Annotated in this window: 45 protein-coding genes, 1 tRNA gene and 3 pseudogenes (1 of these 49 running past the window's edge); 24 read left to right on the forward strand and 25 right to left on the reverse strand. The window is 64.3% G+C overall.

Annotation, left to right across the window (positions count from 1 at the left end; all coding sequences use genetic code 11):
* Positions 1–93 (forward strand): IS3 family transposase (locus ASF04_RS26605; RefSeq protein ID WP_156368535.1); only part of this gene is annotated, 93 nt, incomplete at its 5' end.
* Positions 94–149: 56 nt separating this feature from the next.
* On the opposite strand, the pseudogene ASF04_RS07525 reads toward ASF04_RS26605, so the two are convergent.
* Together ASF04_RS07525 and ASF04_RS07530 are read right to left on the reverse strand one after the other, a co-directional pair.
* Positions 150–736: pseudogene (locus ASF04_RS07525) on the reverse strand (transposase); the annotation flags it as partial.
* Between the two features lie 84 nt (positions 737–820).
* Positions 821–1,723: an AraC family transcriptional regulator gene (locus ASF04_RS07530; RefSeq protein ID WP_056139718.1), complete on the reverse strand. Its 903-nt coding sequence runs from the start codon at positions 1,721–1,723 to the stop codon at positions 821–823.
* Between the two features lie 191 nt (positions 1,724–1,914).
* On the opposite strand from ASF04_RS07530, the gene ASF04_RS07535 reads away from it, so the two are divergent.
* The 4 genes and pseudogenes from ASF04_RS07535 to ASF04_RS07550 all read left to right on the forward strand — a co-directional run.
* The gene (locus ASF04_RS07535) at positions 1,915–3,039 is read left to right on the forward strand and encodes a zinc-binding alcohol dehydrogenase family protein (RefSeq protein WP_056139585.1); all 1,125 of its coding nucleotides are present in this window, start codon (positions 1,915–1,917) and stop codon (positions 3,037–3,039) included.
* A 4-nt stretch (positions 3,040–3,043) separates the two neighbouring features.
* Positions 3,044–4,129: an MBL fold metallo-hydrolase gene (locus ASF04_RS07540; protein ID WP_082488615.1), complete on the forward strand. Its 1,086-nt coding sequence runs from the start codon at positions 3,044–3,046 to the stop codon at positions 4,127–4,129.
* A 32-nt stretch (positions 4,130–4,161) separates the two neighbouring features.
* Positions 4,162–4,803, forward strand: coding sequence for a DUF2306 domain-containing protein (locus ASF04_RS07545; protein WP_056139588.1), 642 nt, complete (start codon positions 4,162–4,164; stop codon positions 4,801–4,803).
* Between the two features lie 435 nt (positions 4,804–5,238).
* Positions 5,239–5,761: pseudogene (locus ASF04_RS07550) on the forward strand (IS3 family transposase); the annotation flags it as partial.
* A 100-nt stretch (positions 5,762–5,861) separates the two neighbouring features.
* Here the strand turns inward: ASF04_RS07550 and ASF04_RS07555 are convergent.
* A complete protein-coding gene (locus ASF04_RS07555; RefSeq protein WP_056139590.1) occupies positions 5,862–12,440 on the reverse strand; it encodes a hypothetical protein in 6,579 nt (2,192 codons plus the stop codon).
* 265 nt (positions 12,441–12,705) lie between these two features.
* On the opposite strand from ASF04_RS07555, the pseudogene ASF04_RS28095 reads away from it, so the two are divergent.
* Positions 12,706–12,789, forward strand: a pseudogene (locus tag ASF04_RS28095) (helix-turn-helix domain-containing protein); the annotation flags it as partial.
* Positions 12,790–12,870: 81 nt separating this feature from the next.
* Here ASF04_RS28095 and ASF04_RS27390 read toward each other — a convergent pair.
* From ASF04_RS27390 to ASF04_RS07570, 3 genes are all read right to left on the reverse strand, one after another.
* Positions 12,871–13,563, reverse strand: a complete 693-nt coding sequence (locus tag ASF04_RS27390; protein ID WP_156368568.1) for a hypothetical protein — start codon at positions 13,561–13,563, stop codon at positions 12,871–12,873.
* A 164-nt stretch (positions 13,564–13,727) separates the two neighbouring features.
* Positions 13,728–13,812, reverse strand: a tRNA-Leu gene (locus tag ASF04_RS07565).
* 67 nt (positions 13,813–13,879) lie between these two features.
* A complete protein-coding gene (locus ASF04_RS07570; protein WP_056139594.1) occupies positions 13,880–14,311 on the reverse strand; it encodes a hypothetical protein in 432 nt (143 codons plus the stop codon).
* A gap of 121 nt (positions 14,312–14,432) precedes the next feature.
* Between ASF04_RS07570 and ASF04_RS07575 the strand changes: the two genes are divergently transcribed.
* Together ASF04_RS07575 and ASF04_RS07580 are read left to right on the forward strand one after the other, a co-directional pair.
* Positions 14,433–15,185 (forward strand): LexA family transcriptional regulator, encoded by a 753-nt coding sequence (locus tag ASF04_RS07575; protein ID WP_056139596.1) that lies wholly within the window; start codon positions 14,433–14,435, stop codon positions 15,183–15,185.
* A 3-nt stretch (positions 15,186–15,188) separates the two neighbouring features.
* The gene (locus ASF04_RS07580; RefSeq protein ID WP_056139597.1) at positions 15,189–15,470 is read left to right on the forward strand and encodes a hypothetical protein; all 282 of its coding nucleotides are present in this window, start codon (positions 15,189–15,191) and stop codon (positions 15,468–15,470) included.
* Positions 15,471–15,492: 22 nt separating this feature from the next.
* On the opposite strand, the gene ASF04_RS07585 is transcribed toward ASF04_RS07580, so the two are convergent.
* The 4 genes from ASF04_RS07585 to ASF04_RS07600 all read right to left on the reverse strand — a co-directional run bounded on the left by ASF04_RS07585 (position 15,493) and on the right by ASF04_RS07600 (position 19,101).
* Entirely contained in the window at positions 15,493–16,878 is a 1,386-nt protein-coding gene (locus ASF04_RS07585; protein WP_056139600.1) for a multicopper oxidase family protein, read from the reverse strand.
* Positions 16,875–18,281, reverse strand: a complete 1,407-nt coding sequence (locus ASF04_RS07590; protein WP_056139602.1) for a TolC family protein — start codon at positions 18,279–18,281, stop codon at positions 16,875–16,877. Before ASF04_RS07590 ends, ASF04_RS07585 begins: the two co-directional genes overlap by 4 nt.
* A gap of 122 nt (positions 18,282–18,403) precedes the next feature.
* Positions 18,404–18,811: a hypothetical protein gene (locus ASF04_RS07595; RefSeq protein ID WP_056139604.1), complete on the reverse strand. Its 408-nt coding sequence runs from the start codon at positions 18,809–18,811 to the stop codon at positions 18,404–18,406.
* A gap of 50 nt (positions 18,812–18,861) precedes the next feature.
* On the reverse strand, positions 18,862–19,101 hold the full coding sequence (locus tag ASF04_RS07600; protein WP_040377908.1) for a hypothetical protein: 240 nt from the start codon (positions 19,099–19,101) through the stop codon (positions 18,862–18,864).
* 129 nt (positions 19,102–19,230) lie between these two features.
* Between ASF04_RS07600 and ASF04_RS07605 the strand changes: the two genes are divergently transcribed.
* Positions 19,231–20,082, forward strand: a complete 852-nt coding sequence (locus tag ASF04_RS07605) for an MBL fold metallo-hydrolase (protein WP_056139606.1) — start codon at positions 19,231–19,233, stop codon at positions 20,080–20,082.
* Here ASF04_RS07605 and ASF04_RS07610 read toward each other — a convergent pair whose 3' ends face one another.
* Positions 20,083–21,525 carry a M20/M25/M40 family metallo-hydrolase gene (locus ASF04_RS07610; RefSeq protein ID WP_056139608.1) on the reverse strand — a complete coding sequence of 481 codons (1,443 nt, stop codon included), beginning with the start codon at positions 21,523–21,525 and terminating at the stop codon, positions 20,083–20,085. It lies immediately after the preceding gene.
* Positions 21,526–21,659: 134 nt separating this feature from the next.
* Between ASF04_RS07610 and ASF04_RS07615 the strand changes: the two genes are divergently transcribed.
* From ASF04_RS07615 to ASF04_RS07650, 8 genes are all read left to right on the forward strand, one after another.
* On the forward strand, positions 21,660–22,190 hold the full coding sequence (locus ASF04_RS07615; RefSeq protein ID WP_056139610.1) for a GNAT family N-acetyltransferase: 531 nt from the start codon (positions 21,660–21,662) through the stop codon (positions 22,188–22,190).
* Between the two features lie 151 nt (positions 22,191–22,341).
* The gene (locus ASF04_RS07620) at positions 22,342–22,800 is read left to right on the forward strand and encodes a glycine zipper domain-containing protein (RefSeq protein ID WP_019922533.1); all 459 of its coding nucleotides are present in this window, start codon (positions 22,342–22,344) and stop codon (positions 22,798–22,800) included.
* Positions 22,801–22,888: 88 nt separating this feature from the next.
* Positions 22,889–23,854: a serine/threonine-protein kinase gene (locus tag ASF04_RS07625; RefSeq protein ID WP_056139612.1), complete on the forward strand. Its 966-nt coding sequence runs from the start codon at positions 22,889–22,891 to the stop codon at positions 23,852–23,854.
* A gap of 74 nt (positions 23,855–23,928) precedes the next feature.
* Positions 23,929–26,334 carry an FtsW/RodA/SpoVE family cell cycle protein gene (locus ASF04_RS07630; protein WP_229204961.1) on the forward strand — a complete coding sequence of 802 codons (2,406 nt, stop codon included), beginning with the start codon at positions 23,929–23,931 and terminating at the stop codon, positions 26,332–26,334.
* Between the two features lie 2 nt (positions 26,335–26,336).
* On the forward strand, positions 26,337–28,055 hold the full coding sequence (locus tag ASF04_RS07635; protein ID WP_056139614.1) for a hypothetical protein: 1,719 nt from the start codon (positions 26,337–26,339) through the stop codon (positions 28,053–28,055).
* A gap of 11 nt (positions 28,056–28,066) precedes the next feature.
* Positions 28,067–28,684, forward strand: coding sequence for an SH3 domain-containing protein (locus tag ASF04_RS07640; RefSeq protein WP_056139615.1), 618 nt, complete (start codon positions 28,067–28,069; stop codon positions 28,682–28,684).
* 265 nt (positions 28,685–28,949) lie between these two features.
* Positions 28,950–29,951 (forward strand): protein phosphatase, encoded by a 1,002-nt coding sequence (locus ASF04_RS07645; protein ID WP_056139617.1) that lies wholly within the window; start codon positions 28,950–28,952, stop codon positions 29,949–29,951.
* A 196-nt stretch (positions 29,952–30,147) separates the two neighbouring features.
* Entirely contained in the window at positions 30,148–31,659 is a 1,512-nt protein-coding gene (locus ASF04_RS07650) for an FHA domain-containing protein (protein WP_056139618.1), read from the forward strand.
* A gap of 100 nt (positions 31,660–31,759) precedes the next feature.
* Here the strand turns inward: ASF04_RS07650 and ASF04_RS07655 are convergent, their stop codons facing one another.
* The 9 genes from ASF04_RS07655 to ASF04_RS07695 form a co-directional block, all read right to left on the reverse strand.
* Entirely contained in the window at positions 31,760–32,656 is an 897-nt protein-coding gene (locus ASF04_RS07655; protein ID WP_056139620.1) for a pirin family protein, read from the reverse strand.
* A 103-nt stretch (positions 32,657–32,759) separates the two neighbouring features.
* Complete coding sequence (locus ASF04_RS07660; protein WP_056139622.1) at positions 32,760–33,107, reverse strand: zinc ribbon domain-containing protein YjdM; 348 nt, start codon at positions 33,105–33,107, stop codon at positions 32,760–32,762.
* 64 nt (positions 33,108–33,171) lie between these two features.
* The gene (locus tag ASF04_RS07665; protein ID WP_056139623.1) at positions 33,172–35,556 is read right to left on the reverse strand and encodes an SUMF1/EgtB/PvdO family nonheme iron enzyme; all 2,385 of its coding nucleotides are present in this window, start codon (positions 35,554–35,556) and stop codon (positions 33,172–33,174) included.
* Between the two features lie 16 nt (positions 35,557–35,572).
* A complete protein-coding gene (locus tag ASF04_RS07670; RefSeq protein WP_056139625.1) occupies positions 35,573–37,861 on the reverse strand; it encodes an SPFH domain-containing protein in 2,289 nt (762 codons plus the stop codon).
* 95 nt (positions 37,862–37,956) lie between these two features.
* Positions 37,957–38,961: a hypothetical protein gene (locus tag ASF04_RS07675; protein ID WP_082488618.1), complete on the reverse strand. Its 1,005-nt coding sequence runs from the start codon at positions 38,959–38,961 to the stop codon at positions 37,957–37,959.
* Positions 38,958–40,223, reverse strand: coding sequence for a hypothetical protein (locus ASF04_RS07680; RefSeq protein ID WP_056139627.1), 1,266 nt, complete (start codon positions 40,221–40,223; stop codon positions 38,958–38,960). Before ASF04_RS07680 ends, ASF04_RS07675 begins: the two co-directional genes overlap by 4 nt.
* 3 nt (positions 40,224–40,226) lie before the next feature.
* Positions 40,227–40,943, reverse strand: coding sequence for a hypothetical protein (locus ASF04_RS07685; RefSeq protein WP_373922127.1), 717 nt, complete (start codon positions 40,941–40,943; stop codon positions 40,227–40,229).
* 11 nt (positions 40,944–40,954) lie between these two features.
* On the reverse strand, positions 40,955–42,295 hold the full coding sequence (locus tag ASF04_RS07690; protein ID WP_056139631.1) for a hypothetical protein: 1,341 nt from the start codon (positions 42,293–42,295) through the stop codon (positions 40,955–40,957).
* A gap of 103 nt (positions 42,296–42,398) precedes the next feature.
* Positions 42,399–45,773 carry a penicillin-binding transpeptidase domain-containing protein gene (locus ASF04_RS07695; RefSeq protein WP_056139633.1) on the reverse strand — a complete coding sequence of 1,125 codons (3,375 nt, stop codon included), beginning with the start codon at positions 45,771–45,773 and terminating at the stop codon, positions 42,399–42,401.
* Positions 45,774–45,946: 173 nt separating this feature from the next.
* Here ASF04_RS07695 and ASF04_RS07700 point away from each other — a divergent pair, with 173 nt between their 5' ends.
* Together ASF04_RS07700 and ASF04_RS07705 are read left to right on the forward strand one after the other, a co-directional pair.
* The gene (locus ASF04_RS07700; RefSeq protein WP_056139635.1) at positions 45,947–46,498 is read left to right on the forward strand and encodes a YXWGXW repeat-containing protein; all 552 of its coding nucleotides are present in this window, start codon (positions 45,947–45,949) and stop codon (positions 46,496–46,498) included.
* Positions 46,499–46,506: 8 nt separating this feature from the next.
* Entirely contained in the window at positions 46,507–47,202 is a 696-nt protein-coding gene (locus tag ASF04_RS07705; RefSeq protein WP_307139882.1) for a ribonuclease HI family protein, read from the forward strand.
* A gap of 155 nt (positions 47,203–47,357) precedes the next feature.
* On the opposite strand, the gene ASF04_RS07710 is transcribed toward ASF04_RS07705, so the two are convergent.
* Together ASF04_RS07710 and ASF04_RS07715 are read right to left on the reverse strand one after the other, a co-directional pair.
* Positions 47,358–48,965: a methyl-accepting chemotaxis protein gene (locus ASF04_RS07710; protein WP_056139639.1), complete on the reverse strand. Its 1,608-nt coding sequence runs from the start codon at positions 48,963–48,965 to the stop codon at positions 47,358–47,360.
* A 57-nt stretch (positions 48,966–49,022) separates the two neighbouring features.
* On the reverse strand, positions 49,023–49,517 hold the full coding sequence (locus ASF04_RS07715) for a chemotaxis protein CheW (RefSeq protein ID WP_019922516.1): 495 nt from the start codon (positions 49,515–49,517) through the stop codon (positions 49,023–49,025).
* Between the two features lie 141 nt (positions 49,518–49,658).
* On the opposite strand from ASF04_RS07715, the gene ASF04_RS07720 reads away from it, so the two are divergent.
* From ASF04_RS07720 to ASF04_RS07740, 5 genes are all read left to right on the forward strand, one after another.
* On the forward strand, positions 49,659–50,300 hold the full coding sequence (locus tag ASF04_RS07720; protein ID WP_056139640.1) for an HD domain-containing protein: 642 nt from the start codon (positions 49,659–49,661) through the stop codon (positions 50,298–50,300).
* Positions 50,291–51,538, forward strand: coding sequence for a TCR/Tet family MFS transporter (locus ASF04_RS07725; protein ID WP_056139642.1), 1,248 nt, complete (start codon positions 50,291–50,293; stop codon positions 51,536–51,538). The genes ASF04_RS07720 and ASF04_RS07725 overlap by 10 nt, the downstream gene beginning before the upstream one ends.
* 198 nt (positions 51,539–51,736) lie before the next feature.
* Positions 51,737–52,795: a tryptophan--tRNA ligase gene (gene trpS / locus ASF04_RS07730; RefSeq protein ID WP_056139644.1), complete on the forward strand. Its 1,059-nt coding sequence runs from the start codon at positions 51,737–51,739 to the stop codon at positions 52,793–52,795.
* A gap of 26 nt (positions 52,796–52,821) precedes the next feature.
* On the forward strand, positions 52,822–53,103 hold the full coding sequence (locus ASF04_RS07735) for a DUF1294 domain-containing protein (RefSeq protein WP_056139724.1): 282 nt from the start codon (positions 52,822–52,824) through the stop codon (positions 53,101–53,103).
* A 1-nt stretch (position 53,104) separates the two neighbouring features.
* Positions 53,105–54,079 (forward strand): DMT family transporter, encoded by a 975-nt coding sequence (locus ASF04_RS07740; RefSeq protein ID WP_056139646.1) that lies wholly within the window; start codon positions 53,105–53,107, stop codon positions 54,077–54,079.
* A gap of 11 nt (positions 54,080–54,090) precedes the next feature.
* Here the strand turns inward: ASF04_RS07740 and ASF04_RS07745 are convergent, their stop codons facing one another.
* The 3 genes from ASF04_RS07745 to ASF04_RS07755 all read right to left on the reverse strand — a co-directional run.
* A complete protein-coding gene (locus tag ASF04_RS07745; protein ID WP_056139648.1) occupies positions 54,091–54,708 on the reverse strand; it encodes an LON peptidase substrate-binding domain-containing protein in 618 nt (205 codons plus the stop codon).
* Between the two features lie 308 nt (positions 54,709–55,016).
* Entirely contained in the window at positions 55,017–55,307 is a 291-nt protein-coding gene (locus ASF04_RS07750) for an H-NS family nucleoid-associated regulatory protein (RefSeq protein WP_019922509.1), read from the reverse strand.
* Positions 55,308–55,615: 308 nt separating this feature from the next.
* A protein-coding gene (locus tag ASF04_RS07755; RefSeq protein WP_056139650.1) for a TonB-dependent siderophore receptor crosses the window boundary here: on the reverse strand, positions 55,616–57,671 show its 3' portion. It continues 194 nt past the right edge of the window; 2,056 of the gene's 2,250 nt are visible here — the last part of the coding sequence; its start codon lies beyond the right edge, outside the window; its stop codon occupies positions 55,616–55,618.

The following is a 57,671-nucleotide window of genomic DNA, read 5'->3' on the forward strand; positions in this document are numbered from 1 at the left end:
TACATTCGCTGGTACAACGAAAAGCGCATCAAGAGCTCTCTTGGCTATCTGAGTCCGATCGAGTATCGTGAAAGCTTGGGTTTAACGATGTAAACCAGTCCAAGAAAAGGTCCGCATCCCCCCTGTATCAGTTTACAACCGCTGCTGACACGGTTGACCAGAGCGCCTGCACGACGATAGCCATACGTCGGCAATGCGGTGATCTCGGCGCGCACTGCGTCAACCAGGATCGCGTCAGCAGGTTGGTGAAACGTCTGTATGGTGCGGCCATCGACCCAGTCGGCGGGCCGAACAATTAATTGCGAAACGTGTGAGCGCGCTACGCCAAGGGCAGAACAAACCGGCTTCACTGGTCGTCCTTGCCTGACAAGGGCGAGCGCGCAATCCACTTTTTTTCGCGAGCGAACTCGACGGCCTCCTTGAGAATTTCCGCCTCCATCGTCTTCTTGCCGAGCATGCGCTGCAGTTGAGCGATCTGGGCGCGTGCTGCTGCCAGTTCGCTCGCCGGCACAACCGACTCGCCGGCCGTGACCGCAGTCAGGGCACCTTCGCGCTCAAGTTTGCGCCAGTTGAACAACTGACTTGCCCCCACGCCGTGCTTGCGCGCTACCAGCGACACGTTCATGCCTGGCTCGTACGTCTCGCGCACCAGTGCCGCCTTTTCCTCGGCTGACCAGCGCCTGCGACGCTCCTCGCTCACTGTCACCACTTCGATTGTTTGCTTGTTCCTAGTCATATGCACAGTCCTATTCCTATCCGTAAGAATAACGCATAGGCTGTGTCCGGGGAATCAGGGGGCTATCTCACAGTACAAATAACGTCATGCCGCCTGGGTCACTCTCCTGGGTGACAAACCCACTGTGCGCTTGAACGCCGCACCGAAAGCACTGTCGGATTCATATCCAAGCGATTTTGCGACACCGCTGATGGTGGCGCCTTTGACCGCCAGCCGCTCGCAGGCAAGCAGCATCCGCCATCTTGTGACGTACGCCATTGGCGACTCCCCTACCGTCTGGGCAAACCGCGCAGCAAATGCGGAGCGCGACATGCACGCAGCGTCTGCAAGCCGAGCAACTGTCCAGAGGCGTCCAGGATCGGCGTGAATGGCGCTGAGCGCGGCACTGAGCTTGCTGTCCTGCAGTGCGTACAACCAGGTGGGTTGGCCCGGCTCTGCAGCCTTGAGGTGATGCCGCAATGCCTCGATCAGCAGGGCCTGGGCAAAATGGCTGGCCATCAGTTGCCCACCCGGCTGCGGATACCGCAGCTCTTCCATCAAGCGGGCAATCGACTGCCGAAGTGACGCCCCCGCGCTGGAAGTAACGTGCAAAACCCGTGGCAGCATGGCCAGCAGCGCACCAGCATGTGTATTTCCAAAACCAAAGTAACCACCAAGTCCGGCACAATCGATGTCAGTTCCGATGCGCGCCACGTTGCCCGGACCGACCACGGTCAAGGCCTCGCCAACATCGACCGCCGGCACTGCCGGATCGCTGCAGAGCGAAAAAGCCGTTCCGCCTGACACCATTACAACATCGCCCTGCTGCAACTGGCGCTGGCCAATTGGCGCCGCGCCATACAGCCAGCAACGGCCGAGAGTGATGGCGAAGCACTTGAGCGAGCCGTCCGCCGGATAGTGCAGCGACCAGTCGCCTCCTGCCTCCAACCCGCGAAAAGCGTAATCGGATGGCCTTAGCAGTGACAATACATCGGACAAGGGATCCATGAGGCAGGCGCAGACGGTTAAACGACACATGATACCCGTTCGAGTTGGCGGCCGGCACCATCTGAAACGCACCAGGCAAATCTGTCGCGATCCTTCCATGCTGGACGAATGCGATGAATTATGCGACTTTGCAGCATTGTTCATCTGCTGTTGCCTGCCTAGAATCGGTGCTCGTCCATCCGGAGATCACTATGCAAGACAACATCAACAGCGCCCTGTGGCTGCCTGCCAAGGGGGCAGCGTTCATAGCAGGGCCTGCGCCTTACACCGCGCCGCAACGCCAGGAAGTCGTGGTCCGCACGCGCGCCGTCGCACTCAACCCCTTTGATCGCCACGTCCAAACCATCGGCGCCCTCGCCTGTCCGTGGCTGACGTATCCGATGGTGGTCGGCCACGATGTCGCTGGCGACGTGGTCGAGGTCGGTGAAGCGGTGACCCGCTTCAAGCCCGGCGACCGCGTGCTGGGCCTGGCTGGCGGTGTCGACAAGGGGCGCAACCGCTCCGCCGAAGGTGCTTTTCAAACCCATGTCGTCCTGCTCGAACACATGATGACGCATTTGCCTTCCGGCCTGAGCTACGAGCAGGCAAGCGTGCTGCCGCTGGGACTATCGACGGCGGCCTGCGCCCTGTTTCAGGACGATGTCCTGGCCTTGGCACGGCCGCAGCTGGCACCGCAGCGCCGCGACGAAACCGTCATCGTCTGGGGCGGCTCGACCAGCGTCGGGCTCAACGCCATCCAGCTCGCTGTTGCAGCCGGCTATGAGGTGCTGACCACCTGCTCGCCCGCTAATTTTGGCCTGGTCCGGGCTTTGGGTGCGCGCCATGCGTTCGACTACCGTAGCGACACTGTCGTGTCAGATCTTACCAGCGCGCTTGGAAAGTCGCGCTGTGTCGGTGCCGTGGCGATCGGTACCGGCTCAGCGCCGTCCTGTCTCGATGCGGTGGTCGCAGCAGGAGGCCGGCGCGCGGTTGCGGTGATCACGCCACCAACCTCGTTCGACGGCATCCCGGTCGGTCGTGGGCGCTTGCGCAAGCTATTACCGGTTCTGACCAATAACGCTATTGGCATACTGAAGTTGAAATGGAGGGCGTACCGACTTGGTGTCGCAGCACCGTTCGTCTGGGGCACTTCGCTCATCCATAATCAGGTAGGCCCGATGATTTTCCAGGATTATCTTCCCGGAGCGCTGGCGCACGGCGCATTCAAGCCTAGTCCTGCTTGCCAGGTCGCAGGGCACGGCTTGGAGGCCATTCCTGCAGCCATGGCAGTGCACGCTGCCGGCGTGTCTGCCGTGAAGCTGGTCGTGACGCTTTGACGCCATGCACACAAAAAATTTATTGCTCAATATGCTAGGTGTACAGTTGCTGGCAGGCTGTGCGTTCACCGGCATCACGGTCGCGCAGTCGCCTTATGCAGCGTCGGCCCAGTACGCCGATGGCGTTTTCCACAACCAGGAAATTTTTCCCTCACCGACCGGCGCCGGCACTTGGCTGGCAGGGCTACGCGCGCTATTGCGTGCCAAGGTCGACACGGTACCGACGACGCCAATACCCGTGCGACGCCTGTCGGCGCAGGCTCTGAACGAACTGAGCGACAATGCCAACCACCTGATCCGGCTTGGCCATTCATCACTGCTGCTCAAGCTGCAAGGCAGATACTGGCTGGTCGACCCAGTCCTGAGCGAGCGCGCGTCGCCCGTGCGCTTTGCGGGCCCGCGCCGTTACAGCGTGCCGCCGCTGCAGCTGGAGCAGTTGCCCGCTATAGAAGGCGTGGTCATTTCACACGACCATTATGATCATCTGGATGCCCGCACGATGGCTTTCCTTGCTACCCGAGCGCGGCGTTACCTGGTGCCGCTCGGTGTCAAGCCACGCCTGGTACGCATGGGCGTGCCCTCAGAACTGATCACAGAACTGGACTGGTGGCAATCGACCGAACTCGACGGGCTGGTTATCACTGCAACGCCGGCGCAACACTTCTCCGGCCGGAGCCCATGGGATACCAATCGCACCCTGTGGGCGTCCTGGGTATTTGAATCGGCCGGCCAGCGCATTTTTTTCAGTGGCGATTCGGGGTACTTTGGTGGGTTCCGCCAAATTGGCGAGCGCTTTGGCAGCTTTGACGCCATCTGCGTTGAAAACGGCGCGTACGATGCCGCCTGGCCCACCATGCACATGCGGCCGGAACAAAGTGTGCAGGCTTTTCGTGACTTGCGCGGGAAAATGCTGATCCCGATTCACAACAGCACATTCGATCTTGCCTTTCATGCCTGGAGGGCGCCGCTCGACGCGATCGCCCAACTAGCGCAGGAGCAAGGCATCGCATTGGCAACACCTGAATTGGGCGAGCCAGTAACGGTCGGACAGTCCAGAGACAACGTGCGCTGGTGGGAGTCGAGCAAGTGAGCGGGTCTATTCACTATTTGAGGGGAATCCGCATGAAGTCAAGCTGGAACGCGACACCGGGAACGACGCTGTTGAAGGCGGTTCAATATGGCGCCATCGCGGTCGCCGTGCTGGTCGCGCTGGTCTCGTACAGGTATCTGGCGACGCTCAAGCTGGCGCCGCCGAACGTGCTCGCCAACCGCTATGTCGAGCCCTGGATCGTGGTCCATGCAAGCGCCGCTGCTACCGCCTTGCTGCTGGGGTGGTTGCAATTTTCGGGCAATGTCCGCAAACATTATCCCCGGCTTCACCGCTGGAGCGGACGCATTTACGTCTTCAGTTGCGTTGTCGGCGGCGCCTCTGCGCTGGTCCTGTCGGCAGGGGTTTCGACTGGTCCCTTGGCCGTGGCCGGCTTCGGCCTGCTTGGAACGGTGTGGATCTACGTTAGCTTGCAGGGCTGGTTGACGGCCCTCTCGCGCAATTTCTCAGGCCATCGGCGCTGGATGATACGCTCATACGCGTTGACCTTTGCAGCAGTGACACTGCGCATCTACCTGCCGTTGTCACAGATCATCGGCGTCGATTTCAACACGGCCTATACGGCTATCGCATGGCTGGCATGGGTTCCGAATCTGCTCGTTGCCGAGGTCTATATTCGGCGCGCGGTGCACTCTACTGCGACGGTGGGCATCTGATACGGCATTGATCGCGGCAGGTTGATCACCGCAGCCGTCAGCCGCTTGCAGGCGCAGCGTTCATGTGACGTCAACAGGGCACTGGTGACTACACTGAACAGGTGATCTGCGCGTACTGCAGCACTCGGCTGCTCGCGCGCCCAGGTCTGCGCTGCGATCAGCGAGAAGTGATCGGCATCGTCGATATCCTGGCGCGCTTTGCCTTGGCCTGCGCGGGTGAGCAGCAAGGCACGTGCCGCGCCAAAGTCACGCAGGACAAGTGAGGCGCGGATTCAAGATACGCGATAGCACGCATCATCAGCCCTGGCACCACTCGATGGCAGTGGATAAAGATATAGCGCCGGCAGAGGCTAAGCCAAACTATCACAAGCAGTTGAACGGGCCTTTTCGGCCTGCCCTATACTAACCAGCCTCCTTCAAACCCGGGGCGATTCACAGCGCCAGTTCGACGTCGAAGAACCGAATCGAGTCTGGGTAACGGATATCACATACATCCGTACCTACGAAGGTTGGCTCTATCTGGCCGTGATGTTGGACCTGTTTTCGCGGCAGGTAGTTGGTTGGTCGATGGTCCGCGCCTCGATCGCGAGGTGGCGATGAACACGCTCCTGATGGCTGTCTGGCGTCGGCGGCCCAAGAATACGGTGATGGTACATTCCGATAGGGCAGCCAGTTCAGCAGCTACGACTGGCGCGACTTCTTGGACGAGCACAACCTGCAACAGAGCATGAGCCGACGCGGGAATTGTCATGACAACGCCGTAGCCGAAAGCTTCCTTCATCTCTTGAAACGAGAGCGAATCAGGCGAAAGACATACGGCACCAGGGATGAAGCAAAGCAGGATGTCTTCGATTACATCGAGATGTTTTACAATCCAAAGCGCCGGCACAGCTTCAGCAGTGACTTGTCGCCGGTCGAATATGAAAAACAGTATTTCCAGCGGCTTGCGAGTGTCTAGAAAACTCGTGGCAATTCAATTCCTACTCTGTACCCATTCAGAATAATGGACCTACAAAAAACCTCTTTCAGTGTGAGGGAGAGCCGAGGAGGCAGCCCCATTATTCGGACCATAGTCGTTCGATGACGATTCGATACTCCTCCTCGTCAATCGGCGGATATGTGCGCCGCGCCAGCCACTCATCGGGCAGGCCTGCGATCGCGCGGAATCGCGGATAGAGATCACGCCGTCGATGTGGGTCGAGCGATCCAAGCGCATCCTTGGCCTGTCGAGAAAGGCCACGCGGAGACCAAACCTGGCCACGTTCGTCGATGACGACCACCAGCGACCGATGGGTGAAGGCGCTGGTATCGCCGGCACGTCCGCTAGACTTGCCTTGATGGTATTTCTGAAGCATGAGCACGACGACAAGACTGCGCTCTGATGTATTAAGAAGAGAAAGTAACGTGTCCCGGCTGACGAACAAGCGGTATCCAGTCTTACTCCAAGCATAGTCACCGCGTCCGCCTTCCGCCCCCCAGGCTTCGGCGCGATAGGCTGATTTTCCGTCGACCGACCAACGTCGGCTCACCGGATCATCTGCGACAGTCCCAAGCAGGTCTCTCGCCCACTCTGACGGGAAAGGCCTATTCAGTGCAGTGGATGCACCATACGGATCATGCCGATCGAGCTGCGGTTCGGCGTCAGGTGTTTTTGCCGTCCATGCCTGAACCGTATGACCATGGTCTCCAAAATGATGGGAAATCTCATTTGCATCGTCTGGCAACCATCTGAAAAAGACTTCGCTTGACAATACGGCCATCACTACCGCACGTGCATCAGTTGCATTCGCTAATACGCTTTGAAGCGTGACAGTCGTATCTCCCCCGATTGTCCAACGCCCTGTAACCGGGAGCCAATCGGTCTTTAACTTGCTCTCCAATATACCGAGCAATGGTGCTAGCAAATTTCTGTCCGCACGGCCAGTGCCTTTTTCACCGCTTTCCGGCATTGGCATGTCTGCCTCACTGGTAAGGTCGAGCGGAAAGGGATCGGTGAGATCGGAAAGCCAAAGCCCATCATCTCTGGATAGCCTGTATTCCTTAAGAAACGCGGCCCAAGCATCACCACGCCAGTCCTCGCCGACGACCGCCCTTGATGCAAGCAGCTCACCAGCAACAAGCATGAGCGCATGCCATCCGAGATATCCCCCATACCGATCTCGGTCCGGCACATATCCCGACGACCAAGATGTGTCATCGGTAGCGCTACGTGGACAATCGTACATTCCTCGGACAGTTCCGTCCCAACGCCGCACCCATGCGTTAATGCGGTCTTCCACCTCCCAACTTGGGCATGCGAAAACTTGGCACAAGCGTTCGATCTGATATTTGTTGAAATCATAGTCCAGATGAAAACTATCCTCTGACCGCGACGAAGTGTCTGGCCTCGGGATATATCGAAACTCGCGATGATCGGGTTTAGCAGCCGATGGGAAGGGCGATTGATTTGAGAGACCGAGCTTGGCCAATAGCGCATCGCGCGCGTCTGGAACCAGGGCATGTGCGAGCTCGCGAAGTATGTCAATTGCGAATGCACGCATTACGACGTGCGGAAATTCAGCGGACAATGCGATCCGTTCAAAGAACTCGCGATGGGGGACAAATGCGGCAGGAGCGTCTTTCGCCACGCGCGCAAGCGCTATCAGTAACCAAAGCTGCGCATGCATTCGGTAGAATGGCAGCTTCGCATCGCCGAAGGGCAAACTCGAATTGGCGCCAAAGCGCTCGATCAGTCGATCAATAACATCCCGCCGTCCAGCGGCCACGAGTCGCCGAACCACATGGCCTGCGCGCCAGCGCATTGCTGCGACGGGATGACCGAGTCTTGCCCAGACAAGCCCGGCCACAAATGTTGCTTCTTCTGGCGGAACGGCAAAGCTCTCGGCCCACGGTCCATCCCCAACTTCGGGCGGCAACTTTTCATCGGTGCTCACCAAAAACCGTTCTAGACCCTTCGCAATAGCGCTGGCACTCACGTCAGGAGCTAGTTTTGCTGCGAGTGCGAGCCAGGCATTACCACCAAGATTGGCCGCGGTGCCACGGAGCGCCGCAACAACGTGCTCGACAATGCTAGCGCGGTCAGCATGAAAATGTCGCTCCAGCCCACGCCAGCCGCCCCACGCGCCGATGCTTGAATTGGCAAGTTCGTCGGCGTGCTTGCTGGCGAGACGTAGCGCCAAGCCAGGCAGAGCATCACGCATCGCTGCCGACAAACCACCCCACTCCTCCAAATAGTCTTCCAGTGCCTGGACCTTTTCGGCAAGCGTGGCCGCTGCTGTTTCAACGACCGCCCGGACGAACGCCAGGCGGTCGGAGGGCGAGTTTGCGCGCTTGGCCAAATCGTTCAGTGTTCGAGCAGGCCAGCGCCGGCCCGACTGATCAATCTTCTCATTGAGGATCTGACGATCAATGTCGTCAGCGTCAGTGATGTCAACCGGGAAGACGGGTTGCGGCTCCTCCGCGACTGACGAAGGCATGAATCTTTGCGATTCGGATTTCGGGCCAAGGCGAGCCAACAGACCCTTGATTCTTGTTCGAGCATGCGAGGCAGCAGGAAGACTACGCTCAGCAAGTTCATGCAGCCGTTCAGTCGTTTCCCGGCCAGGCGATAATTGATCTTCACGATCGATCTCTTGGAGAAGAAGATCAAAGAACCACTCCCTTCGCTGTTGAGGTAGAAGTCGAATGACCTCTGACGCGAAGTCCGAGACGTTCCAGGTCCACGTTTCGACCGGTGCAGCCATGCCAAATAGAGCGACGGCGGCTTCAACTGAAAGCTTCGAGTCACGAACAAGAACAGTTAGCGCCGGGCCGAGTGACAGTCCGAGCCGGGCAGCGTCACGATCGTCCAGTCGCGCCAGCATTGCCAACGTCGTTCTACCGGCAATTGGCACCATCGTTTTCGCGAATTCAATCCAAGGGAATTTCCCGTCGTCGTGCTGATTCAATTCAAGAATACGGGCCAGGGTGTGCGCCGCGACCGGAGGAAACTCAGGCCCCGAATAGTGCCCGGTCAGCTCCAGCAGATGGTTGGTACGATCGAAGTCATCTGATCCAATTGCCTCAGCAAGATCGAGCGCACGGCGAAAATAGGCAGCGGCCTCCTCCGAGCTCACGCGCCAAGTTGCGCGAGCGAGATCACCATAGGACGAGATTCTGGTTCCGACATCAGTATCGAGTCGGATCTTGCGGTCGAGGTCGTTGGCCAGAAAAAGCGCAGCATCATGGCATTCGGAGAACCGAGATAGTCGAGCAACCACACTGATTAGTTCCGGTGTAAAAAGGCCCGGTGCACTCGCCGCCCATTCGACCATACGCTTCGCAAGCGTGGCGTTCAGCGCACCCAATGTGTCAGCCAGGTCAAAAATCGCGCGAAAGCCGCTTTGGGCGAGATACGCCTTCCCATCCCGATACGGATAGTTAGACGCCTGCTCGACATCTTGAACATATCGGTGGAATGCCGCAGCTACCATTTCGTCTCGGGCTTTTCCATTGGGTGGACGGATGATGTCGGCGACGTCCTGGGCAAGCCTTAACATCGGCAAGATCCGGCTAACAAACGTACGGGAGTAGTCCGATCGCGTTTTCTCGTCGAGATCACCCCGCCTCTTCCGTCGGTGCCGAGATCCGTCGAACTTCGGAGCCGCCAGCTTCTGGTTAAGCGCCCGGCTGAAAGCCGCGCCCCCTCGGGTTCGAGCGCCTGCCGGGACCATTCCGATGAACTCCGCCGGCGCTATGTCTATCAGGGATGCTTTCTTCCGGCTCAAAGCGGCACGAACACCAGCAGCCAGTATGGTCACATGGATTCTTCGTTCACTCGGAAACTGATTGGCATAGTCATATACGCTTGGCGATGTCAGTCCAGTTCCTTCGAGGATGCTTCCTGCCTCTTTCTCCATTCCGAACTCTATTGCTTGCACAGATGCCAGCACGCATGCCCTCTCCATGCCGTCGCTTTTCCCTTTCGCAGGAGCTGCGGCGGCGAGTGCCGCGACAAGTCTTTTAGCGTGGGATGGGGTGCGGCCGACGAATGGAAGCGCTGCGGCGTAGAGTGAACGAGAAGGCAATTGGCAACGCAATAGCCTCATCGCGATGCGCGTCTTCGGCGGATGGGACGAGTGTTGGTGTCGATCCAGAAGATCAAACAAGTCCTGAAACTTATTGAAGGCCACACCGTCGTCTCGCCGGGCAAAGAACTCCGCAACGCGCACGTCGTTGCCCGCCAACATCTCAACATATGCAAAGCCAATATCGTCCCATTGCCCTGCGGTGCTTGAGTCGATAAAACGCGCACTGCGTTTGGTATGCGCGGCCCAATTGTACCAATCAATCGATCGCCTAGCATGCCGACGTGCCTCCTCCAGATCACCCGCGAAGGCGCTCGCAAGCGCAAGCGAAGCGTGCTTCCCGCCTGGCCAGCCAACATTGGTCAAGGCAAGCCGCCGCAAGGCTTCGGGGTCACCCGCAACAGCGGTGAGATCAGGATGCTCGTAGAGAAAGCGATCGGACCGCTCATGTCCTGCTGCCACCAGCGACGCCTCCAACAGCAGGCGCAAAAGGTCGTCGCGCCGGTTCAACTGTCCCGCCATTGCGATCGCAGCGGTGATCCGTGATAAACGAATGTCGCGCGCGCTTACCTGTGAGGCGCGTCGGGGAACACGCAGATCATATGCCAATTGAATGAGCTGATCGGCATCGCGTAGTGACGTGAGCAACGCGGGCAGTGCCCGAGCTGCATAGTTTGAAGTGAGCTGACGTTCTTGGAGTATGGCAATAATGCGATCCTGTCCCGCTTGGTCCGTTCCGTAGCTGGATCGAATCAGGGTCTCGGTCGGTTCATCTCGGAACATCAGGCCGTGGGGTGTTCGCTCAAGCAAAGGTGCGAGGTCGGCCGCGAAACTTTCAACCTGCTCCGCGATCAAGCCGTGTGCCGCAGCCAGCTCTTCGATAGGAACCGGCGGAGCCAGCAAGGCGATACCCGTGAGCAGGAGATCAATGTCCGCATCGCTTGCACCGCGAGCGCGTGCAGTTTCGCGCGCCTCAGCAAAGCGCTGGCGAAGCAGCACGTTGAGCAAATCTTGCGACTCTCCGGGGGCGTCAGGGAACGACACGGGATCGAACGGCCGCCCAGTCGTAATCAGGTTATCCAGACAACGTGGGTTGCGACCTGAGCGGGTCTGCAAAGCGGCGATCTCGGCTGCAGAAGCATTCGGTACGCGCCGCTCAACAAGGGAACGTACTTCCGCGTCAGTGAACAGTGGAATGGTGAAAGTACGGTGCGAAGCATCGCCTGTTGCCAACGTAAGCCGTTCAGTTCGGCACGATGCGACAATACGAACTCCATCGATCGGATCGACACTGATGCTACGAATTAGAAGGTGTGCGAATGATGATGTAGCGGTATCCCGCGCGGCAAGTCCCGCGTGGTCAATAGCGTCGAGCACTAGCGAAACACATGCATCGTTGCGAGTTCGCCGAGCTGTCTCCACCGATTGGGCGAGGCGTCGGCGGAATGCCTTCATCAAGCTCGTTATGTCAGCCACTGGCAACAATATGTCGCACAGGCCCTGGCCGGCCATGAGATTGGCCAGGTGGACAAGTGTTCGCTCCGGAAGATGCCGGCCATCAGCAGGATCCCGCCAGCGACCGGCGCCGAAACCATCGAAAAGCACCACAGGGCCATCGGCTCGCAACCGGTCGGCGAGCCCTTGCATCAATACGGTCTTTCCCATTCCGCCTGCAGCATGGACAACGAGCGGAAGACCGGTTTGACGGGCGAGGTTTGCAATCTCGTCAAGAGCGTCGCGTTGAATGACGACCTCAACCTCTGGAAAAGCATCAGGCGTGGGATACAGCCGATCCTCGTGCTCCACGTCCAACTCAGCCAAAACCGCGACCCGATCGATTCGCTTGTCCGTCTCGCTACCGGGACCGGCCTTGATCCGGATGAGATTACGCAACTTGAGCAAGCGCTTCTCGGCATCCGGGTCGCCAGGTTCGCTCCATGCAGCTAGCGTTGTTGAAATCGCGCGCTCAGCCTCAGTTAGGCTCCCCTTGCTGCCGACCAGCGCTAATCGTCGTAGCAGGTCGGCAAACGGGTGGGGATAGTCTTTGAGGGCTTGGGCGATCTGACCGGCTTGGCGGTCAGTATCGCCCGTTTCTTGCGTACCCGCGACGACCGCTGAAATCGCCCGAGTTAGATTCTCGTGGATGGGCCTGTTCGTCGCAAATTCATAACGGACAACAGCGAGAATGTGATCATCGCCGTGGGTTGCCCTGAGTTCAACGTCAGTCGCAGCGAACTTGCTAAGTGTTGATACCAGGTCAGCAGCTCGAACTGCCTTGGCGGCGCTCGCGATTGAATACTTGAACTGGACTACCGCAACTCGATGCGCCCGCGCAACATCGGTGGCGCCGTGATATCGAACAAGATCAGCAATCTCGACCGCGCCAGTTCCCAAATCTTGCTCGTCCTGTTCGTCGAACCCCTCAAGCGTGATCGCTGAAAGGTCGGTCGACGGCGGTAGGAGTTCGAGAGCGGTCCGAGCGGCCCAAGCTTCATGGAAGGCATGGCCAGCCTTTGATGCTCGAACTTTGTCAATTTCTATCGGCGTTGTGCCGGTGTCGTCTTCACTCATAATTGGCTTATTTACTTTCGTTACCTGACCAAAGCACGGGGATCCAGAATATTCGGAGTCTTCATTATAATTTTCAGATTAGACGACTTTCGGGCAATCTTCGCATCATAACAAGGCTGTTGATTTGCAGCAAAATCTGACCCACTTCACTCCATAATTTGCAAACGGATCTGCCCCACGTTTAAGACACAATCCTGTTCACGACATTGAGCGGGGAATTGGAGTGATCGACGTGGCACTACTAGGCATTATTTGACGCGGGCACATTCGAGACCAGGTCTTATTGAGAGAGATCGCGAGGCGTTTGGGCATCTCGCGAAATACAGTACGGCGCCACCTTCGCTCGGAAAGGCGTCCGTATCACCGCCACAAATTGCTTGTCCATCCGGACAGCGCTCGGGAAAACGCAGCCCGAATGCGTCGCTATTGATCAACGCCTGCACCGTGCCCACCACGCCCGCCCAGACCGTGGGGGAATCAACTGCTCGGTGCGTGTGCGTGCGAACAGGAAAGCCACTGCAACCGCACCGCTCTTCGAATTCACCGGCGCTTCGTCGAATCCCAGCGCGACGCAAATGCGCTCGATTTCATCTGCGCTGATGCGCCGGTCGCGCGGTTCGGATCCTTTCGGTCGGCGCACGTCGGTGGTGGGACTTTTTACCATCCAACCCCACTCGCGCCGCGCGCTTGTAAAGACATGCGAGAGTAGATTGAGCTCACGAATGACAGACGCGCCTTTGACCTTGTCCTCGAAACGCGCGGCAGCGGTTCCCCGAAGTCGAAGATCGCGCCACTGGCCGATAACATCCGAAGTTATATCAGCAAGAAGCATGTCTCCCAAGCGCTTGCCGGCCACCACGTGACCAGCGATGGCGGCGAGCCGGTGGCGCTCCATGCGATGCCCTCGTTTATGCAACGAGACCTCTTTCAGATAGCGCTCGAATGCTTCATCCACCGTCTTCCTTGCAGCTAGGGGTTGAGTTACGCCAGATCGGATTTCACTCTCGCGTTCTGCCGCCCATGCCACGGCCTCAGCCTTGGTGGAGAACGTCTTCGTATCCCGGACACCGTGCACTGATACGGCTACACGCCACCGCTTTCCGGATTTGCTATAACTTGCCATGGCAACCTCCTTGTGTAAAACGTGTGTAAATTTTGTGTAAAGCGTAGCAGAAAACAGTGGTTTTTAAGGGTCATAAGTTGGCTATGGCGCAAAGCAAAAAACGCCATAAACCCTTGAAATTCAAGAGCTTATGGCGTTTTATGATGTACCGCTAAAATTCGGGCTGGTGCTCCGAGCCGGAATCGAACCGGCACGCCTTACGGCGGGAGATTTTAAGTCTCCAGTGTCTACCAATTTCACCATCGGAGCAGCGCAGCGCAATATTATGACACAAGCGGGGCGCTCCTGCCATACCGACAACACCGTCTCCCGGCACTCACCCACGCCGCACCTCACGCACCACCTCCGCAGCATCATGTACCAGCTCGCCGATGTCCTTGCCGCGCCGCCGCTCCAGCCACAGCACGATGGCGCCCAGCCCCCACCAGGCGGGCAGGCCGGCCAGTACCAATACCGGGCATGCCACCGCCACCACGCCCAGCATCGCTGGTGCGCCATACAGCACAGCCAGCACCCTGGCCGAGTCGAACAAGGTGGGCCACCAGCTATGCAGCGCCACCAGCAGCAGTGGTCCGAGCAAGGCGGCGGTACAGATTGAGCACGCAAAGCGCACCAGCGCTTCGCGCCGCGTGCGCGGCCATTTGAAGAGGAAAGTGAGCGCGGTGGCGGCTGCGCCAGCGGCAATGGGCAGCGTCAGGAGTTGAGCCAATGCGCCGGCGCTGAACGGGGTTATGTCGGGAACGGGCATGATGGCTCTTTCTTGATGTTTGATGAAATGTCGGTGAAGACAAATTGAATAATAGCACCGCTATTACATAAATCAATAGCAAAGCTCGTCAGATGTGCAACAACGTGCTAAACTTCCTTTCATGAAACCTGAATCGACATCCCTCGCCCCCTGGCAACTGGACGACGCTGCGCGGCTCAAGGCGCTGCTGGCTGCGCGTGAGCCGAAGATCTCGCAGGCGGAATTCGGCCTGCAGTTCGACATCGGCTCGCAAGGCATGGTGTGGCAATACGTGGCGGGCCGGCGGCCGCTCAACATCAAGGCCGCTACCGCCTTTGCGCGTGGCCTGGCGGTGCCGGTCGATGCGTTCAGCCCCACCATTGCGGCGCAGATTGCCGAGGCTTCGCGCTCGGTGGCGGGCATCGACATGCCCGAGGCGCAGCCGGTAACCGACGATGATGACCTGGCGCCGCCATCGGTGCCGATCGAGCTGGTGTCGTTGCACCTTCAAGCGGGCATCGACGGCATCGAGACGGTGCCGCTGTACGAAGAAAATGGCCAGCACCATGTGCCGCGCCAGTGGCTCGAAGAAAACGACCTGTCGCCGCGCGCGCTGCTGGCCATCAAGATCAAGGGCGACAGCATGCAGCCGCTGATGTACGAAGGCGATATCGTGGTGATTAACACGGGGGACAAGGCGCGCAAGGCAGGTGGCGTGTTCGCCATGAATTACAACGGCCAGGCCGTGATCAAACGCCTGGTGTACCAGCGCCGCGAGTGGTTCCTGGCGTCGGAAAATCCGGCGTTCCGCCCAGAGCCGTGCAAGGGCGCGGACTGCATCGTGATCGGGCGCATCGTGCGTTTCGATGCGCGCAATTTCCGCGACCGGCTGTAACCGTTGGAACTGACCGCCGCCGTCCTCACCATCCGGCAGCTCACACTGGCAGTGATCCTGGTGCCGCCGGACAGCACTTATCCTGCGCCGGGCGCGCGCCTGGTCGCCGAGGCCCAGCGCGTATTCCCCACGCTACCGATCCTGCTGGTGGCGCCGCGCATGGGCGGCTTCTCGCGCACGTACGCGCATTTCGATGTGACAAATCTGGTCGATCATATCGATACCGACCGTATCGCATGGCGCCGCTACAGCGCCCTGCCCGACAGCAGTCCCCTGCCCTTCTGAGAGGCCGGGGACCGGTCATCTTTTAATGATGATGCTGGTGGCCGCCGCCATCACGCTTGATATTCAAGGCATCCGCCGCCGGCTTGGGCGCAGACCCTTCCGGCATGCCGGGCGCGCGCGGCGCCGGCGGGGTTTCACCGGTCCACTCGTAGGCGACCGTGCCTTTCGGGTGCTGGTACCAGCCGGGGTCCTTGTAATCGTTGCGCGCCAGGCCTTCGCGCACCTTGAGGGTCGTGAACATGCCGCCCATTTCCAGGCCGCCGAACGGGCCGTCGCCGCTCATCATCGGCAGCGTGTTTTCCGGCAGCGGCATGCGCATGTCGCCCATCGAGCCGCCCTTGTCGCCCATGACCATGTAGCCCGGCACCAGCTTGTTGATCTTCGCGGCCACGCCCTTGTGATCGACGCCGATCATGGTGGGCACGTCGTGGCCCATGGCATTCATCGTATGGTGCGACTTGTGACAGTGGAAGGCCCAGTCGCCGGGAGCGTCGGCGACGAATTCGATCGCGCGCATCTGGCCCACGGCGATGTCGGTCGTCACCTCGGGCCAGCGCGCCGATGGCTTGACCCAGCCGCCGTCGGTGCCGGTCACCTCAAAGGTGTGGCCGTGCATATGGATCGGGTGGTTGGTCATGGTGAGGTTACCCACGCGTACCCGCACCCGGTCATCCTTGCGCACGACCATCGGGTCGATGCCGGGGAAGGCGCGGCTGTTGAAGGTCCACAAATTAAAGTCCGTCATGGTGTTGATCTTGGGCGTGTAGCTGCCCGGCTCGATGTCGTAGGCGCTGATCAGGAACACGAAGTCGCGGTCCACCGCGTGCTGTTTCGGATTCTTCGGATGGGTGATCCAGAAGCCCATCATCCCCATCGCCATCTGCGCCATCTCGTCCGCGTGCGGGTGGTACATGAAAGTGCCGGCATTGCGCGCCACGAATTCATAAACGAAGGTTTTACCGGGCTTGATGCCCGGCTGGGTGAGGCCCGTCACGCCATCCATGCCGTTGGGCAGCAGCTGGCCGTGCCAGTGCACGCTGGTGTGCTCGGGCAGCTTATTTGTGACGAAGATCCGCACGCGGTCGCCCTCCACCACTTCGATGGTCGGGCCCGGACTCTGGCCGTTGTAGCCCCACAGGTTGGCGGTCATGCCGGGGGCGATTTCGCGCACCACCGGCTCGGCCACCAGGTGGAATTCCTTGACGCCGTCCTTCATGCGCCACGGCAGGGTCCACCCGTTGAGCGTGACCACCGGGTTGTACGGGCGGCCATTGGGGGGCGCGAGCGGCGGCGCGGTGGCCGACGACGATTGCACCGGCGCTTCGGGCAGCGAGGCCGCGCCGGCCTTGGTCACCATGCCGGCGCCAATCAGGGCGGCGCCGCTCAGGAACGTTCTGCGGGTGGTCATGGTTGGTCTCCTTGCTTCAATTCTTGGTGGATGGTTTGCGCCGGCAGGCGGCCGCCGAGTGCGGCCTCCAGGTTGGCCTGGGCGGTCCAGAAGTCCTGCTGGGCGGCGATGTAGCCGCGCACCGCGCTGGCCTGTTCGCGGGCGTCGGCCAGCAGTTCGAACACGCTCATCAGCATGCCGTTGTAGCGCAGCAGGGTTTCGTCGGCCAGCTTTTTACGGGCCGGCAGCACCTGGTCGCGGTAGTGGCGCGCCAGGTCGTACGAGGCGCGGTAATCGGCATAGCTTTCGCGCGCTTCGCTGCGGGCGTTCACTGCGGTCTGCGCCAGCATGTTTGCGGCCTGCATATAGGTCGCTTCGGCCCTGGCAACGCGAGTGGAACCCCAGTCGAACAGCGGGATTTCCAGCGCAATCTCGTAGCCCCGGGTGTTGGTCGCCCCTTCGCTGTTGGCTACCAGGCCCAGGTCGAGCACATTGATGAAGCGCGTGGTCTTGGTCAGCCCCAGCGTGCTGGCGGTGTGCGCCACATCGAGCTTGGCGGCCTGGATGTCGAGCCGCTCGTTGACCGCAACCTGTTCGATGTCAGCCAGTTCGGATGGCGCCGCCGGCAGATCGGGCAAGTGGCCCGGCAGTTTATAGGCCGCTTGCGCGCCGGCGAGTCCCATCAAACGGGTGAGCTTTTCGCGCGCCATCACGGCGCCCTTGCGGGCCGCATTGACGTCGGCGATGGTCTGGGCGTGATAGGCCTGTTCGCGCGCCACGTCCATGGCGCTCCAGTTGCCGGCGTCGCGCATGCGCTGCGCCAGTTCCGCGCTGGCCTGGGCCGATGCTTCCACCTGCTGCGCATAGTCGGCGCTCTGGCTTGCTGCAACTGCCGCCACCCAGGCGCGGCGTGTTTCCGCCGCCACCCGCACCGCTTCGTTCGCGACCAGCAGCTTGCTTTGCTCGTAGCGGCGCCCTTCGATCCGGCCGGCCATCGGCGCGGTGAGGATGCCGAGCAGGTTAAAGGTCAGCGTGCGTTCGATTTCCAGCGCGCCACCACCGTGGCTGCGCTTGAAATCGAGTACCGGGTTTTGCAGGCGCCCCGCCTGCACCAGGTCCGCCTCGGCGATGCCTAGCGACCAGTAGGTCGCTTGCAGGCCACGGTTGTTGAGCATCGCGATGTGCACGGCGTCGTTGGCGGTCAGCGGTTGCGCCAGTTTCTGGTCGATCACGGCGGCCAGCGCGCGGCCATCGTCGTCATTCTGCGGCAGGCGGCCGGCCACGCTGGCCGGTGCACCGGTGCGCTGTTCGCTGACGGCGGCGGCGGCCTTGAAGCCACCGTCGCCGGACAGCGACGCGCAGCCGGACAGCAGCAGCGCCGCCGCCATGGCAATCGCGCCGCCAGGTTTATGCAGACAAGTCATGTCTTACACCTCGATTTTATAAATTGTATGAATAGTATGCGCGCAGAGGTTCCGGGCAGGATCTGTCGCGGCAATATCAGGGATGGCGCAGGCCGTGGACGGACCTGTCGCGGGAAAGCGGCTTATGCCTGAGGGGGACGTTCGGGGTGGGCCAGATCGACCGCAGGGAGGTAGTCGGCGTAGAACGCGACGGCGTTCGAGACGGCCGGCAGCACCGGCACGGGCAGCAGATCGGCCAGCACCGGGGCGCCCGCAACGCAGCAGGCGGAGCCGCCGCACTTGGCGCTGCCGTGGGTGTGGCCGGCGTGAGAAGACGCGTTATCGGAAGATTGCGCGGCGTGTTCGGCGTGTGACTGTTGCAGCGCTGCCATCATGGCCGCGTGATCGTGGGGACCGGCGGGCATGACCATGTGCGCGGTCGCCGGCACCTTGGCGGGCAGGCAGGCCATCATCGCGGCCGCAGCATAGCCCTGGCAAGGAAGCGCCAGCAGCATGCAGTACACGATGAGGGAACGGAAGAAGACGGTCATGCGGCCATGTTATCACACGAGGTGCTCTTCCCGCATGGCCGCCACTATCGTCAGGCCAGGCGCACCAGTGGATTGGCGATGATGTTGTCGATCTGGCGGATGGCTTCTTCGCAGGCGGCGGTGATGGCGTCGTCTTCGGTATCGCGCACGAACTGCATGGTGGCGCCCTCGAATACTTCCACGCCGTCGGCGTTGGCGCGCTCGATGTCGCAGCTGGCCGTGAATTTGTTGTCGCTGGTCGGCAGGACGGTGGGAACAATTTCCCAGCCCTTGTAGTGAATCTTGTCCATGGGTGGCTCCTATTGATGGCTATGCAGACTATCATGAAGGCCGCGCCGCCTTGCGCACGGATGGCCTGGGAAACATCAAAAAACGTTCCAGGTCTTTCCCTGATATGAAATTTTATTATAATGCCCGCCATGAATCCACAGATCAAAGCGTTCTTCGACGCGGCCACCGGCACCGTCACCTATGTCGTCCACGCAGGCGCTGGCAGCGACTGCGCCATCATCGATTCGGTGCTCGACTACGATCCCAGGTCGGGCCGCACGTCCACTACCTCGGCCGACGCCGTGATTGCGTTCGTGCGCATGCAGCGCCTCAAGCCGGTGTGGCTGCTGGAAACCCATGCCCACGCCGACCACCTGTCGGCGGCGCCCTACCTGAAGCAGGAACTGGGCGGCCGCATCGCCATCGGCAGCCATATCGCCGAAGTGCAGCAGGCGTTCGCGCGGGTGTTTCCGCAAGCGCCGGGCGTGCGCCGCGAGTTCGACCACCTGATCGAACCGGACGAGGTATTGACCATCGGCGCGCTGGAATTGCAGGCGCTGCACGTGCCCGGCCACACGCCGGCCGACCTGGCGTACCGGATCGGCGACGCGGTATTCGTGGGCGACACCATGTTCATGCCGGACGTGGGTTCGGCGCGCTGCGATTTTCCCGGCGGCTGCGCGGCCACGCTGTACCGGTCGGTGCGGCGCCTGCTGGCGCTGCCGCCGGCAACGCGGCTGTTCATGTGCCACGACTACCCGCCGGCCGGGCGCGATGCGGCGTGGGAAACCACGGTAGCCGAACAGCGGGCGCACAATATTCACATCCACGACGGCGTGACGGAAGAGCAGTTCGTGGAAATGCGCACCCGGCGCGATGCGACGCTGGACATGCCGGTGCTGATCCTGCCGGCGATCCAGGTCAATATCAGCGCCGGGCAGTTGCCCGACGCCGAGGAGAACGGCGTGCGGTACCTGAAGATACCGCTCAATTCCTTCTGATTACTGCGGCACCACCGTGCGGCCGATGTTCTCGTCCATGTTGGCGAGGTACCAGGTCAGCGACGTCATGACCGCCACCTGGCGTTTCAGGTCCAGCGGATTGACCTTGTCGAGCGTGTCGGCCGCAGTGTGGTGGTAGTTGAAGTAGTTGGTGAAGTCTACCAGCGGCTGGAACGACGGCACGCCGGCGCGCTCGAGCGGCATGATGTCGGCGCCGCCAGCCACGTCGCGGCGATCAAATACGCCGGCGCCGATCTGGTCCAGCGATTTTTGCAGCGGCGCAAAATACTTCACCATCGACGGCCGCACGCTGCCCATGAAGCCGAACGGACGGCCGGCGCCGTTGTCCGATTCAATGGCGGCAAAGTGCTGCTCCACCTTTTCCTTGTTTAATTCAAAGTAACCCTTGCCGCCACGGGTGCCGTTTTCCTCGTTCATCCAGGCGATCACGCGGATGGTGCGGCGCGGTTGCAGCTTGAGTTTTTTCAGCGTGTCGATTACCGCCATGGCCGCTGCCACGCCAGCGCCATCGTCATGCGCGCCGGTGGCCAGGTCCCACGAATCGAGGTGGCCGGAGACGATCACCACTTCTTCCGGCTTGTCGGTGCCGGGGAAGTCGGCGATGACGTTGTAGCTGTCGGCGTCAGGCAGGTTTTGCGGCGTGAGCGTCAGGTGCATCTTGACCGCGCCGCGCTTGAGCAGGCGCGAAATCAGCATCGCGTCTTCCGCCGTCACGGCGGCGGCAGGAATCCGTTTGCCGTCCACCAGACCGGTGTTGCCGGTGTGAGTGAGGCGGAAGTCGGCGCCGCCCACCGAGCGCACCAGCGCACCCACCGCGCCCAGCTCCTGCGCCACGCGCGGGCCGTTGCCACGGTAGTTGGAGCCGCGTCCATAGGCCTTGCCGGCCTGGCCGCCCTTGGCCATTTCGTCGTCGAACGCCACGTCGAACAGCACGATGCTGCCCTTTACTTCCGCCTTGCGGGCATTGAGTTCGTCGAAATCGCGCACCACGATCACCGGCGCGGTCAGGCCGGCAGCCGGCGTGGCGCCCGAACCGCCCAGTGCCGACAGCACGACTTTTTGCGTGATGCCCGACGGCCGGCCGGCGTAATCGACCAGTTGCGCCTTTTCCTCGCCGCGCACCCAGTGCGGCACCTTGACCGGCTGCAGCGTGACCTTGGCGCCGATCTTGCGCATGGCGTCGGCCACCTGCTCCACGGCGGCAGCGGCGCCGGCGGAACCGGACAGGCGCGGGCCAATCAAATCGGTCATGTCGGCCAGGCGCTCGTAGGCCCAGTCCTCCTTCATCGCACTGTCACGGATTTGCGCCAGGGTGGCGGGATCGTTGGCCGGCGCCGCCCATGCGGTGGCGGAAGCGCAGGCCGAAGCAATCAACAGGCTGCTGGCGAGGATGGTCAGTTTCGATGCGGAGACGGATTTCATGCGGGCCCTGTAAAAAGTGAATGGATTGCAAGTTAATATTCAACGATAACCGATCGTGTCGCGCTTGTCATCCACATTGATTTGTAGGGGGTGCTGGAATAAGATGATCGTCCACAGCAAGAAGGAAAACCGTTATGCTCAAGGGTCAGATTTGCATCGTGCGCCACGTGATCGGCACCGACCTTAATACCTTCATCGCCCTGGTCAACGACCTGCCATCGCGCGGCGATCATTTTTCCACCCATTTTAAATCGCCCGAAACGCTGCGCCGCGAATTCATGCAGCACGGCTTCGTCACCGACGACAGCGAGTTGTTCGTGATCGAGGACAGCCTGCACCACGTTATCGGCGTGATCACCCACTTCAAGAGCCGCACCCCCACCACGCGTGAAATCGGCTACCGTCTGTTCGAGCCGAAGCTGGCCGGGCGCGGCTACATGACGGAAGCGTGCCAGTTGCTGGTCGATTACCTGTTCAATGTCCACCAGTACCAACGGCTCGAACTGCTGACGGCGCCCGAGAACAAGGCCTCGGTACGGGTGGCGCAGAAATGCGGCTTCACCGCCGAAGGGCTGCTGCGCCAGAGCTTTTTCATCAATGGCCGCTTCCAGGATGTGGGCATTTTCAGCCTGCTGCGCCCCGAGTGGGAAGAACGCCGTTTGTAAGCGCGTTTGTAAGCCCGCTTGTAAGCTAATTGTTACAACCCGTCTTGATTGTAAGCAGGTGTTTAACTGATTGCGTGATTTTCTTGACGCTTTATAGTGACATCACCGGCAGACGTATCATTCCGATCCGTGCCGCAGCAAGGGGATTACCATGTTGATCAAAAAATTGATGGGCACCGCGTTACTGGCCGCAGCCGCAGTATCGTCGGCGGCTTACGCAGGCGACCGTGAGTTCAACACGGTGGCCGGTGCTGTGGTCGGCGCCGCCATCGGCAACAGCGCCGGCGGACGTGACGGCGCCATCGTCGGCGGCCTGGTTGGCGCAGCGGTCGGCAACGGTCTGAGTTCCCGCGATCGCTATCGTCGCGACGACCGCTACGTCGAAACCCGCGTGTACTCTCAGCCGGCACCGGTGTACTACGAACCGCCGCGCACCTATTACGCGCCACCACCACGGTACTACTCGCCGCCACCACGCGTGGTCTATGTAGAACCGCCACGCCCGGTCTATCGCGAATACCGCGAGGTGCGCCGCGATTATTACTATGACCGTGGTGGCCGCGATTACCGTCATGATCGCCACGACCGCTACGACGGATATCGCCGTTAAGCCGCATCAGCTTTGAGCCTCCCCGCCCCCGCCATCGCCGGGGGCTTTTTTTCGTCGCCCCCCGCTAATCGACACCAACGGGGGGATCATGACGACAGCAAACGCAATCATCGCGATGGAACGGGGCCACTACCGGCTGCGCGAGCAGATCGGCGGCTCGGCCTACGGCCACGTATGGCGCGCCAGCGGCCCGCATGGCGCTGGCGACGTGGCGGTCAAACTGATCAACCAGCAGCAGATGGACCGTGCCCGGCCCGCGCAGCGCGAACGCTGGACCGGCAGCGCTGCCAACGAAATCGCCTTCCTGCAGTCGCTGGCGCCCTGGGATGGCCGCCACATCGTGCGCCTGCTCGACAGCGGCTGGCACCAGGGCTTGCCGGTGCTGGCGCTCGAACTGATGTCCACCGACCTGGGCAAGCACATGACGGCGCTGCGCGACGCCGCCGATCAGCTGACGATCGCGCGCGCGCTGGAATGGCTGGCGCAGATCAACCAGGCGCTGGCCAAGGTCCACCAGTACGGCTGGCGTTACCTCGACCTCAAACCGGCCAACGTGCTGGTGGACCGCCAGCGCAACACGGTGAAGCTGGCCGACTTCGGCACCAACCGCCTGCTGGGCGAACCGCGCCAGCATTCGTACGCCGGCACCGCCAACTGGCAGGCGCCGGAACAGTTTTTTCCCATTGATGGAGCCTACACCAGCAGCGCCCGCAGCGACTATTTTTCGCTGGGCGCCATGTTCTATTTTCTGATCACGGGCGGCCAGGCGCTGCGCTTTTGCAGCGATTGCGGCCACGCTTACCGCGCCCATCACACGGCCGGCGCCGACGTGCTGCGGCGCACCCATGGCGGCGCCATCCCCGCCACGCTGCACGCCGACGAAGAAACACGCTTCGCATCGCTGCTGCCGCATGCCGCGCGCGGCCCGGCCGTGGTGCTGCTGCGCGCGCTGCTGCATGGCGATCCGGCCCAGCGGCCCCGTCATGCCTTGCAGATCAGCCGCATGCTGGATGCTGTCGCGCTGGCGTGCGCACTGACGGCGGTGGCGGCGTGATGGGGCGGACATTGCGGTCTGCGTCCTCGGCTGGACTGCCACGGCGCGCGACCTGGCGGTTGGCGCTGACCGCCATGCTGTTGCAGCCCCGTCTGCCTCGTCCATCCCGATCACGCCGGGCTTCGCCACCAGCGACTACCAGCATCGGCGCCCGGTTGCGCCACTTGGCTGCCAAGCAGCTGGGCATGGCGGTCACCCTGGCCCTGCTGGCCGGCCTGTGCGCGTTGCAGGTGCTGGCCCTGCTGCGCGCGCCGGCGGCCTGGATGCCAGCGGCGATCCACGTCACGCCAGTTGCTAGCGAAACGGTGGTGCTGGGAGTAAGGGAACTGGCCGCGCCGCACGCGGACCGCCAGCACCTGGCGTTGCGTCTGGATCCGCACGACGGCTGGATGCTGCGCAACCTCTCCGCAGCGCGCCAGGTGGTGGTGCTGCGCGGCGGCGACGAACAGCGCCTGGGCAGCAGCACGCTGGCGCCCGGCGCCGGGTTCCAGGTCGATGGCGCGCGCTTCCGGGTGTCCGCCGCCGACACCGGCAGTGTGGAATTCACCCGCAACGGCAATCAATGGCGCTACGACGGCGCCACCCTGTACCGCGACGGTCGCGCCCTGCCCGATTGTCCGGATGCGCGCTTTTCCACGCGTGCGCTGGCGGTGTGGAACCGGCTCGCGCCCGGCGTGTTGACCATCGCCAGGCCGCTCGCCTTTGGCGGCAACCTGTATTGCGGCAACCGGCTCGGCGTGGAGCGGGTGGCGCCCGGCGCGGCACTGCTGGCGCGCAGACATGGCCGCTTGCAGCTGACGCCGGGCAGTACCGATGGCGAACGCGCGGCTGTGCTGGTCGATGGCCTGGACCTGCGTCGGCAGGAAGTGCCACTGACCGGCGCCACCGCGCTGATCGCCGGCCACACGCGCTTTCAGGTCGATGCAGGTACGGCCGGCGCGGGTACCCTGACGCTGGTACCAGGCCGCCAGGTCGGCCTGCAAACCGCCCCGGATTTAAAACTGCCCGCCGCCGTGGCATGGGACTGGCAACCGCGCCAGCTATGGCGCGGTGATCTCGGCGCCAAGGCGTGGCTGGTGGTCGCGGCGGCCCTCGTCGGCATCGCTGGCGCCACCGTGGTGTCGCGCACCGGCGGCGCTGTGGCGGCATCGGCGCTGCTGCTGGTGGCGGGCGCGGGAACGCTGCTGGCCCAGCGCGCCGGCGTGTCTCCCGGCGCAGCACTGCCACTGCTGCTGGGCGCCTGGGCGCTGGGGTTGTGGCTGGTACTGCCAGGCCGCCTCACCCTGCTCACGGCAGCCGCCGTGGTGCTGCTGGCGTCCGGCCTGCTGGTACAGCTGGAAATGGGGCTGGGCGCCCCGCAAACCACGTGGCTGCGCTATTACCAGAAAAGCGCCGCGCTGCTGGCGGTCGGCTGCGGCGCCGGCGGCCTGCTGCGCCTGTGGTTCCGGCACGCCGCTTTGCACGGCCGGCGCCTCGACCAGCGCGCCATCGAATGGCTGCTGGCCGGCTTTGCCCTGGTAGCGCTGGCCGGCCTGGCCGCGCAGGTGCTATGGGGCGACGAAGGCGGCGTGTTCGACTTGCAGCCGGTGGAACTGGCCAAGCTGGCGCTGGCCGCACTCACCGCACACTGCCTGGCGCTGCGCTTCAGCTGGCACAGCGACGCGCCGCATCCGGCCGACCATGGCGCGCGCTGGCTGCGGTTGGTCGCCCCGGCGCTGCTGTTCCTGGCGCTGCTCGGACTGGCGCTGGTGCAGGTGGACGACTTTTCGCCGCTGATCCTGCTGCTGGTGTGGTGCGTGGCGATGACCTTCTCCTACGCTCTGCTGGCGCGCCAGCGCCTGTTGGCAGCCGTGCTGTTGCTGGCGGCGCTGCTGGCGGTGGTCGTCATCGCCTGGTTGCGGCTGGCCGGCAGCGAGGACCTGGTGCGCTGGGGCTTTTATGCTGACCGCTTCCTGGTATGGCTCGACCCGGCCGGCCATCCGCACACCGGCCAGCAATTGCTGCTGGGCGCGCGCGCGATCAGCGAAGGCGGCTGGCTCGGTGCGGACTGGTGGTTCGGCTTGCGCGGCCTGGGCCAGAACGCGGGCGACGTGATGCGCATCCCGGCGGTGCAGGATGACTTTGCCGCCTCGTTCCTGATCAACCGCCACGGCCTGGCCGGCGCGCTGCTGCTGTGGTGCGCGCAGGCAGCGTTGCTGGGCGGGATGGCGCTGGCGGCGCGTGCGGCGTGGCGCAGCGGCGTCGCCGCCCGCAATTTCCGCCAGGCGTGGGCCGCGCGTTTCCGCTACTTTGCCCTGTGCGGCGGCGGCGCTTTCGTGCTCGGCCATTTCCTGCTGTCGTGGGGTACCAACCTGGCGATCTTCCCCATCATGGGCCAGCCCATGAGCTTCCTGTCGGCCGGCGGCAGCCACTTGCTGTTTTTCCTCTGCCCCCTGCTAGCGTTCAGTGCCGCCGGCGCACCATCTTTAGAAGGAGAATGACCATGCCGATCTACGTCCAACACGAAGTCCTGGGCCGCATCCCCGACGTCTTCAATGCCGAGGCGATCTGGCAGGCGCCGGGCCTGGCGCTGTTCTCGCGCCGCCCGCTGCTGCGCGACCTGCTCGAACGCAGCCCGCGCGAGCATCGCGGGCGCGCCGCGACCCGCTGCTTTTCGCACGTGACGCTGGTGCTGCCGCAGGAAGATGTCGACGACGACTACCACCTCACGCGCGGCGCCCGCGCCCGCGACCTGGCGCAAACGCTCGCCACGCTGCACCAGAAGGATTTCGGCGATTTGCTCGGCGGCGACCAGGTGCGCTACGACGTGGTGGGCGCCGAATCGCTGGCGCCGGGTGAAATCGAAGTGCGCTTCGGCCATGCCGTGTACCTGCCCGCGCCCGGCGAAAAAGTGCTGTACAACGTCAGCGTGTCGCGCGACAGCGCGATCTGGCATCCGGTGTGCCCGATCTACCCCCACCAGCGCCTGGCCCTGATCGGCGGGCAGGCTGGCCAGGGCGCCGCCGACTGGCCGTTCGGCCCGGACGGCGCCATCCTCGTCATCAACGACGGTCCCGATTCGGTGCCGGTGGTGGACATGCGTCCGCGCGGCGATTTCGACTGCCGCTACGATCCGCGCAGCGGCTACTACACCATCAAATCGCTGCGCGAGATCGACGGCGGCGGCCCGCGCCTGCTGCTGAAGATCGTCCGCAACGGCGAGCTGGCCGCAGCCAGGCCGGCCATGCCCGCGGTGATACCCAGCTCCATGCCGGCCTCTAACGCCGAACCGGTGCCATTGCCAGTGCCAGTGCCCATGTCCATACAAATGCCGGCGCCAGTGCCAGCATCGGTATCCATGTCCATGCACACGCAGGCGCATTCGCCAATGCCGGCGCCAGCCAGCACGCCGGCACATGCAGCATCGGCCAGGACTGCGCGGCCAGCCGTCTGGCAAAGCCGCGCCGACGGCTTGCCGCTCGATCCCACCGCGATCCCGGTCAGCCACCGGCCAACGGCGCCAGCCACCCTGCCGGGAGAGAGCGACGCCACCTACGCGCCGCTGGCGCAGCAACGCGTACAACTGGTGGCGCTGGCCCTGCCGCGCCTGAGCCGCTACCGCGACACTGGTGCCGAGGCGCTGGAGCTGCCGTTCGACCGGTCACTGACGCTGACCGCCGGGGCGCAAGGCGACACCGCCATCAGCTTCGTTATCGACGCCGCCGACCACCTGTACGCCGCAACCAAGGAGGGCCGGCAGCGCATCACCGCGCCTGCCACCTTCGCCCCGGTCGATGCCCGCACCATGCGCCTGCTGCCCGCTGCGCCGGCCATGGCCGACCGTTACCACGCGCTGCTTTGCCTGGCGCAGCCGGTGGGCGCAGCGGTGGCCAGCGGCGCGCGCTTCACGTTCGGTCGCAGTGCGGCCATGCTGGCGGCACTGCGCGTGCTCGATTCGCCGCGTTTCATCCGCCGCGCCGACGGTGCGCCGGGCGCCGCCAGTGCCGACCGTATCGGCCTGTCGCGCAACGCCTTCAGCTTCGAGGCCACGGACCACGGCTACCGGATCGGCCGCCTGTCGGCCAGCCAGGCGCTGTACCACCTCGACGAACGGATGGCGTTCGTGGCGATGATCGACGCCGCCGGTCCGGACAACCTCTACCTGCTGCCGCACGGCCACCACCTGGTGGCCGGCCACTACGTGCTGCGCTTCGACGCCTGAAGGGAACCGCCATGCATACCGCCACGCTGTACACGGCCGGCGCCTTTGCTGCCGGCCTGGCGCTCACCTGGATCCTGTGCGCGTGGCTCACGCCGCGCAGCTGGTGGCGCCGGCCGAATTTGCGCGCACTGGGCCTGTCCGCTGCCGGCGCGTGGGGCTTCGGCAGCCTGATTTTGGCGGCGGTGCCTGTGGTGGCTTTGCCCGTGATGGCGCTGCCTGCGACGCCGGTGTCCGAGCTAACTTTGCCAATGGCTGCGTTACCAGTAGCGGCAGCGCCCGTGCCAGTATTGCGGGTGGCCGCAGCATCAACGGCGCGGCAACGTTCGGCGTCCACCGCCACCACGTCGGGGATGGCGGCTGGCCCGGGCAGCGCCCGGCGCGGCGCCGAAACTGGCGTCAGGGAACCAGGCAGACCGTTCCAGGTGCACCGCGACCTCAACCTGCGCGCCAGCGCCGGCGTCGATGCGCCGCGCCTGCTCACGGTGCCGGCCGGCGCCACCGTGGTCGCCACCGGCCAGCGCCACGGCGACTGGTGGCAGGTCACGGCCAGCGTCAACGGCCATCAGCGCACTGGCTGGGCCAGCAGCCTGTGGCTGCGCCGCAGCGACGAGCCGGCGCGACCGGAATGATGGCCGAAGACGTGGCCCGATGCGCCAGCGCACATTCCGGCTGCCACGCCGGAAGCGGAGCTGAAACCGGGACCAGGGCCGGAACTGAAGCCGAAACCGGGGCCGTAAATGGTGCCGTAATGGGGCCCGAAATGGGGCCGGAAATAAAGCCGAAACCGGAACACGGACCGGGGCCGGAGCCGTGACCTGTACCTCCGCCGCGACCGCGCCGGGATTTTCAGCTAAGCTGTGGTCTTTCGCCTCCCGCGCCCCGGCGCCCGCCACGATGACCCGCATCACCGACCCGCTGGACTTCGGCCCCGGCCTCGATATCGCCGCGCGCAGCTGCGCCAGCATCTGCGCGTCGCAGGCGCCGGAGAACCAGGACAACCTGCTGCTGATCGACGCCACCGGCCGCGCCACTTTTCTGCGCGAGCAGGCGCCGCACAGCGTGATGGTGGCCGGCTGGCCGCCCGGCCACGTGCGGGTGGCGGTCATGGACGGCATGGGCGGCCACGGTCATGGCCGCCAGGCCGCCGAAGCGGTGGCCGAGGGGCTGCTGCGCATGCCGGCTTGCAGCACCCAGGCGCAGCTCGACCAGCGCCTTGACGCCCTGCACAGCGGGCTGCAACAGCGCTTCCGCCATCCCGGCGACAGCCTGCGCCGGCCCGGCACCACGCTCACGCTGCTGGAAATCGCACCCGGTGGCGCGCCCCTGCTCTTCCACGCCGGCGACTCGCGCCTGTACGAAATCTCGGCCCTGGCCGCGCGTCCGCTGACGGTGGACCACGTACCGGCCACCTGCTTCGCCATGCATGGTTTGCTGGGCGAGCAGGAATGGTGGCAGCAGGTGCATGGCGAACACCGGCCGCAAATCTCTCAGGCCTACATTCTCGGCAACGCCTTCGGCAATCCGCAGGTGCTGGAAGACCCGCTGATGGCGCTCGACGCGCAGCGCCTGCCACCGTTCCTGCGCGACCTGGGCGACCGCCGGCAGCTGGACATGCGCGAGGATGCGCTGTACCTGCTGGCCACCGACGGTTTCTGGTCGTGCGGCCGGCCGCTCGAATGGACGGCGCGCTGGCCGGCGCTGATGGCGCGTTCCAGCCAGACGTCCGGCGCCGCGCTCGACGCGCTGTTTGGCGAGTACGCCGACCATCCCCCGCGCGATCTGCACATCGACAACGTCACCGCCATCGTGCTGCGCTTCCACGCGCCGGCCGTGCGCCCGCGCGAAAACATTGATGAAACGGCACTGCCGGTGGCATCAATCGGCGTGCATTCGTGACAACTGAACATGGTGCGGGTACTTGATCTGTTGTAGCGCGTCCGCAGCGGGCGGCCGTCTGCAAAAATATGCGGATCAGATGCACCTTTGCATGGCAATACGCGGCGAAACCGCATAAACTGGCGGGTATCCCATCGGTTGATTTGTCATGAAAAAATGCAGTAATGCCCAGCACCCGCACTGCACTCATTGGGTCATGCCAGGAAATCAAGCTTGCGAAGGCGGCCACGCCCAAGCCGATTCCTCGAGCTACGCCCTGCTGAGCGCCTTGCGCACAACGCGTTCCGGCTTGCCCGTAACGACGCTGGGTGACGTCCATGAAGTTTCTGCCGCTCCCGCTTCCACTTCGCCAGCCGGCTACGCCCGACCGCTGCAACGCGCCCAGGCCGAACGCCCGCAACTGCACATCAGCGGCTTCGATCCGCGCGCTGCCGGTGGCCGCCAAACCCTGAAAATGGAACTGCGCGGCATGCCCGAGGCCAGCGCGCCGCAACTGGCCTTGCAGCTGCAATCCGAATTGATCCCCCACGGCGCCGCGCGCCAGCAGTTCGTGCGCGCCGTCGGCGGCGACTGGCGTCCCGTGTTCGTCGAGTTTTCGTCGCGCGACAAGGAGCATGGCCAGTACCAGATCAGCATCGAAGTACTGAGCCTGCACGCTGGTCAGGCGCCGCGCAAATGGGTGTGCACTTTCGTGATCCTGGTGCCGCGCCTGGACGCCACGCTCACCGAAATCCACCGCATCTTCCTCAGCACCCACAAGAACGTGCGCGTGATGGCCGACGACGCGTCGATCGCACGCGTGAGCGCCAGCGGCGGCGACAGCCTCGATATCGATGTCACTGCCCGCAATGCCGGCATCGCCCACCTCGACCTGAACGCCCCGGCCGGCAAGGTGGACCTGGGCTTTTCCACCATCGCCTGGGACGAGGACCTGATCGAGATCGACATGCCGGCGGCCGGCGCGGTGCATCCGCACGCCAGCTGCGCAGCCTCGCTGGTCAATGCCGCACCCGAGGCAGGCGCCCAGCGCCAGATCCGTTTGTTCGCGGTCGAGGAATGCGTATTCGGCCGGTTCGAGCTGGTCGATCCCGAAGCGCATGCGCTGCTCACGCATTATTCGGCCGACGGCCAGGACACCAACGGCCTCACGCGCCGCCTGTCCGGCCGCCACGCGGTGATCCGCCGCGCGGGCGCCGGTTTTGAAATCGAAGACGTGTCGCGCTACGGCATCCTGCTCGATGGCGTGTGGCCCGGCAAGCACAAGCCCACCGCGCTGCGGCTGGGCATGCGCATCGAGCTGACCGCCAGCATCAAGGGTGTGGCGGTATTGCAGGTCACCGCCATCATGCCGCACGGCGTGATCCTGCACCGCATCGACCACGGCGCCAGCGCCGAGTGCTACTACATGCTGGCGCCCGACACCCATCCCGGCTTCCCGGTCAAAACGTTTGCCGCCGCGCCGCATGCCGCTGCGCTGCCCTTGTTGTTCCACGGCGCCGGCGGTTTCTGGCACCTCGATCAGCTGACCGGCAAGGAAACCGCGCTGGCGCCCACGGTGTCGCTGGAAAAACTGAGCCGCGTGCCGCGCCACAGCCGCTTCGCCAGCGATGCGTATCCCGAACACTGGATCATCCGCACCGCCGGCGGCGATGTCAGCGACGGCTACAGCATCGGCTCAAACCGCGCCTACGACGCCCACACCGCCTAGGAGCGCCGAAAAAAAGCCTCCATAGCTGCATTGCCGCCACTCGCCGTACTATCGTACTGTCTACGTGGCAGCGCCTTGCTCTGGAGGTTTTTTCGGCGCTCTACAGGTAGCTTGGCGCCGGTTTTTTGACCGGCAGCGGAATGAATTCCGTCTCGCCGGGCACCTTGGGAAAGCGCTGCGCTTCCCAGTCTTCTCCCGCCTGCACGATGCGCTCTTTGCTTGACGAAACGAAGTTCCACGACATGAAGCGGTGGCCGTCCAGCGGTTCGCCGCCGATCACCACGAAGTGGGCTTCGCCATCGTCCGTGGCTTTTACCCGCTGCTGCTCGGCCGTGGCCAGCAGCGCCATGTTGTGCAGTGCGAGCGGGGCGCCGTCGATTTCCACCGCGCCGCTGATCGGGTAGATCGCCGCTTCTTCCGGCAAACCGTTCAGCGCCAGCGCGTGGCCGGCCTTGAGGACGATGTCGAGGTACAGCGTGCGGCTGTAGGTCCTGACTGGCGAAGTCTGGCCGAAGGCGCTGCCCACCAGCACCCGGATCACGGCGCCGTCGATGGCCAGTTGCGGAATGTCGGCAGCGGGCGTGTGGCAAAAGCCCGGTTCGTCCTCTTCGTGCGCCACCGGCAGCGCGGCCCACAGTTGCAGGCCGTGCGTGCGGTGCGGGATGTCGATCAGGTCTTGCGGCGTGCGCTCGGAGTGGACGATGCCGCGCCCAGCGGTCATCCAGTTGACGGCGCCCGGCTCGATGCGCTGGAACGTGCCGAGGCTGTCGCGGTGGTCCATCGCGCCTTCAAACAGGTACGTGACGGTGGACAGACCGATGTGCGGATGCGGACGCACGTCATGGTCGGCGTGGGCCGGCGCCTCGACCGGACCGAAATGGTCGAAGAAGATGAACGGCCCCACCGCCTGCTTGATGGCGGACGGCAGGTAGCGGCGCACCACGAAGCCGCCTCCCAGGTCCTTCTCGTGGCCCTTGAGCAGATTGGCGATGGTCATGACTGGTCTCCCTGGTGGTAGTGTGCGATATTGGTCGGAGCCGACAATGTACACCTTTCGGCTCCCGGTTGCCTCTCCTGAACGAGGCGCTAATAGGGCAAAGTCACACCACCTTGCGCACGAATTCCGTTTTCAGGCTCATGGCGCCGAAGCCGTCGATCTTGCAATCGATATCGTGGTCGCTATCGACCAGGCGGATGTTCTTGACCTTGGTGCCTACCTTGACGGTGCCGCCACCGCCCTTGAGCTTGAGGTCCTTGATGACGGTGACGGTGTCGCCGTCGGCCAGTACATTGCCCACCGAGTCGCGGTACACGCGCGGACCATCTTCAGCAGCAGCGGCGCCGGCGGTGGCGCTCCACTCGTGCGCGCACTCCGGGCACACCAGTTGCGCGCCATCTTCGTACGTGTATTCGGAGTTACATTTGGGGCATGGTGGCAGAGCGCTCATGGTTGTGATCCTGATGTTGGTATAAGAGAGGCGGCAGTATACACCCCGCATCTCGCCATACCAACTACACCAGCTTGCGGGCCACCCGGAAGCCGACAATGTCGTTGGCCAGCAGGGCCGAGTAGCCGTTGCGCACCGCCGCGCGCAGGTAGCGCGGGTTGTACAGCCACGAACCGCCGCGCAGGATGCGGCGCGCCTGGTCGCCGCCAGCTTCCCACGCGCTGCCGTCGGCCGGCGCGCCGTCGTAGGTGTCGTGCACCACGTCCTGGGTCCACTCCCACACGTTGCCGTGCATGTCGAACAGGCCCCAGGGATTGGGCTGGAATGCATCCACCCTGCTGGTCCCCTGGCGGAACTCGCCGCGCGGCCCGCCGTTGTAGACGTAATTGCCGTCGTAGTTGGCCTGGTCGGTGCCGATGGTGTCGCCGAAGCTGAACGCCGTTTTGGTGCCGGCCCGGCACGCGTACTCCCATTCAGCCTCGCTGGGCAGGCGGTACGTCTGGCCGGTCTGCTCCGACAGCCAGCGCAGGTAACGCTGCACGTCGTGCCAGCTCACGCCCACCACCGGATGCTCGTCGTCCTGGGCAAAGCCGGGCGCGCGCCAGTCGACGTCCGACTGCGACTCCCATTCCGTGGCGCGCACGAACTGGCGCCACTGGCTGACCGTGACCGGGTACCGGCCCATCGCGAACGAATATTCGATGCCCACCCAGTGCTGCGGCCCTTCGCGCTGCAACCATTTTTTCTCGGCGCCGGCCTTCACCGCCGCCGCCTGCTCCACCTCGTGCGATCCCATCTGGAAGCGGCCGGTGGGAATCAGCACCAGGTCGGGACCGGCGCCGGCGCCGTCTATAAAGCGGTCGCGCAGCACACCGCTGGCGTCGGCCACCGGGCTGGCCGGGCTGGGGATCAGGGCCGCCAGTTCCGCCGCATGGCGCTCGGCCTGCTGCTTGCGGTGGCGATCCTGTTCGGCGCGATATGCCGCTTCCGCTTTCAGTTGCGCGGCCTTGCGCTGCTTTTCCTCTTGTTCCTCGCGCGCCTGTTTGGCGTCGGCGTCGCGCCGCGCGGCCAGTTGCTCGCGCAGCACCTGCTTGCGGGCCAGCGCCGCTGCTTCCGCCTCGGCGCGCTGCTTCGCCTCCAGCGCGCGGCGCTGCTGGTCGAGCCGCACTTTTTCGAGGGCGGCCGCCTTGGCCTGCGCCTCGCGCCGCGCCGCCAGTTCGGCGGCTTTTGCCACGCGCTCGCGTTCGGCCGCGCGCGCCTGCTCGGCCTGGGCCGCTGCCTGTGTGGCGGCGTCCTGCTGGCGTTGCGCCGCCTGTTCGCGTTCGCGTTGCAGTTGCTGCTGTTGTTCCTGCTGTTCGCGCTGGCGCTGTCGTTGCTGTTGCTCTCGCTCCGCTTCCTGTTCTTTTTTACGCTGCTCTGCCAGTTCCGCTTCGGACGGACCGGCAGCGCCGCGAAGGTCCGCCAGCAGGTCGTTGACGGACGCCGGACGACGCTCGGCCACGATCGCAAACCCCAGTTGCAGCACCTGCCACTGGCGCTCGTTCAAACCTTGCGGCGCCGATGGCTGGAAGTCGGCAGGCCGCAGGTCGTCGAACGGCACCCGGCCTTCGAGCAACTGGTAAATCATCACCGCCACCGCATAGACGTCGAGCCGTGGCGACGGCTGCCGCTGATGCACCCCGGCTTCCGGTGCGCGGTAGCCCACCGTACCGGCGTTGGGCGTTTGCAGTCCCAGGCTGCTGCCGGCATTGCGCGCGCGCGAGGCGATGCCAAAATCGAGCAGCTTGACTTCCCCCTTATGGGTAAGGAACACGTTGCCCGGTTTGAGGTCGCGGTGTACCAGCTTGTGCTTGTCCCAGGCGTAGGCCAGCGCATCGCCGACCGGCGAGAGCAGCCGGAACACGGCGTCCAGATCGAGCGATCCTTGCTGCGCCAGGCAGGCATCGAGGTCCTGACCTTCCAGGTATTCCATGATGATGAAGTAGCTGGACGTGGCAGGGTCTTGCGCCCACTCGTACACGCGCACGATGTTTTCGTGCGCCAGCCGGCGCGCCTGGGTGGCTTCCTCGATCAGCAGCTTGGCGTGGGTGGCGCTTTGCGTGAGTTGCGGCGGCAGGATTTTGAGGGCCACGGTTTCGCTGTGGCCCAGCTCCGCGTGGGTGGCCAGGTCGGTGGCCTGCCACACCTGCCCCATGCCGCCCATGCCGATCAGCCGTTCGAGCCGGTAGCGGCGGTGCTGCGGGCCGATTTCCTGGCCTGTCATCAGGCCCAGTTCCGTACCCTGTCGTGGCGCGTGAGTGGGTATGGCCGACGCGGCGGCGCCTCCCGGGGGCGCATACTCCGCATCCAGGATGGCGTTCTTGCGACGGTCGAACTCCTGCAGGCTCAATAAGCCGTCTTCGTGCAGGGCCCGCAGTTCACGGATCTTGTCTCTTGCTGTTTGCATCATCAGAGTGTAACCAACCCTACGCCAGCCCAGCGCCGCATTGCGGGCAGAACCGGTCTTCCGGATGGCCGGCGCGCTGGGCGTGGCCGTTCGGGCAGCGCCGTGCCGGGGGCAGCCCCGCTTCGGCCCAGGCGCCGTGGGCATTGCCCGTAATGCCGCCGGCCACGCCGATGCCGAGCTGGCTCTGGGTGATCAGCGCACTGGCGCTGGCCGCGTTCTGCACATTGAGCAGGTCGAGCTGGTGGCGCCGGTCCTTGTCGAGTTCCGTGTCGCGGTGGACGCGTTCCTCGACCACGCGTTCGTAGGCCAGGCGCGCCGCTTCCACCGGCGAAACGCCCTGCTCGGCCGCCACCACCTGCGCCAGAGACTGGATCTGTTCCGGTGTCATGCCGCCCTGGATCTGCATGCGCATGATCTGGGCAACAGCCTGCGCGTTCGATTCGTTGGCAGTAGCCACCATGCCGATATCGCTCAGGCGCCCGATGGCCTCGATGCGGCTGATTTCGTGGCTTTGCTGCGACAGCAGCACGTCGTAATCGCCCTTCCAGCGCGCGAATTTTTCCTCGCGCTCGTGTTCCAGTTTTTTCAGTTCGTGCTGCCACTCGGCCTCGCGCTCGCGCTGGCGCAGGATCTGGCGCTGCTCGTCGAGGGCGAGTTGATCGAGCGCGGCCTGCTTGCCCAGCGACTGGTTCTGGCGCGCATGGATGCCGTCTGCCTCGATGGTACGCAGCAGTTTTTCATACTGGGCAATGGCGTCGGCCTGCTCGCCGGTGCGGCGCAGGTCCTCGATCTTCTGGCTGATCTCGGCCACTTCCACCGCGTTGGCGGCATCCTTGACCGCATCGCCGCGCAGCAGTTCGCGCTGGCGAGCCAGCGCCAGCTGGTCTTCCCATTCCTGCACCCGCTCCGCTTCTCGGCGGCGCGCGGCCACCGCCACCGTCATGCCCTGGATGCGGGCGTTGTGGGCCTCGGACTCCAGTTGCAGTTCACGCGCCTTTTCATCCTTTTCGCGCTGGCGCAGCGCCGCCAGTTCGTTCCTGCGGTGCGATTCGTCCTCGATTTGCAGGGCCTGGGCAATCTGGTTTTCAATAGCTTGCTGGCGCAACTGGTGGCCAAGGCGCTGCTGCGCCAGCTGGCGCTGCTCGGCGGCGCTTTGCTGCAGCACTTCGAGCTCGGTGCGCATCTTGATCTGGGCCAGGTGGCGCACGTGTTCCCAGTCGGCCTGTTCGCCGGCGCGACCCGCCTTTTTGTGCGCCAGTTCGTGTTCGAGGTCGGCCAGCACGGTGCCGGCGCCCTTGTCGATGGCCACCTTGCGGGTTTTGGCTTCCATCACCTGGCTGTACAGCTCCACCTCGCGCGCGCGCAGTGCTTGTACCCGTTCGCTCTCCTTGAGCGTGAGTTCGGTCTTGTGAACGCTGGCGTCCTGGCGCAGTTCGGCGCGGCGGAAGTCGGAGCGCATTTTTTGTTCTTCGCGCCAGATCGCCTGCCATTCTTCTTCGTCGTAGATCTGGTCGAGCTGCTTGACGTGTTCCAGTTGCACGTGGCGCTCGTCCGCCACCAGCCATAACGTGCCGATGCGGGCGCGGTTATGGTCAAATTTATCGTGGCGCAGCGCGGCCGTTTCCACCCGCTCCACCGCCAGGCCGTACGAGGCCAGGCGCTGTTTCAGGGCGCTTTGCAGGCGTTCGTCCAGTTGCGCGCGCAGGTCGGCGTTGCCAGCCATGTCGCGCATCGAGCGGCTGCCCACAAATTCCGCCGCCAGCTGGCGCACCGATGGCGAGAGCAGCTCCTGCAGGTGCACGGTGCTGACCACGCCGGGCACGGTCATGAAATGGCGGGCAAACGCGGCCACGTTTTCGATCTTGATGGCGACCGTAAAGCGCGCCGACACCCTCAGGTGCTCGGCCGTGTGCAGATCGTCGAACGAGAACTCGACCGGCAGCGCGGCGCTGCGGGTGATCAGGATTTCAGCGTTCTGATTGCGCAGCAGGTGGTTTAACCGGGTAAAAAAACCTTCGATTTCGTATTCGCCCTGCGGCACCTCGGTGGCCTTGTCCGCTTGCAGGATGTAGGCGCGGGTGGTGGCGGGTACGCGCAGGGTCTTGGTAAAAATGCCGGTCAAGGCGCTCACGCCAAAGTACACGGCCAGCTCGTCGTCGCCGGGCACCCAGCGGTTGTCGCGCAGGACCGGTTCGCTGCGGGGCGCGCCCAGGGTGAGGCCGCAATGCTTGCAGTAGCCCGACTGGTCGTCGCTCTTGTGCGCGCAGCGCGGGCATTTGACGCCGCCAAAACCAAACATTTGGAACATGTCAGACTCCTTCTTCGATTCATCTCGCGCGCCGCCTGCCGGCTGTCAGTGGACGATTTTAGCAGGGCGGCGCGATTCATTCAGCGCACTTCGATTCAAATTAAGCCGATGCGGTCGATGCAGGCCATGGATGCGCCCCTTTCCCGCAACCGGGCAGCAAACCCGGGCGGCAGCGACGCTTCCCAGTCGGCCGGCAGCAGCACCCGGTCGCCCGGGGCCGCCATGGTCGAGATCAGGGCCAGCTTTGGCTCGCGGCCCTCCACCGATTCCACCATGCCCGCATGCCAAGCCTTCGAGGTACCGGTAGCGATCAGGCGCCCGCGCGGCACGAATTCGCGCCCGCGCGCCAGCCGGTCGGCCATCACCAGCGCCAGCTGGTACGATCCGCCCTGGAAGCGCGGCTGGCCGAAACGCACCACCGTGCGCCAGCGTCCCAGACCGTGGCCGTCGAAATGGCGGGCGCCGGCCAGCGCCTGGCGCACATCCTGCTGCGCAGCCAGGTCCAGTTCGGGCGCGGTAATCGTCTCTTCCTCGCCGGTGTCGTCATGGGCGCCGGCCTCAATGGCGAACACGCTCACCTCCACCCACGCCAGCGCATCGTTGATACCGCCGCTGTGCAGAGGAAACCAGGCGCGCACGCTGGAGACGGCCGACGCCAGATCGGCATGGCCATCCAGTGCACCCAGGTGGCCGATGGCCACGCCATCCACCGTCGCCTCGCTCGCCTGGCCCAGGTGCCAGCGGTCGGACCAACCCTGCGCCATCGGCGGTGCGCCGACCGGGATCGGGCGCAGGCCGCGCACCATCCGGTCGGCCAGCACGGCAGCCAGTTCCCATTCGCGCTGGCCCGAATCGGGTGCGATATCCATGCTCAGCACCACCTGGTCGCGGCTGTCGAGGCGCGCCTCGGTATGGCGCGCCAGCCGCACCACTTGCTGCATTTGCGCGGCAGTGGCCGGTACTCCGGGCACCGTGCATTTGACGTCGGCGCGGTTGGCGCGCGGGCGGCGGCTGGCGGTGATCGTCAGCCGGCGGCCGTCGGCCAGCAGGCAGGTGCAGGCCGCATTCAACGGCGTGGCAGTCATCGAGAGCGTGGTCACAGTGCGGGCTCCTGGCGGGAGACGTATGGGGCGCGGCGCAGCGCCAGGCCGGTTTCGAGATTGGCGCAGACGCGGTCCGCCTCATCGAGCAGCGCGGTCCATTCCCCGCTGGCTGCCAAGTGCAGGCGCGCCAGCAGCGACCAGGCTTCGTCCAGCGCGGCCACGGCAATTGCGGTGGCCGCGGTCCGACGGGCCTGGTCGGCATTGCCCAGCGGCTGGTCGGGCGCGGCCCAGGCCAGCGACGGCATGGTATCCACGTTCAGGGTTGCCATGTCGAGGCGCAGCAGCAGCGACTGGTGCGCCTGGAAGATCACCGGCCCCTGGGGCAGCACCAGCAGGCGCAGGTGACGGCTGAGTACCGGCAGCTCCACGAACAGGCGGCGCAGGCCGGCGGCGTCTTGGCGGGCATGGCTGTCCGGCTGCTTCAGTTGCGGCTGCGTCGGCGGCTCGGGCTGGAGCCGGGATTCGGGCTCGGTCGCCGGCGATATTGAGTGTAATGCAGGCTGCGTTACGGTCTGCGATGCAGCATCTGAGGTGGCCGGCAATGCAGTAGGCGTTGTTGACTGCGCGGTCGGCTGCGCATCGGGTGCCCCGGCCTGCGGCAGGGCCGACGTGGTATGCAGCGCCAGAGCGGCTTGCATGGCGTCGTCGGCAGCAACGCTGGCGGCCAAGGCCCGCGCCCGCAGCACATCGGCGAAATCGACTTGTCCGCCCAAATCCACCGGCACGCAGTCATCCACGGTCAATCCGTAGCGTGTGTACAGCAATTGATTGAAGCCGGCGCGGAACGCGTGCCATTCATCCAGCGTGGTGCACGGCGGCAGATCGAGCGCGCCCTGCGCCAGTTCGCTCTGCAAGGCGGATTGCAGCGTCGCGCCCAGATCGGCCAGCGATAGCTGCCCGCCCTGCTCATGGTACTCGGCATACAGGAACAAGTCGAAGCGCTGTTGCTCCGCGTGTGGATTGGGCGCATCGACCAGCAGGCGTACGCGCAGCCCCCACTCGGGTGCGGCGGCAAACGGCGCCAGGTCCACCGTGTAGGGGCCGGGGTGAAAGCAGAACACGGTATTGCCGGGCGAAGACGCGACCTTGCCGGGCGCCAGCCGGCGCGCCTGGCCGGAGGAGGAGGAAAAAGCCACCAGCACCGTGGCCGGTGGAGCCACGTCGCCGGCATCCAGCCGCAGCGCCACCAGGCCGGCACCCAGGTCGGCGATGGCAGCGGTATTGGCGGACGGCTTGCCGCGCAGCGAAAACCAGCCCATGAGCTACAACGCCGCCGGTGGCGCCGGCTGCACCGTGAAGTTGGCGCCGTGCAGCTGGAAATGCGGCGCCGGGGCGGTGGCGAACGGCCAGGCGCACTCGCATTCGCCGTCGGCGTCGAGTCGGCCTTGCAGCACGGTGGCGCCGCTGCCGTCGATCACGCGCAGCAGCGGTTGTTCGCCGAGCAGGCGCGCGGCGAACGGCGCCTGTGCCGACAGCGCCAGGATCACCTGCCAGCCGCCATCCTGCGCCACGAAATGCAGGGTCCAGCAATTGTCGTCGGTGACCAGCGATGCCAGTGCATAAGCCGCAGTGGATGCGGCGCGTAACATGCCGGTGCTGCCGGACCAGTTGGCATCGTTGGCGGCGACAGGGGCTGTCGAATTGCCGGTCGCGATGGCGCTGGCGGCTTTGGTTGTCGCGGAGGTGCTGATGTTCTCGCCAAGGGCGTTCGAGTTGGCGTGATCGCTCGACTTGGCGCTTGGTGACCAACCTGCCGCTCTGCCTTGCAGCGACAACTGGCGAAACCGCCGCAGCGTGAGCGGCGAGGCGGCAAGCGCCGCGCGCTCGTTCGGCGTGAGCAGGCGGGTGCCGGCCAGCGCTGCCAGCAGTGTGGCGTCGGCCAGCACCAGGCGGTCGCGCGCCAAGCTGCTTGCCGGCGTTAGCAGCGCGCGCTCCTGCAGGCGCAGCGCCAGCGCTTCCTGATCATCATGTGAGGTCAACTCGTTCTCCTTCATTGCGTCGGCGTGGCGTTCAATACACTGGCTGCGCGCAGCTTGTCGATGGCCTGGTCGCGGCGCTTGCGCAGGGTGGGCATGGAAATCCCGTCAAGCGCCGCCAGTTGCGCCAGCGTGGGCAGTTCACCCGTCGCCGGATCGCACCAGGCGTCCGGGTACGTATCGTCGGTGGCGCCCAGCAGTTTCTGGTACACGGCCAGCCGGATCGGCAGCGATTCCTCGCTCAGTATCCGCAGCAACCGGCTGCCCGCTGCCTGCGCGCCGCGCGCCAGTTCCATGTAGCGGGGGGGCAGGGAAAGCCCGGTGGCCAGTTGCTGTTCGGCGGCCCGCTGCACCGGATCGGGAGGCATGGGTTCCGGGGTATCGTCGTGCTGATCTCCGGCGTCGTCCAGTTCTTCTTCGTCCGATTGGGAAGGTACAGACACAAGGCGGTCCTCGTCGAACACCCCGCCTACTGCTTCATGCGCGGCCGAGTCGTCAATGACGCGCCAGTAGTCTTCCAGCCAGGCGGCGGCCTCGCCGGCTTCGCCATGCCAGCCTTCGGCGTGGTCCAGATTGGACGACAGTTCCTCGTAGTCGCCGATCTCCAGCAGCATCGCGCCGATCTTGTCCGGGCTGTTTTTCAGGCTGGCGAAGCGCTTGGAGCGGGTGTGCAGCGGCCCCGGGGTGCCGCCGTATTCCGCCAGCGACGCGCTCCAGTTGACGATCCATTCGGGCTTGCAGCCGGCGATGGACTTCATTTGCCGCACTTCGATCGGCATCGCATCAAGCGCGCGGCCCAGGATGGCGCCGACCTGGGCGCGATGGTCGTGCCAGTCAGCGAACAGGCGGGCGATGTCACGGTAGGCCGTGTCCAGCATGCGGTACGTGTAAATCTTGTTGGGCGAGCAGTCGCGTCCCGTGGCGACGATGTATGTGTCGGCGTCCACCCGGTCGCGCAGGCCGGCGTACATATCGTTGACTTTCTTGCGCAGCAAGCCGTCGGCGGCGGGGTCGCACCAGAAGGCGCCGCTGCGGCCATGCTCGGCGACCAGCGTGGCGACAAACGCGTCCCAGAACGCCGGGTATGCCTGCAATTCGAAGGCCAGCGCCAGGGCCAGTTCGGCCACGGTTTCACCGTAGCTGTTGCCCTCCATCTCGCCGCGCGCCGAGCGGGCGCGCGCGCGCAGGGCCGCCGCCAGCGCCGCGGTATAAGCATCGAGCAAAACGCCGTGCTGCGCCTGGTCGAGCACCAGCGCCATGTCGAGCCGGCGGAACGCCTGCAGGGAGCACAGCCCAAGCAGCTTGCGCACTTGTTCCCAGCCGTGCTCCTGGTACCGGGTTCCTGGCAAACGCATACAGTCCTGTCGTGGATATCAATCGAAATGCGCCGCTGGCTTGACACCCACGCGCCCGATCATCATGCCACAGCCAGGTCGAGCCATTATCGCGTTTACAAGGCTATTTTCCCCTCTGTTCGACGTTCTGCCCCGCCAGGGTAGCCAGCACGGCCGCCACCACCGGCGCCGCATGGCCGCCGCCGGTGCTATCCGAGTGGCTCACAAAAGCGGCAAATGCCAGCCGGTGGGCCTGGCCAGGCAAGGTGCCCGGTTCCAGCCAGCCGGTGAACCACACGGTGGCGATGTCGCCGCCAGTCGGTGCCGTGCCGGTCTTACCATACAGGCCGGGGCGCACAGCGGCCAGCGCGGGGCCGCCGAATGCCCCGGCGCCGGTGCCCGCATCGACCACACCCTTCATGCCGGCGCGGATACGGTCGAGCCGTACGCCGGTAGGCGCCATGGAAGGAACTTTACCGCGATGGCCGTCGAGATCGAGCAGTAGCCGGGGCACGACCAATTGGCCCTGCCCCACCGCCGCCGAGGCCAGCGCCATGTGCAGCGGCGTGACCTGCATGCGCAGGCCGATCGCCATCTGGCGCAGTTCGTGGCGGGTGTGGATGGTGTCGATATGGGCCGGCGTGGCTTGCAGCGCATCCCAGGTGTGCCAGTCGAAGTCAGATGGCAGCAGGCCGCCATCGAGCCGCACCGGTTGCTCGAAGCCGAGCCGGTGCGCCGCCGCGACGATGGGCCGTACGGTGTCGAGCGCGTCAGCGTCGAGCGCCTGCACGCCGGGCGCGCCGCCGTCGGGCCGGCCGAACAGGCTGCGGTCGCTCAACTCGCCGGTCCAGGCGAACCAGGTATTGAGGCTGTAGGTCAGCGCCTGCGCCAGTCCCAGCCGGCCGTCCTGCGCGCGCCGGTCCAGGCCCTGCTCGCGGTAGTTGGTGATGCGTGCTTGCCGGGGTTCCTGCGGATACGTGGGGGCGCCGGTTAGAAAGCCGAAGCCGCGCTGGCGCGCCAGTGCATTGATGGTTGGCAGCGGCAAGCCGGCCAGCAGCGCATCGAGCTGGCGATCCTTTTGCGCTGCCATTTCCAGCCCCAGCGCGCTGATCACCTTGAACGTGGAACCGGGACTCTGGTGGGCGCCGCCGTCGTGCTGCAGGGCCGGCAGACGCAGGGCGCTGCGGGCGGGATTGGTGCGGTCGTGGTCGCGCGCTTCGGTCCAGTTGGCGGCATTGACCTCGCCGCCGCCGGCGCCGGCCGCTGCCAGGACGTCGCCGGTTTCGGTGTCGAGGATGACCAGGCCGGCGCGGCGCGCTTGCGGCGTGGCCTGTGTAGCCTGCCCGCCGGCGCAGCCGGCGCCGGTCCAGCGGCCCTGGCGCATGCCCACGCATTCGAGGATGCGCTGGCTCAGCGCCTGCAACGGCAGGTCGAGCGTCAGCGTGGCCGTGACGGGCGCCCCGGCCGTCGGCAAGCGGGACAGCATGCCGGCCACGCTGCTGGCGTGTTCCGGGCCAAGCCCGAGCAACGGCGCCAGGCCGGCGGCGCTGGCAGCTTCGGTGGGCGCGCCATCGTTCCACAGCGGCACGCCGTGGCGGTCGGACAACCGTACCGGGGACGGCGCGGCGACCGGAGCCGACGCGCCGCCGGCCAGCGGCTGCCATACCAGCTTGCCACCGGCCACGCGCAGGTGACGATACTGCTCGTCGTCCGGTGCGCTGAAGGCAAGTGGGCGCACGTTGACCGCCACCTCGCGCACGCCGGCGTGCAAGGTCAGCGACACTTCCTGTACATCATCGGGTCCTGTGCAGGCGCGTCCGGTGCAGGCCGGACCAGCGCGCATGGCAGCGCCGCTGCTGCCGACCACCGTGCCCGCCACCAGCAGGCGCAGCACCTCGCCGCCGGCCGCCGCATGCGGCAAGTTCACGGCCAGCCGAACCAGCGGCGCCGGCCTGCCGTTGCTGCTGGCGTTGCCGTTGCCGTTGTCGTTGCCGTTGTCGTTGCCGTTGCCGTTGCCGTTGCCGTTGCCGCCAGCACTAGCCTCTCCCGCTGCCGGCCAGCGTGCCACCCGCGTCCACGGCTGCCAACCTTGCGGCAAGGTAGCGAACAGGCGCGCAGCTGCCACCGGCATGCGCGTGGTGGTCGCGACCATCACCGGGCCGCTGTCGCCGCTGCTGCCACCCCGCCCGCCACTATCCACACTGGCGCGCCACTCCAGCGCCGCAGAGGAATCGCCACGCAGACGCCATGCCAGCAAGCGCCGTTCGCCGTTGAAGATATCGACCTGCTGCCGCACATAGGCGCCGTCGGCCTGGTGGTACAGGCGCTTGAACAGTTTATCGGTAGTGGCTCCGGGCGGGATATGGCCCCAGTCGTCCGGCTGCGCCACGCGATCTGCGGGCCTGGCGGCCAGCCATTGCGGCAAGTCGCGCGGCGCCAGTTCGATCACGCCGGCGGCACTCAGCCGCAGCAGGCCGGCCGCTTGCAGGGCGCCAAACAGGGCCTGGTCTTCCAGCACCGGCGCGGCGCCAGCGGGTACCCGGTAACTGCCGGGTGCGAGACGCGTGCGCACCGCAGCGCCGCGCGCGGGAAAGGCCACCACCAGTGCATTGGCCGCATCGATGGCCGCAGGCGCGGCGCGCCGGTACAATTGCACCAGCAGTTCTCCTGCGCGCGGGCACAGCACATTGGCGCGCCGCTCCAGCCGCAGCGCCGAGGCGGCGCCCCACAGCAACCAGCCCTGCCGGCGCAACGCGACCTGGCCGGACGCGCCCTGCTCCACCTGGCCCAGGCTGGCGTCGCCGATCCAGCGCGCCTGGCCCTGGCGGCTGCGCCAGGAAAGGTTCAACGGTTCGGCCAGCGGATCGGCGAAATCGGCGCGGGCATTGCCTTCGATCCGTACTTGCGGCATGGCGTCGAGGCCGGCGCCGCTGTCGGACACCAGCAGCACATTGCGCTGCGCCGCAGGCGTGCCCGACGCCAGATTGTCGGCCACCTGGCGCTCGACATCGGCAAAGCGTTCGCCCAGAAGCAGCGGCAGCAGGCGTGCATCGCCAGGATTGTCGGGACTGCGTAACTGGCTGCACAAATCCACCCGCACCACCGGCGCGGCCTCCATGCCGGCCAATACCAGCAGCGCGCCGTCGGCATGCAGACTGGTGGTGGCGCCAGCGCTGTCCGGCACGGTGAATACGGCGCCGGGCAAGGCGGTGCGCAGGGTATCGACCGGCTGCGTCGAGCGTGCCGGAGCGGCAGCGCCCAGGTGGCGCGCGTGGCCAACGATCAGCGCGCCGCCGGCTAACGTCAGCAACACGGCCAACGTGGTCCACAGCCACGCGGAGCGGCTTGATGGCAGCGCCACGGCGGCAGCGCGGGTAGCCACCAGCGCAAGTTGCGGCCGCGCGCGCAGCCGATCGCCGGTGCGCAGGTTGGCCTGGCGGCGACGCGCGCGGCGGCGCTCGGTCAACGCCTGCAAAAACTGGCTGAATAATCGTGGCATCCGGCTCTCGGGTTCAATGGGTGACAGCGCGGGTTAGCAGGGGGAAGACGAAAAGTGGCGTGTCGCTTACAATTCCGCCCTGACTTTGTGTCATATGTAAAAAGTTGCATCAATCAGCGGTGCTCAATATCGCGCTTGCTATATTGGATTCATCTGCAAACCGGAGACACATCATGACCACACGCTCGCACACCGTTTTCGCCGCCGCCCTGCTGGCCTTGAGCGCCGCGGCCTTCACTCCCACGATCGCCTCCGCCCAGGTGGGCGTGAGCGTGGTGATCGGCCAGGCGCCGCCACCGTTGCGCTACGAGCGCGTGCCGCCACCGCGCAGCGGCTACATCTGGTCGCCCGGCTACTGGGACTGGCGCAGCAACCGCCACGTATGGATCGGCGGCGACTGGGTGGCCGTACGCCCCGGCTACGTCTATTCGCAGCCGCACTGGGTGCAACGCCAGGGCCGCTGGTACCGCGAGCAAGCGCGCTGGAACCGTGGCCCCCACGGCGACCGCGATCACGATGGCATCCCCAACCGCTACGACCACCACGACAACCGGGGCCACTACCGTGACGACCGCCGCGACTACCGCAACGACCATCGCGGAGACAACCGGGGCCGGGGCGACCGCGATCACGACGGCGTGCCGAACCGCTATGACCGCGACCGCGATGGTGACGGCGTTCCCAACCGCCACGACAACCGTCCCGACAATCCTCGCCGTAATTAATGACATTGATGCAGCAACCTGACGAGTTTGAAACGCTGGCCACGGCCGCCTTCCACGGCGAGCGCGTGGCCGCGCGCCGTTTGGCCGCGCGCGCGCACCTCACCGAAGCACAGGCGCTGCACCAGATACTGACGCTGGCGGCAAGCCAGGGCGGGCTGGCCGATCTGGCGGCGCTGCTGAACGTGCGTGCGCAAGCAAGACAGCTGGACGAGGACCGCCGCGCCGCGCGCCGCGCGCAGCAGGCCGACCAACTGGCGCAGCGCAAGGCGCAACTGGCGCCGCCGCAGGACCGCTGGCGCGGCTGGTTCGACGGCTCCGCTCACCCCAATCCGGGCCGCATCGGCATCGGCGCCCTGCTGTGCGGTCCTGGCGGCGAACGCATCGAGATCAGCCGCCGCGTCGGCCACGGCAACAGCGGCGAGGCCGAATACCTGGCCCTGACCGCGCTGTTGGAGGCTGCCGTGGACGCAGGCGCGTACGACCTGCTGCTGTACGGCGACAGCCAGGTGGTGGTCAACGATGTCAATGCGGGAAGTGAGGCGACCGGCGCAAGCGGCCTGGAAGAGCACCGCGCCCGCGTGCTGGCGCTGATGGAAAAAGTAAGCACCAGCCGCCTGCACTGGGTGCCGCGCCACCGCAACGGCGACGCCGACCGCCTGTCGCAGCAGGCGATCGAACAATCGCCGGCCGAGGAAGAAGACTGAGGGTCTGTCGCAACAAGGAGGAGGCAGCCGATTGCAATGCCCCGGTGACGGCGGCAAGGCGCGACCGAGAGGCATGGCAGGCCATGCGATGACGAGCAACGCTGGCCCCGCTGCAGGGGCGCGCAAGCAGCGCCTCATTGCCTACCGGGATGGTTCTAAGTGATCTGCAACGCCGCCTTGCGCGGCCTGGCGCCCGGGCGCGACTGGTACGCCATTCCTGTCACCTTGAACACCGCGACTGCCTGCGCCAGCACGGCCGCCTGCTGCTGCATCGATTCCGCCGCAGCGGCGGCCTGCTCGACCAGCGCGGCGTTCTGCTGGGTCACGGCGTCCATCGAACCGATAGCCTGGTTGACTTCGTTGATGCCGGCGCTTTGCTCGGTGGTGGCGGCGGTGATTTCGGTGATGATGTCGCTCACGCGCGCCACGCTGCTGACGATTTCGTCCATCGTGGCGCCCGCGTCGGCCACCAGCTTGCTGCCCTGGTTGACCTTGTCCACCGAGTCGCCGATCAGTTGCTTGATTTCTTTCGCGGCCGACGCCGAGCGCTGCGCCAGGTTGCGCACTTCCGACGCCACCACCGCGAAGCCTCGCCCCTGCTCGCCGGCGCGCGCCGCTTCCACGGCAGCGTTCAGGGCCAGGATGTTGGTCTGGAACGCGATGCCGTCGATGACGGCAATGATATCGACAATCCGGCGCGACGACTGATTGATCGAATCCATGGTATCCACCACCTGCGACACCACCTGCCCGCCCTTGACCGCCACCTGCGACGCCGATGCCGCCAGCACGTTGGCCTGGCGCGCGTTGTCGGCATTGTGTTTGACGGCGGACGTCAACTCCTCCATCGACGACGCGGTTTCCTCCAGCGCGCCGGCCTGCTGCTCGGTGCGGCGCGACAGGTCCTGGTTGCCCTCGGCGATTTCGGTGGACGACGTGGTGATATGGTCGGTACCGCTGCGCACCTCGGCGACGATGCCCAGCAGGCTGGCGTTCATCTCTTTCAGTGCGCCCAGCAGTTGTGAGGTTTCGTCGGTGCCTCGATCATCGATGTGGCCGGTGAGATCGCCGCTGGCCACGCGGCGGGCCGCCACCACGGCCGCGCGCAGCGGACCGGTAATGCCGGACGTGAGCAGCCAGGCGCACAGCACGCCAAACGCCAGCATCAACGCCGCCAGCACCAGCAGCAGGTTACGGCTGGTGCTGGCCACGGCGTCGATATGGGCGGCAGTGGCGTCGATCCGGGCGCGCTGCAGCTTGAGCAGGTCGGCGATCAGGGCCTGGTACTTGGCGGTGCCGGGGACGAACATGGTATCGAAGATGCGCTGCGCCTGTTCCAGGTCGCCGGCTGCCTTGAACTTGCTCAGTTCATCGCGCGAAGACAGGTAGATCTTGCGCTGCGCGCCGATACGGGCGAACAATTCCTTCTCGTCCGGTTCGGTGATCAGTTCCTCGATTTTTTTCTGGTACTCGGACGAGCGCGCCGACGACGCCTTCGCTTCATCGGCAAAATATGTCGCCAGGCTGGCGTCGGTGCTGCGGGCGATTGCCGTGGTGCGCTTGATAGCGCTATCAATATTACTGGACCAATCGCCGATCATGCGCTCCTTGGCCAGCGGCACCTGCATCATGTCGGCCGTGGCCGACGCCACGCCTTGCAGGCGCCACACGCCGATGCCGGTGATCACCATGGCAAACGCCAGGATGACCGTAAACCCCAGCGCCAGGCGCTTGCCGATACTGATATTCGCCAACATATTCATTCTTGCCTCTTGGTTCAAAAACAATCTGCAACGGATGCCAGCATCGGCATTCAATACTTAAGCAGCCATTGCTGTTTTCTCGATAAGCCCCATGTCTTCGCTGGACATCAGCTTGTCGATATCAACCAGGATCAACATGCGGTCTTCGATGGTGCCCAGGCCCACGATGTGGTCGGTGTTGATGGCCGAACCGATTTCCGGGGCCGGCTTGATCTGCTCGTGGGTCAGCGTGGTCACGTCCGACACGCGATCGACGACCATGCCCACCACGCGGTGGCCGATATTGAGGATGATGACGACCGTGAACTGGTCGTAGCTCGGCGTGCCCAGGTTGAACTTGATGCGCATATCGACGATCGGCACGATGATGCCGCGCAGGTTGACCACGCCCTTGACGAATTCCGGCGCATTGGCGATGCGGGTCGGGGTTTCGTAGCTGCGGATCTCGCTGACTTTCTGGATATCGATACCGTATTCTTCCTGGCCCAGGGTAAATGCAAGAAACTCGCCGGCAGGGGAATTGGCGTGCATTTCGGTGACGTTGCTGTTCATTGCGGTAATCCTTCACTAAAAATATGGCCTAATGTTACCTCAAGTCAAGTTTCCAAGCATCAACTATTCGCTCCTGAACCTCCCCACCGCACGAAAATAGTGCTTGGGCAAGGTATGATGGCGGTTTGATTGTGGAGTCTCATGGACAGCTTGCTCGACTACTGGCAGCCACGCCTGATCGCCCTGGCCACCGCCGGGCAGGACGACGACGGCGCGCACGATATCAATCACCTGCACCGGGTGTGGCGCAACGCCACCCTGCTGCTGGCCCGGCATGAAGAAGCCGATGCACTGGTGGTGCTGGCCGCCTGCTACCTGCACGATCGGGTCAACCTGCCCAAGAACCATCCCGAGCGCCACCTGGCCTCGCGCCAGGCCGCCGCACTGGCCACGCGCGAACTGGCTGCGCGCGATTTTCCGGCCGAACGACTGGCCGCCGTGGCGCACGCCATCGAGTGCCACAGCTTTTCCGCCGCCCTGCCCGCCCACACCATCGAGGCGCAGATCGTCCAGGACGCCGACCGCCTCGACGCGCTGGGCGCAGTAGGCCTGGCGCGGCTGTTCTACATCGCCGGCCGCATGGGATCGAATCTGGCGCACAGCCATGATCCGCTGGCACGCCACCGCGAGCGCGACGACCGCGCCTATGCGCTCGACCATATCGAGACCAAGCTGGCCACCCTGCCCGGCAAGATGCAGACCGCCACCGGCCGCCAGCTGGGCGAAGAACGGCTGGCGGAACTGCTGGCGTTTCGCGACCGTTTTGCCGAAGAGTGGGCGTAGTGTCGGCGCCGGCAGCCACGCCACGGGCGGCTAATCTCAACTTCATCCTGATCTGCGTGTTCATCGACATGCTGGGCGTGGGTCTGATCGTGCCGGTGCTGCCGGTGCTGGTCGGCCAGTTCACGTCCTCGCGCGACGAACAGTCGCTGTGGTACGGCGTGATGAGCGCCACCTTCGGCCTGATGCAGTTCCTGTTCATGCCCATGCTGGGCGCCTTGAGCGACCGCGTGGGCCGGCGCCCGGTGATGCTGTATTCGATGGGCGGCATGTGCGCCAATTTTCTCGCCACCGCCTGGGCGCCCAACCTGGCCTGCCTGTTCATCGGCCGCGTGATCGGCGGCATGTCGTCGGCCAGCATGTCGGTGGCGGCGGCGTATGCGTCCGACATCTCCACGCCCGAGAACCGCGCCAAGAGCTTCGGCAAGGTGGGCGCGGCGTTCGGCCTCGGTTTCATCTGCGGTCCGATGCTGGGCGGCCTGCTGGGCGGCATCGATATCCACCTGCCGTTCTACGTAGCCGCCGCGCTGTCGGCCGCCAACTTTATTTACGGCTACCTGGTGGTGCCCGAATCGCTGGCGCCGGGCGTGCGCCCGCCGTTCGACAAGGCCCGCCTCAACCCGTTCACCTCCCTGATCAAGCTGGGGCGGCGCACCGACATCCGTGGCCTGGTGATCACCTTCACGCTGGTCACCTGCGCCCAGATGATGCTCAACACCACCTGGGTGCTGTACACCACGTTCCGCTTCGACTGGACGCCGGGCCAGAACGGCTTTGCGCTGTTTTGCGTGGGGTTGACTGCCGCCGTGGTGCAGGCTGGCCTGCTCGGGGCCTTGATCCGCCGCTGGGGCGAGGTCAAACTGGCACGGCTGGGGATCATCTCCGGCGCGGTGGCCTACCTGGCCTATGGCCTGGCCACCGAGGGCTGGATGATGTACGCCATCATCGTGTGCAATGTGCTGGCCTTTGCCGCTGGCCCGGCGCTGCAAAGCCTGGTCTCGCGCGCCACCCCGGCCGATGAACAGGGCGAGTTGATGGGCTCTCTGCAGTCGATCAGCAGCGCGGGCGTGATCGTGATGCCGCTGCTCGGTTCCGCCATCCTGGCCCAGGTCAGCCGCCTGCCGGCCGGCGACTGGCGCATCGGCGCCACTTTCTTCCTGTGCGCGGCAATGCAGGTGGCGGCCATCGTGGTGGCGCGGCGCTACTTTACGACCCACCCGCATGCGACGGACCGGCCTTGACAGACCGGCGCCGAACTGCAACCATACGGCCATGAATTTTTTCACCACATTGCTGCTGAATTGGCGCCGCTCCTAGCGAGCGCGGCCACTATTTCACTGTTTCCCGATAGTGATGTGATATTTTTATCAACGCCGCCCGAGTCTGGTGGCGTTTTTATTCGTCGAGCCGGACTTGGGCAACCCAAGGAATACTGCCCGATGAACCAGCCCGACCAGTCCCAAGTTATCTCTTCCGCGCCCGCTGCCACGGCGGCCAAGGGTCCGACCGTGATCCTGACCGGCGACCGTCCGACCGGCCCGCTGCACCTGGGCCACTACGTGGGCAGCCTGCGCAACCGCGTCACGTACCAGGACGATTACCAGCAATTCATCATGCTGGCCGACTCGCAAGCGTTGACCGACAATATGGAAGACGTCAACAAGGTCCACCGCAATGTCGTGGAAGTGGCGCTCGACTACCTGGCAGTGGGCATCGACCCGGCCAAATCGACCATCCTGATCCAGTCGCAGATTCCTGAACTGGCCGAGCTGACCTTCTATTACCTGAACCTGGTGACCGTGGCGCGCCTCGAGCGCAACCCGACCGTCAAGGCCGAGATCGTGCTGCGCGGCTTCGAACGCGATATCCCGGCCGGTTTCCTCACCTACCCTGCTTCGCAGGCGGCCGACATTTCAGCCTTCAAGGCGTCGATCGTACCGGTAGGCGAAGACCAGATCCCGATGATCGAGCAGACCAATGAAATCGTGCGCCGTTTCAACCGCCTCGCCAACCGCGACGTGCTGGTCGAATGCAAGGCGCTGGTGCCGGAAATCGGCCGCCTGCCGGGCACCGACGGCAAGGCCAAGATGAGCAAATCGCTCGGCAACACCATCAACCTGGGCGCCACTGCCGCCGAGATCACCGCCGCCGTCAAGAAGGTCTATACCGACCCGCTGCACCTGCGCGTGGAAGACCCTGGCCACCTGGAAGGCAACGTCGCCTTCATCTACCTCGACGCTTTCGATCCTGAAAAAGACAAGCTGGCGGAAATGAAAGCGCATTACGTGCGTGGCGGCCTGGGCGACTCGATCGTCAAGAAGCGCCTGGAAGTGGTGTTGCAGGAAATGCTGGCGCCGATCCGCGCCCGCCGCGAGGAACTCGCCCAGGACAAGGGCTACATCATGCAAATGCTCAAGGAAGGCACGTTCCGCGCGCGCGAAGTGGCGGCCAAAACCGCCGATGAAGTGAAGGCCGCGCTCGGCCTGTCGTACTTCTGAGCGTGCCCACGCCCGGCGTGTTGACCATGTGGCCGCTGCTGGCCATGTGGCTGGCCTCGGTGTATGCAGTGGCCAGCACCGTCTGCTACATCGTGTATGCCATCGACAAGGCTGCCGCCCGGCGCGGCGAGCGCCGTATTCCCGAGCGCGTTATGCTGCTGCTCGGGTTCTTGTGCGGCTGGCCCGGTGGCTGGCTGGCCCAGCGCCGGCTGCGCCATAAAACCGCCAAGACCTCGTTCCAGGTCCGGTTCTGGATCTCCGTAGCCTGCAACCTCGCCGCCCTTGGCTGGCTGTGCTGGGGCTACTGACATGTGGCGTGGCGTTTTCTGCGGCCTGCTGGCCGGCGCGATGTGGGGCATGGTGTTCATCGTGCCCGCCTACCTTACCGCATTCACGCCGCTGGAAATGGCCTGCGGGCGCTATATCGCTTACGGCCTGATCGCCGCCGTCCTGCTGCACCGGCGCCTGCCGCCGCTGCTGCGCCGGCTTGACCGCAGCGATGTGTCGGCCATGGTCAAGCATGCGCTGGCCGGCAACATCGTTTATTACATGCTGCTGGCGCTCGGTGTGCAGATGGCGGGCGTGTCGGCCACGTCGCTGATCATCGGCGTGCTGCCGATTACCGTCACCCTGATGGGCCGCAAGGACCACGGCGCCGTGCCGCTGCGCCAGCTGGCGTGGCCGCTGCTGCTGGTCGCGGCCGGCATTGCCTGCATCAATATCGATGTCTTTTCGCACGATGCGGTCACCAGTGCCGGCGCCGGCGCCACGCTGGCAGTCAAGCTGGCCGGCGTGGTGTGCGCCGTCGGCGCCCTGCTCTGCTGGACCTGGTACTCGGTGGACAATGCCCGCTACCTCAAGCGCAATCCGCATTTCAGCAGCGGTGAATGGTCGGCGCTGTACGGCGTCTCGAGCGGGCTGATCGCGCTGGTGATCGCGGCCGTGGCGCTGGCCGTGTTCCATGACGACGTGACCGGCGCCGGCGCCGTGGCTAGCGGACGCGACTGGACCGTTTTCTGGATCGTCAATGCATTGCTGGCACTGGGCGCCTCCGTGATCGGCAACCATTTATGGAATATCGCCAGCCGCACCGTGCCGCTGACGCTGTCGGGCCAATTGATATTGTTTGAAACCCTGTTCGCGCTTGGCTATGGTTTTATCTATCACCAGCAATGGCCGCGCGTGCTGGAAGTGGCGGCCATGCTGTTATTGGTGACAGGCGTGATGTGGTCGGTGCGGGTGCATGCGCTGGACAGCGCCGGCACCGTGCATCCCGGCGATTAAATATTTCTCTACTACTGGTCCAATAAACCGTTTTCGCTGAGTACGTCCTGGATTAACTCCAGGCGTAATACTGGATTTTCCTGCAACAGCAGGCGCTGTTTTTCTTCCTGCGGCAGACGCAGTAATTCGCACCAGCGATTCGCCACCCAACCGGCCTCATCTAATCGATACGGCGGCGACAGCGGCATTTTGGAAATCGAAATCTGTTTTTTTTGCAACGAGCGGATCAGCGAGCCAAGTGCATTGGCCACGTCCTGCTGTTCAGCCGGAACCGGCACCACCATATCTTCGGCCATGTTATCGACGTCGGCCATCCATAAACCGTGTTTCAACTGGTGCGCGGAACGCACCTGAAAACGCGTGGTACCGATGCACGATATCTGCAACAGGCCCGGCATCGGAGAAACCCATTCGGTAATCCTGGCCATGGTGCCGCCAGTGGATAACGTATCTTGCTGATCTGGCACGCGTGTTTCGCTGCCTTCGAGCAGGGAAACCACGCCAAATTGTTCGTCCTGTTCGATACAGCGCTTGACCATGTCCAGATAACGAACTTCAAACACTTGCAGCGGCAAATGCCCGTCAGGGAACAGAGTGGTATTGAGGGGGAAAAGAGGAATCGAAGCCATGCCGCCATCATCGCACGAAACAGCCGGGACCGGTTTCAGTGCGTTCGCCTTTCATCAGAAAAGCAACGGCTATAAATACCTTAATGAAATGCAAGGCACGCGTTCACCAGTCTGAACAACGGTCACGCATGCCTGCCTTTGCAACCACAGGCTGCAAATAAACTTGCAAAAACTAATATCTAATAATGAATCTCCAAAAAACCGTAGCGAGCGGCTTGCTATCGTCTCGAGTAGCGGAGGCGTACGAATGTACGCTGAGCAACGGAGAGGCGATAGCGAGACGCGCAGTAGGTTTTTGGAGATTCAGATTATTTAATCAGGAATTGGTTCTTGTCTTTACCTTCGAGCCATTTCGGCGCACGGCCACGGCCGGTCCAGGTTTGGCCGGTAGCTTCGTCACGGTATTTGGTTGGCACCGGTGCGCGGGTTTTGACTGGTTTAACTTTGGCAACAGTACCCAGGTCGGCAATGGTCAGGCCGTAATCGCGCATGATGGTGGCGATTTGCTCTTTGGCCTTGGTCACTTCGTTTTTACGGGCATTTTCAGCCAGGTTTTCCAGCTCGGCGATTTTTGCTTTGTACTCTTGGTAGGTCGTCATCTTAAATCCTTCTTATCGGCGGGTTGTTCACTAAAAAACCACAAGTGAGAATGTGTGAGAATTTTATAGGCGCAATTTACCATAACTTTGGCGCTTTTCTCCAGAGGCGCACGTTACAAATACCAATATAGCTATAAAACCGGAGTTTTTCCACAAATCTCGTTGTCTATCGAAAGCAGGTTCGACCAGTATCATGGCAACAGCGAATCGATAAAGGGATTTGAATCGGCAGGCAGGTGCTAAAGGGCCGGATCGATTATCCGGCGCACAGATATACCGGGCAGCGTTGCGCTGCCCGGCTCAAAAAGTTAAAACCGGCGTTCGACCGTCAGGCGGAACTGGGTTTCTCCGGCATTGGTGGTGGAACGGTTCGAGGTTCCCTGGGCATCGGCATACAGGGATTCGGTGGAGTAATCCTGTGCCAGTAAATTCGAGACCGCTACCCGCACATTATTGCGGGTATCGATTTTCCACAAAGCATAAACGTCGAGATCGCGGCGCACCGAGTTGTATCCGCTCTGGATATCGGTCAGGCGCGCCAGGCCGCCGTTACGGAAACTGAAACTGGTACCGGTGCTCAGCTCGCCATCTGCGCTTTTATAATCGAGGCCTACGGTAGCGCTCAGCGGCACTTGCTGGTCGAGCCGGTTGTCCGGTCCCGGCACGCTGTTCACGCGCGACCAGTTGCGGCTGACGCTGGCACGCACATCGATCGCCGGCACGTCGTTGAACACGGCGCGTAGGGGGAACTTGGCTTCCAGTTCGATGCCCCGGGTTTCCGCGCGGCCGTCGTTGACCTGCATCGCCAGCCAGCGTTCGCCGTCCTGCATCAGCACATTGTGCGTGTAATCGTCGATCTGGCGCAGCGAGGCGCTGGCGCTGAGCATGGCGCCGTCACCCCAGTAATGTTCGAACGACGCATCCAGGCCCAGCGCCACCTCGGGTTTCAGGCGCGGATTGCCGCGGCGGTCGGGGTCGAGCCGGCTATTGTTGGCAGAAATGAAATTACGCGGCACCATGTTGGAAGTAGCCGGCGCCTTGTAGGTGCGGGTCAGCGCCAGGCGCAGTTGATCTTTCTTGTTGGGCAGCTTGTACAGGGTCTGGAACAGCGGGCTGAGCACGCTGGAGCGCTCGTTGACGGACGCAAAGCCGGCGCCGTCGATCTCGGTCTGGTAGCCCTCCCAGCGCACGCCTGCGTACATCGACCAGCTCGGGCTGACGTTCCACTCGTCCTGGCCGTACACCGCCACGCGGGTGATGCGCGCGGAAAAATCCTCGTCGAAGTTGGCGGGATTGCTGCCGGGCAGTGGCGCTTCGCGCTGGCGGCGCGTGTCGTCGCGGTCGGTCACGCCCACGTCCCAACCGAGCGACAGCGCGTGCTCGGGGGCTTCCACGCCGTCCTGGGTGGCGCCCAACACCAGCGGGCGCGAATACTTGCCCTGGCTGCTGAAACCTTGCTCGGTGGTTTTTGACACCACCTTGCGGTCCAGCGTGGGCGCTGCACCGTCCTTGCTGCCCAGGTTGTAACCGTCGGACGCATTGCGGTTGCCGTTGATGCCGAACTTGGCGTCGAGCTTGGCACCGTCACCCAGCTGCTTCACCCAGTTGAGGTCGGTACGGGCAAAGCCGTTGTGGCTGCCAAAATTGCCGTCAATGCGGTCGTAGTCGGGACCACGGTCGGCGGCCAGCTCCACGCTGGTCAAACTCTGGCTGTTGCTGGTGAAGGTGTTGTAGTTGATAAAAGTTTGCCAGGTCAGCGTGTCGCCGTCACCGAGCGCCCAGTTCAGGCGCGGCGACAGGTTGAAGCCGTCCGACCGGCCACGGTCGGACCAGGTGGATGCGCGCGCGACATCGGGCACGCCAGCGGCATCGGTGCCGGTCTCGTAGCTGGGCGTGGTGCGATCGTACTGGTAGCGCCAGGCGTTGGCGCCCATCGAGTACGACAGCGCGCCGTCGCGATCCGACCACTGGATGCTGGCGCTGGGCGAGCTGAACGTACTGCCCTTGGCGCCGCTGATTTTCACCACGTGCTGGTCGAGCTTGACGGTCTTTTTCAGCACGATATTGATGGTACCGGCAATCGACTGGGTGGAAAACTCGGCGCTGGCCGCGCGCAGCACTTCGATGCGTTCGATCACGTCCGGCGCCAGGTTGTCGATGGAAAATCCGGCCGGCGCTTTTTCACCGTTGATCAGGATTTGCGTGTAGCCGGAACCGAGGCCGCGCATGCGGATCTCGCCACCGCCCCGCCCGGCCGCGCCGCCGACGGTAATCCCGGGCAGGCGCTTGAGTACATCGTTGACCGAGGTGTCGCCGTACTTCTGGATTTCCTCGCTGTTCACTACCACCTTGCTGGCGGTATCG

Origin of the sequence: Duganella sp. Leaf61 (assembly GCF_001421905.1) — a bacterium.
GTDB lineage: Bacteria > Pseudomonadota > Gammaproteobacteria > Burkholderiales > Burkholderiaceae_D > Rugamonas > Rugamonas zoogloeoides.

Excerpts from the sequence above, each read along its gene's own strand:
- ASF04_RS07615 (WP_056139610.1), top strand. The coding sequence starts at position 21,660 with ATGCTCAAGGGTCAGATTTGCATCGTGCGCCACGTGATCGGCACCGAC.
- ASF04_RS07590 (WP_056139602.1), bottom strand. The coding sequence starts at position 18,281 with ATGACTTGTCTGCATAAACCTGGCGGCGCGATTGCCATGGCGGCGGCG.
- ASF04_RS07620 (WP_019922533.1), top strand. The coding sequence starts at position 22,342 with ATGTTGATCAAAAAATTGATGGGCACCGCGTTACTGGCCGCAGCCGCA.
- ASF04_RS07665 (WP_056139623.1), bottom strand. The coding sequence starts at position 35,556 with ATGATGCAAACAGCAAGAGACAAGATCCGTGAACTGCGGGCCCTGCAC.
- ASF04_RS07720 (WP_056139640.1), top strand. The coding sequence starts at position 49,659 with ATGGACAGCTTGCTCGACTACTGGCAGCCACGCCTGATCGCCCTGGCC.
- ASF04_RS07700 (WP_056139635.1), top strand. The coding sequence starts at position 45,947 with ATGACCACACGCTCGCACACCGTTTTCGCCGCCGCCCTGCTGGCCTTG.
- ASF04_RS07530 (WP_056139718.1), bottom strand. The coding sequence starts at position 1,723 with ATGGATCCCTTGTCCGATGTATTGTCACTGCTAAGGCCATCCGATTAC.
- ASF04_RS07690 (WP_056139631.1), bottom strand. The coding sequence starts at position 42,295 with ATGCGTTTGCCAGGAACCCGGTACCAGGAGCACGGCTGGGAACAAGTG.
- ASF04_RS27390 (WP_156368568.1), bottom strand. The coding sequence starts at position 13,563 with ATGGCAAGTTATAGCAAATCCGGAAAGCGGTGGCGTGTAGCCGTATCA.
- ASF04_RS07535 (WP_056139585.1), top strand. The coding sequence starts at position 1,915 with ATGCAAGACAACATCAACAGCGCCCTGTGGCTGCCTGCCAAGGGGGCA.
- ASF04_RS07545 (WP_056139588.1), top strand. The coding sequence starts at position 4,162 with ATGAAGTCAAGCTGGAACGCGACACCGGGAACGACGCTGTTGAAGGCG.
- ASF04_RS07740 (WP_056139646.1), top strand. The coding sequence starts at position 53,105 with ATGTGGCGTGGCGTTTTCTGCGGCCTGCTGGCCGGCGCGATGTGGGGC.
- ASF04_RS07635 (WP_056139614.1), top strand. The coding sequence starts at position 26,337 with ATGCCGATCTACGTCCAACACGAAGTCCTGGGCCGCATCCCCGACGTC.
- ASF04_RS07605 (WP_056139606.1), top strand. The coding sequence starts at position 19,231 with ATGAATCCACAGATCAAAGCGTTCTTCGACGCGGCCACCGGCACCGTC.
- ASF04_RS07655 (WP_056139620.1), bottom strand. The coding sequence starts at position 32,656 with ATGACCATCGCCAATCTGCTCAAGGGCCACGAGAAGGACCTGGGAGGC.
- ASF04_RS07750 (WP_019922509.1), bottom strand. The coding sequence starts at position 55,307 with ATGACGACCTACCAAGAGTACAAAGCAAAAATCGCCGAGCTGGAAAAC.
- ASF04_RS07555 (WP_056139590.1), bottom strand. The coding sequence starts at position 12,440 with ATGAGTGAAGACGACACCGGCACAACGCCGATAGAAATTGACAAAGTT.
- ASF04_RS07735 (WP_056139724.1), top strand. The coding sequence starts at position 52,822 with ATGTGGCCGCTGCTGGCCATGTGGCTGGCCTCGGTGTATGCAGTGGCC.
- ASF04_RS07540 (WP_082488615.1), top strand. The coding sequence starts at position 3,044 with ATGCACACAAAAAATTTATTGCTCAATATGCTAGGTGTACAGTTGCTG.
- ASF04_RS07570 (WP_056139594.1), bottom strand. The coding sequence starts at position 14,311 with ATGCCCGTTCCCGACATAACCCCGTTCAGCGCCGGCGCATTGGCTCAA.
- ASF04_RS07660 (WP_056139622.1), bottom strand. The coding sequence starts at position 33,107 with ATGAGCGCTCTGCCACCATGCCCCAAATGTAACTCCGAATACACGTAC.
- ASF04_RS07715 (WP_019922516.1), bottom strand. The coding sequence starts at position 49,517 with ATGAACAGCAACGTCACCGAAATGCACGCCAATTCCCCTGCCGGCGAG.
- ASF04_RS07670 (WP_056139625.1), bottom strand. The coding sequence starts at position 37,861 with ATGTTCCAAATGTTTGGTTTTGGCGGCGTCAAATGCCCGCGCTGCGCG.
- trpS (WP_056139644.1), top strand. The coding sequence starts at position 51,737 with ATGAACCAGCCCGACCAGTCCCAAGTTATCTCTTCCGCGCCCGCTGCC.
- ASF04_RS07645 (WP_056139617.1), top strand. The coding sequence starts at position 28,950 with ATGACCCGCATCACCGACCCGCTGGACTTCGGCCCCGGCCTCGATATC.
- ASF04_RS07625 (WP_056139612.1), top strand. The coding sequence starts at position 22,889 with ATGACGACAGCAAACGCAATCATCGCGATGGAACGGGGCCACTACCGG.
- ASF04_RS07695 (WP_056139633.1), bottom strand. The coding sequence starts at position 45,773 with ATGCCACGATTATTCAGCCAGTTTTTGCAGGCGTTGACCGAGCGCCGC.
- ASF04_RS07650 (WP_056139618.1), top strand. The coding sequence starts at position 30,148 with ATGCCAGGAAATCAAGCTTGCGAAGGCGGCCACGCCCAAGCCGATTCC.
- ASF04_RS07680 (WP_056139627.1), bottom strand. The coding sequence starts at position 40,223 with ATGGGCTGGTTTTCGCTGCGCGGCAAGCCGTCCGCCAATACCGCTGCC.
- ASF04_RS07585 (WP_056139600.1), bottom strand. The coding sequence starts at position 16,878 with ATGACCACCCGCAGAACGTTCCTGAGCGGCGCCGCCCTGATTGGCGCC.
- ASF04_RS07745 (WP_056139648.1), bottom strand. The coding sequence starts at position 54,708 with ATGGCTTCGATTCCTCTTTTCCCCCTCAATACCACTCTGTTCCCTGAC.
- ASF04_RS07610 (WP_056139608.1), bottom strand. The coding sequence starts at position 21,525 with ATGAAATCCGTCTCCGCATCGAAACTGACCATCCTCGCCAGCAGCCTG.
- ASF04_RS07640 (WP_056139615.1), top strand. The coding sequence starts at position 28,067 with ATGCATACCGCCACGCTGTACACGGCCGGCGCCTTTGCTGCCGGCCTG.
- ASF04_RS07575 (WP_056139596.1), top strand. The coding sequence starts at position 14,433 with ATGAAACCTGAATCGACATCCCTCGCCCCCTGGCAACTGGACGACGCT.
- ASF04_RS07595 (WP_056139604.1), bottom strand. The coding sequence starts at position 18,811 with ATGACCGTCTTCTTCCGTTCCCTCATCGTGTACTGCATGCTGCTGGCG.
- ASF04_RS07600 (WP_040377908.1), bottom strand. The coding sequence starts at position 19,101 with ATGGACAAGATTCACTACAAGGGCTGGGAAATTGTTCCCACCGTCCTG.
- ASF04_RS07705 (WP_307139882.1), top strand. The coding sequence starts at position 46,507 with ATGCAGCAACCTGACGAGTTTGAAACGCTGGCCACGGCCGCCTTCCAC.
- ASF04_RS07710 (WP_056139639.1), bottom strand. The coding sequence starts at position 48,965 with ATGAATATGTTGGCGAATATCAGTATCGGCAAGCGCCTGGCGCTGGGG.
- ASF04_RS07630 (WP_229204961.1), top strand. The coding sequence starts at position 23,929 with ATGCTGTTGCAGCCCCGTCTGCCTCGTCCATCCCGATCACGCCGGGCT.